The sequence below is a fragment of the Pseudomonadota bacterium genome (genome assembly GCA_038533575.1).
In the GTDB taxonomy this organism is placed as follows: Bacteria; Pseudomonadota; Alphaproteobacteria; order Rhodobacterales; family Rhodobacteraceae; genus Shimia_B.
In genome coordinates this window covers 217812-271066 of record JBCAYL010000001.1, presented here as the reverse complement: position 1 = coordinate 271066, position 53255 = coordinate 217812, and the positions used below count along the sequence as shown (strand labels likewise).

The window sequence follows — 53255 nt, the reverse complement described above, 5'->3', positions numbered from 1 at the left end:
TGGGCGCGGCCGTCCTCGATGAGGCGGCGCGTGATGATGTAGGGATCGCCGTAATCCGACGGCACGGCGACCTGCCCCTCCGCCATGAGCGCGGCGCGTTGATCTTCGGAGAACTCGGCCCAGTAGCCGTCTTCGGTGAAATCGGGCGCGGCGGCGATGGTCACGAGGCCCGCCACCCGCGCGCCGAGCCGCTTGACCATCAGGAGCGAGATCCAGCCCCCCATGGAGGAGCCGATAAGCACCTGCGGGCCCTCCGTCAGCGCGGTGATGGCCACCTCCGCATCCTCGGCCCAATCCCCGATGGAGCCGTCCTCGAAGCGGCCCGAGGATGCGCCGTGGCCCGAATAGTCGAACCGTAGGAAGGCGCGCCCCTGCGCGCGGCACCACGCCTCGAGATGCGTGGCCTTTGATCCCGTCATGTCAGAGGCGAATCCGCCGAGAAAGACGATGCCAGGCTCCACGCCCGTGCTGCGGTGGTAGGCGATGCGGCGGCCCTGAGGCGTCTCGAGGGTGTCGGGCTCTGCCATGGCTGGCTCCTCTTTTCGCGTTTTTTCGGGCGTTTCGTAGCCGTTTCGCCGCGCGCATATAAGTGACTATTGACTCACGTGAGTACATGGTCACCTTATAATCCATGGATGCGATCTTCAAAGCCATGGCCGATCCGGCCCGCCGTGACCTCCTCGATGCGCTGCGTGAGGAGGACGGGCAGACGCTCACCGCCCTTGGCGCACGCTTCGAGATGACGCGCTTCGGCGTCATGAAGCATCTCGGAGTGCTGGAGGACGCGGGCCTCATCACGACCCTCAAACGGGGCCGCTACAAGTACCACTACCTGAACCCTGCCCCACTCCAGGAGACGCTTGATCGCTGGATCGCGCCCATGGTCCGGCCCGCCGCGCGGGGTGTCCTCGATTTGAAGGCGCATCTGGAACGGAGCGAGACGCTCACGCTCACCACCTATATCGCCGTGCCGCCCAACCGCGTGCGCGCAGCGCTGAAGGACGCGGACGCCCAGGCCGCCTATTCCTACATGGCCGACCGCGTCATTCGCACGGGCACGCGCCTCACCTTCTACCGCGGCGGCGCGAAGATGCTCACGCTCGAAGAAACCGCGGAGACGGACGCGGCGCTCCATGCCCGCTTCAAGCCCCATTGGGCTGATCTGGCCGCCAGCGATCTCACCCATCGCATCACCGCCGAGGGCCCGCACACGAAGCTTACCCTCACCCATGAGGGTGCGACGGCGGAGATGGCCGATGGCTGGGCACGAGCGCTCGCGGGCCTCAAGACCTTCCTCGAAACCGGCACGGCACCAAAGTTCCGCGCCTCCCCTCCGGCTGCACCGGACCAATCCGAAAAGGAGACCCCCAAATGACCCTTCATCCCCAAGGAGAGACCATGACGAAGCCCGATTACGTCCTGCAGACCTATATCCGCTGTAGCCTCGACGCGCTCTGGGATGCGCTGACCGATCCCGCAATCATCGCCCGCTATCACTTCCTGACGGAGCATATCTCCCGCGACGATGACACCATCCGCTACGCTTTTGCGCCGGGCCAAGCGATGATGGACATGCGCGATATCAAGCTCGACCCCAAAACACGGATCGAGCAAACCTTCGAGCCCCATTGGGAGGGCGGTGGCGCGCCTTCGCGCGTCGTCTATCACCTGCGTCAGGAAGGCGCAGTGTGCGCGCTCACGCTCGAGCATTACGACCTCACCTTCCCGGTGGTCCATGGAGAGGGCGTGGCTGACGGATGGGTCCGGCTCTTTGCTGGGCTCAAGACCTACCTTGAGACCGGCGAAAGCGTGCGCTTCAACGAGGCGGGTGCGGTATGAGCGCCGAACTCACCTGGCTCACGCTCACCATGGTGCTGGCGGCGAGCCTCTGGATCCCGTTCATCATCGGCGTGAATGCCACCGAAAGCGGCGCGCAGGTCACAGAGGACGGGCGTGCCAACATCCACGGCATGGTTCCTTGGGTGCAGCGGGCGAATCGCGCGCATCTTAACTTGCTGGAGCAGGCCATGCCGCTTGCCGTGCTTGTGCTGGTGGCACAGGCGGCTGCGGTCACGAGCGCCGTGACGGTGACGGCGGTGGCGGCGTTCTTCTGGCTGCGCGTGGCTCACGCCATGCTGATGATCTGGGGGCGCTTCACGTTTCCCTGGCGTCCGATCCTCTTCACGCTCGGCTGGCTCTGCCCCCTCGCGCTCGCCGTGGAGATCCTGCGGCTGGCCTAGCCGCCGACATAAACGCCGCGCTTCGGGCGGTAAAAGACCTTCTGGTTATGCAGCCGCCCGAGCAGCCCCGCGATCTCCCGGATCTCGTCATCGAGCACCTCCGGCGCGGCATCGGCCTTCAGCGCGTCGATGCGCTGCCGCGCGAGCTCCGCTTTCTTGCGATAGAGCGCCGTCTCGATCAGCTCGAGGTCTTCCACGCTCAATTCGAATGTCTTGTTATAGCCGGCCATGTCGTGCTCATCCCCTGATCTGTCGTTTTCGGCAGTTTCTTATAAGAAACATAGCCGCTTCGCGCGCCGGTCAAAACCATAAATTGTCTCATGATTTCATGCGCCTGGGTGAATGCTCGCGGCATACAAAGGCATGCGCCGCGCGCGGCGGGCTTGACCTCGCCGCCTCCCGCGCGACCCTTCGGCCATGACTGCCGCAAGCCCGCTCACCCGACAGCTCCTCATCCTCCTCGCCTTCGGCAACTTCGTCGTGGGGATGGGCGCCTTCGTCGTCATCGGGATCATCGAGCCGGTTTCCGAGGGCCTCGACGTGAGCGCGGGCGCGGCGGGCACGCTTCTGACCATCTACGCTCTCGCTTACGCGCCGCTTTCGCCAGTCCTCGTGGCGCTCACGGGCCGCGTCGGGCGGCGGCGCGTGCTGGCGGGCGGGCTCGGCCTCTTTGCTGTGGCTGCAGGGGCGGGCGCGATGGCGCCGAGCTTCGAGGTGCTGGGGGCGACGCGGGTCCTGGCGGCGGCCGGGGCCGGCGTGGTGACGCCCGTCACCGCCGCCATCGTGGCTGGTCTCGCGCCACCGGAAAACCGGGCCAAGGCCCTGGCCACCGTCTTTCTCGGCATCACGCTTGCGCAGGTGCTGGGCATCCCCGCCGGGAGCTGGGTGGCCTACACCTTCGGCTGGCGCGCAGCACTCCTCATCGTCGCCGCACTGGCGGTGCCCGTGATCTTCCTCATCTGGACAAAGGTGCCGAAGGGGCTGTCCTTCCAGGCCACGAGCCTCTCAGACCTCAGCGCCGTGCTCCGAGACGGGCCCATGATGGTGGCCATCGGCTTCACCGCGAGCTTCCTCGCGGCGATCTTCCTGCTCTACACCTATCTCGCCCCGCTCCTGAGCGCGCGCATGGGCTTCGGGCGCGACGAGATCACCCTCGTCCTCCTCGTCTTCGGCGTGGGCGCTGTCATCGGCAATATCCTCGGAGGCGCGCTCGCCGACAGGATCGGCGCGGGCCGGACGCTGACGCTCCTCGTGGTCCTCCAGATCCCGCTCCTGCCGTTCTACAGCCTCCTGCCCGTGCCGAGCATAGCCCTCCTCGCCTGGACCCTCGTCTGGTCCACGGTGGGCTGGAGCTTCGGCGCGGCACAGCAGCTCCGCCTCGTCGAGCTCTGCGGCGCGCAGGCCCCCGTGGCGCTGGCGCTCAACGCCTCTGCCATCTACGTGGGCAGCGCCGTGGGCTCGGGCATCGGCGCGGGCGTGATCTCGCTCGCGGGTCTCGATGCGTTGGGAATCGCCGCGGCCCTCATGATGGTGGCGGCCCTCGCGAACCTGCGCCTGTCGCGCCGCCTCAGCCCCGGAGGCCCCGCACGGCCATCATCGTCGCCGACATCGTCGCGATGAGCTTGCCGTCCGCCTCCGCGCGCCCCTCGGTGAAAAGGAGCGTGCGCCCCGCGCGGATGACCTGCCCGTCGAAGCGGAACATGGCCCCCGCCGCAGGCGCGAGGAGCGAGGTCTTGAACTCGACGGTGAGCACCTCCGCATCAGACTCCATCAGCGTCATGGCCGCGTAGCCGCAGGCGCTGTCCATGCCGGTCGTCGTGACGCCCGCGTGGTGAAACCCGTGCTGCTGCACGAAACGCGCGTTGAAGGGCATCTCGAGCACCACGTGCCCAGCCTCGCAAAGCGGCATGGAAAGCCCGAGGCTCTCCGCGATAATCTGTTTGCCGAAGCTTTCGCGCACACGCGCTTCGAATGCCGCCAGCCGCGGCTCGAACGTGCCCATGGGCCCTGCCCTCTTTTCGCCATCTTGCCCGAGCATACCGCGCGGGCGAAGGGAGACCAGTGGCATGCGCATGTTGAGCGGTTTGGGGCGGGTGCCCGTGGGCTTTTTCCTCGGTCTGGCAGCCGGGCTCACCGTGCGCGCCGCCGTCACAGAGGGCATCGTAGTTGCCTTCATCGGCGCCGGGCTCGGCGCGCTCCTCTGGGGCGGCGTCATGCTCTGGGCCAAGCTTGAAGACCGCCTCTCGAGCTGGATCTTCGGCGGCGGCACGCGTGCCGGCGCCGCGCATGATCCCGGCCCGGAGTCCGACCCAGGCCCCCGCGCGTATTTCTGGGTTCCTGCCGGCCTCGGCTTCTTGGCGGGCCTCCTGCTGACGACAGCGCAGATCGATCGGCTGCTCTAGGCCCCGGCCACCACGTCCTTCGGTCCAGCAGACTTCTCCCGTCTTCTTTGTGCCCCGTACCTCCCCCGGAGGGCCGCTGGAGGCATCCGGTGCCACCGCGCGCCCCTGCTGCCCGTTCGGCTCGGTCTCGCCATCGCCTCCCGCGGACGGCGCCGGGGCCCGCGATAGCGTTTGACATGACCTGCGCCCTCAGTCACACGGGCGTCAACCATACCCGCAACCGGGCGTTCCGTGGGCGCCAAACCGACGAGGAGGCCGCACATGGCCCGTGACGACAAGTCCATTACCCTCACCCTTCCCGATGGAAATCAGCGCAGCTACGCGTCCGGCATCACGCCGGGCGAAGTGGCCGCCGACATCTCCACCTCGCTCGCCAAGAAGGCCATCAGCGCCACGGTGGACGGCCAGCATTTCGATCTGCAATGGCCGGTCATGGCCGATGCCGAGATCGCCATCCACACCATGAAGGACCGCGCCCAAGCCGAGGAACTCATTCGCCATGACGCGGCGCACATCATGGCCCGCGCCGTGCAGGAGATCTGGCCCGATGTGCGCGTCACCATCGGCCCCGTCATCGAGAACGGCTGGTATTACGACTTCGACCGGGAGGCGCCCTTCACCCCCGAAGATCTGGGCGCCATCGAGAAGAAGATGAAGGAGATCATGAACCTTCGTGACCCCGTGCGCACGGAAGTCTGGGACCGTGCGCGCGCCATCGCGCATTACGAGGAGCGCAGCGAGCCCTTCAAGGTGGAGCTGATCGAGAGCATCCCCGGCGACGAGCCGCTGCGGATGTACTGGCATGGCGATTGGCAGGACCTCTGCCGCGGCCCGCACCTCCAGCATACCGGACAGGTGCCCGCGGACGGCTTCAAGCTCATGTCCGTCGCCGGGGCCTACTGGCGCGGCGACTCGAACCGCCAGCAGCTGCAACGCATCTACGGCGTGGGCTTTCTCAACCGCGACGAGCTGAAAAAGCACCTCACCTTCCTCGAGGAGGCCGAAAAGCGCGATCACCGCAGGCTCGGAAAGGAAATGGACCTTTTCCACATCCAGGAAGAGGCCCGCGGACAGGTCTTCTGGCATCCCAACGGCTGGGCAATCTACACCACCCTCCTCGACTACATGCGCCGCATGCAGGCGCGGGACGGCTACAAGGAGGTCAATACGCCCGAGATCGTCGACCGTTCCCTCTGGGAGGCTTCAGGCCACTGGGACAAGTACCAGGAGAACATGTTTCTCGTGGAAGTCGACGAAGAGCACGCCCAGACCAAGGCGGTCAATGCGCTCAAGCCCATGAACTGCCCGGGCCATGTGCAGGTCTTCAACTGGGGTCTGAAATCCTATCGCGACCTGCCGCTCCGCATCGCGGAGTTCGGCTCCTGCCACCGCTACGAGCCCTCGGGCGCGCTCCACGGCATCATGCGCGTGCGCGGGTTTACCCAGGATGACGGTCACATCTTCTGCGCCATGGACCAGATCGAAAGCGAGACGGCGAAGTTCATCGCCTTCCTCGCCAAGGTATATGCGGATCTCGGCTTCACCGACTGGACCATCAAGCTCTCCACCCGCCCCGAAAAACGGATCGGCAGCGACGAGACGTGGGACGTGCTGGAGACCGCACTCGGCGAGGCCTGCCGCGCGGCCGGCTACGATTTCGAGCTCCTGCCGGGCGAAGGTGCCTTCTACGGGCCAAAGCTCGAATTCACGCTGACCGATGCCATCGGGCGCAACTGGCAGTGCGGCACGCTGCAAGTCGACACCAACATGCCCGAGCGTCTGGGCGCGAGCTACATTGCCGCGGATGGCGAGAAGCACACGCCCGTCATGCTCCACCGCGCCTGCCTCGGCTCCTTCGAGCGCTTCATCGGCATCCTGATCGAAGAGCATGCGGGCAAGCTGCCCTTCTGGCTCGCCCCCCGGCAGGTGGTCGTGGCGGCCATCGTCTCGGACGCGGATGACTACGTGCACGAGATGGTCGCGGCACTGCGCGCGGCGGGCGTGCGTGCGGAGGCCGACGTGCGCAACGAGAAGATCAACTACAAGGTCCGCGAGCACTCGGTGGGCAAGGTGCCGGTGATCCTCGCGCTTGGCATGCGCGAGGTGGAGGAGCGTACCGCCTCGCTTCGCCGCCTTGGCGAGAAGCAGAGCCGCGTGGTGGGCTTCGATGAGGTTGTCGCGGAGCTTGCGCAGGAGGCCACGCCCCCCGATCTGCTCGACGGCTGAACAGCAGCCTCGCGAGGCAGCCGTCCTTCGTCGCGGGGGGCGTTTAGCCGCCTTCCTCAAACCCTTCCTCGTCACACCGAGTCGCACCAATGGATCCCGCGCATCGCTCGCGGCTCGGTCGCGAGGGCTGTTTTGACCTTCGCAGCAGCCACGGGAGGCTGCAGGCGCGCCGGGCGCGGCAGTGCAGCAATGTTACAAACATGGGCGACGCGTGGCCGCACCGGCCTCGACGGGCTCCAATTTGCTGCAATTTTTGCGATGATGTCATAACACGCGGTCACGCGGCTGTGTTTGACGCCCGTGTGATTGGAATGTCAGCGGCACCCTCGCCCATGTTTTCGTTGCACACCACGGTGCACATCTCAGTTCAAAGGATCTCGACCCATGTCCAACACCACCAAGACCCTCGCCGTCGCTGGCGCCGTCGCTGCCGCGCTTGCCACGTCGATGGCCGCCCCTGCCGCTGCCCAGGCGCAAGAGAAATGCTACGGCGTCTCCCTCGCCGGCGAAAACGATTGCGCCGCGGGCCCCGGCACGACCTGCGCAGGCACCTCCACCGTGGACTTCCAGGGCAATGCCTGGACCCTCGTCCCCGCTGGCACCTGCACCGAGATCGAAGTGCCGGACATGGCCGATGGCTCCGCCCGCATGGGCTCCCTCGAGGCGCTCGACCGCGACCTGCCGGCATAAGCGCCGCGCACCGACCCAATGCCTCCGCCGGTGGCCCAATCATGGGGGCCCGGCGGGGGCAACCCTGCTGAAGGAAGATCAGACATGCTCGACGGCTCCTTCTCCGATCTGCCCCTCGTTCCCGGCGTGGGCTACAAGCCCCAGCACTATTCGGAGCTCCTCGCCGCGCCCGGCCCCGTGGGCTGGCTCGAGGTCCATGCAGAGAATTATATGGGTGGTGGCGGGCGCCCGCTGGCCCAACTCGCCCATCTGCGCGAGCGTTTCCCGATCTCCGTCCACGGCGTGGGCCTCTCCATCGGCGGCGAAGGCCCGCTCGATCCCGCGCATCTCGCCCGCCTGCGGACGCTTTGCGACCGGGTGAAGCCCGCGAGTTTTTCCGAGCACCTCGCCTGGTCGAGCCATGACAGCGCGTTTCTCAATGACCTCCTGCCATTGCCCTACACCGCTGAGACGGTGGGCCGCGTCGCCGACCACATCATGGAGGTGCAGGATCACGTGGGCCGCCGGATGCTTCTCGAGAACCCCTCGAGCTACCTCTGGTTCGACGAGAGCACGATGAGCGAGACCGATTTCCTCGCCCGGGTGAGCGATGTCTCCGGATGCGGCCTCCTCCTCGACGTCAACAACGTCTTTGTGTCGGCCACAAATCTCAAGATGGATGCCCGCGCCTATATCGACGCCTACCCGCTCGAGAAGGTCGGCGAGATCCATCTCGGTGGCCATGACGAAGACGAGGACGAGCATGGTGCGCCCCTTCTCATCGACAGCCACGGTCGCGAGATCGTGGACCCGGTCTGGGCGCTCTACGACTACACCCTCGCGCGCTCCGGCCCGCGCCCCACGCTCATCGAATGGGACACCGACGTCCCCGACTGGCCCACGCTGCGCGCCGAGGCCGAACGGGCGGACGCGGCGCTCTCTGTCCTGACATGACCCGCCAGGGGGCGTTCCGGCGGGCCATCCTCACGCCCGAGGCCGCCGCCCCAGAAGGGCTCAGCGACGGGCAGGGCCGCGCCGCCGGCAAGCGCTTCGACGTCTATCGCAACAACGTGGCCGTGAGCCTCACCGACGCGCTCGTGACAGCTTTCCCAACTGTCCACGGCCTCGTGGGCGATGATTTCTTCCGGGCGATGGCGGGCGTCTTCCTGCGCCAACATCCGCCCGCCTCGCCGCTGATGATGTTCTACGGGGCGGAGATGCCGGAGTTCCTTGCCGGGTTCGCGCCGGTGCTGCATCTCCCCTACCTGCCGGACGTCGCGCGCATCGACCTCGCGCTCCGCCAGGCCTACCACGCCGAAGACGCCGACCCGATCGCGCCCGAAGCGCTCCAGATGGAACCCGAGGCACTCATGGCCGTGCGGCTCACATTCGCGCCCGCGGTCCAGATTATCCGCTCCTCCTACCAGATCCATGGCATCTGGAAGCGCCAGCGCGGCGGCCCGAAACCGGCCGCGCGCTCCGAGTGCGTGCTCGTCTCGCGGCCAGGCTTTGACCCCGAAGTGGACCCCATCGCACCCGAGGCCGCCGCCTTCCTGGAGGCGCTTCGCTCCGGCGCAACTCTGGGCACTGCCCTCGAAACTTCGACCCTCGATCCCGCCACCGGCCTCGGGCCGCTCCTCGGCCTCGCGCTTAGGCGCGGGGCCTTCACCGATCTCACGACCTGAAAGTTCTTCCCATGGCATTGCAAGACGTCACCGCCCGCCTCACCGACCCGCTCGAGGCCATCAGCACCCCGGTCCTCACCACCGGCGCGCGGCTTGTCTTCGCCGGGGCACTCTTGCTCTATTTCTGGGGCTCGGGGCTTACGAAGCTCGGGGCAGGCATCTTCGGGTTTCTCAATCCGGATTTCGGGGCGTACGTGCAGATCTTTCCTCGCGCGGTGGAGGCCGCGGGCTATGATCCGTCCGGTCTCGGTATCTTTCACTATTTGGTAGTGACGGCAGGCACCGTGGCGGAGTTCGTGCTGCCCGCGCTCATCATCCTCGGTCTCTTCACACGGCTGGCCGCGCTCGGCATGATCGTCTTTGTGATCGTGCAGAGCTGGACGGATGTCGTGGGCCACGGCGCGTTTGCCAACGGCACCTTTGGCGCCTGGTTCGACCGCGCCTCCGACGCCCTCATCGCAGACCAGCGCGCATTCTGGGTCCTCGCACTCCTCATTCTCGTGCTGAAGGGCGGCGGGCCGCTCTCGCTCGACCGGCTTTTCTTCGGAGCCCGCGTGCCGGAGCCCGCCCTCGCCTAGTCCCAGGCGGCCTGCGCCTCGGCATCCCAGCCGAGCGTCATCTTGGCCCCGTCCACGATCAGCGGCCGCTTCATGAGCGTGGGTTCGGCGGCGAGCAGATCGGCGGCCGGACGCGCGCGCTCGTCCTCCGAAAGCCCGCGCCAGGTGGTGGATTTTCTGTTCACGAGTGCGTCGCCGAACTTTGCAAGGGCGCTCTGAAGGACCTCCGCGGGCAGCCCCTCCGCGCGCACATCCCGGAACACCGCATCGGGCAGCGCCTTGCGCGCCTTCCGGCATGTGTCACAGCTCTTTAATCCATAGAGTATCACGGTGTCGCGCCCCTTGCCTTTCGGCATATCCGCCTAGTTGAAACTCATGACGCGCACAACCGCGGCGTCGGACAGAGCCGCCCTGGACTCCGGCGGGACGCAGAAGGAGATGGCGATGCCCAGCGGCACCGTAAAATGGTTCAATACGACGAAAGGCTACGGCTTCATCGAGCCGGAAGGCGGCGGCAAGGATGTGTTCGTTCATATCTCCGCCGTAGAGCGTGCAGGCCTCACCGGCCTTGCCGACAATCAGAAAGTGACCTTTGAAGTCATCGAGGGCCGTGACGGTCGCACGATGGCCGGGGATCTCCAGGCAGAGTAGAGCACTCGGGCGAGCGCCGCAGGGCTCGCCCCGAGAGGTTCGCGCAGGCCGCGCCACGCCTCATTGAAGGCGCAATCGGAAGCGGCCTGATTTCAGTTGATGCAATTTTAGGCAGTTGATTTCGCGGCAGAGGCCTCAACGGCCTCCCCGCCTCACGAGGCCATCATAGCCTCGAATTCGCGCCATTCGCCCTTCGACATGCCTGAGCTTTCCTGCGTGACGGTTTCACCCGCCACCATGCGCTTCACGCAATCCAGCGCCCGTGCGCTGAGCGTCGCCCCGCCGAGGCGGTAATCCTCGAACGCGCGATAGGCGAGCGGCACCCAATCCGCCACGATCTTGCACATCTCGTCAGCATAGACGCGGATCTCGTACTGAGCGTGGCTGTCGGCGCGCAGGCGCAGGAAGTGGAAGAGATTGTGCAGGTCCACCTTCCAGTACCACTGCGTGTAGATATTGGTCGGCAGGTTCATACGCGCGAGCTCGCGCGCCAGCCCCTGCTGCCCCTCTGTCGAGATCATCGCCTCGTAATTGTCGTAGGCCCGCGTTGAATCGGCCTTGAGCAGCTCAAGCACCCGCGCGGCCTCCGCGCCTTCGAGCGTCTCTCCCCGGCCCTGGTTGTTTACCGCCGATTGCGCCGCCACGTGCTCGGGCGCGGGAATGTAGAACTCCCGGTCGAGGATGGAGTAACGCGCGGAATATTCGTTCACGTTGGCCGTCCGGTGCCGGATCCATTGCCGCGCCACGAAGACGGGCAGCTTCACGTGGAGCTTGATCTCGCACATCTCGAAGGGCGTCGAATGCCAGTGTCGCATGAGGTAGCGGATAAGGCCCTCGTCGTTGGAGACATGCTTTGTCCCCTCCCCGTAGGAGACCCGCGCCGCCTGCACGATGGCGCTGTCGTCGCCCATGTAATCAATGACCCGGACGAAGCCGTGATCGAGTACCTCGTGGGCGGTGTAGAGCCGCGCTTCCATGCCCGGCGCGACCGCGCGCAGGGTCTCGGCACCCGCGGCGCGCTGCGCGGCGATCTGGCTTTTTTGGTCGTCCGAAAGTGCCATCTCAGATCTCCCCCAAATTCCGAGTCGAGACGACTATATATGCGCTGACAAAGGCACGAAACCGCTATATGGTGCGAAAAAACGCATTTGAGGAGAGCTCCATGTCCACCCGCTCAGCGTTGGCCTTGGCCGCGTCCAGCCTTCTTTTCCTCACAGCCTGTGGTGGTGCCGACAATTTGAGCCCGTTCATCGCCGCAGCGAACCTGACGGAGGATGACGCCGCCGCGCCGGATCCCGGGGACGTCATCGATGGCGTCCCGGAAGTGCTCGCCAACAATCTGTCGGCCATCACGTTCAACGCGGCGGAAAACAGCTGGGACGTGACGCTGACCTCGCTCGATTCGGGCACCGAGGCGGGCACCTACAACGAGACCGCCGCGCTCAATACCAATGGCTTTCTCGCCTACACGATCCAGGAAACAAGCCTGCAACGCCACTTCACACTCCTGATCTCCGAGTCGGCGGACGCGGCGATCCGCGCAGGCACCGTCTCGGACGGCGGGCAGTTCAACCGGTTCTTCGCCGGGACGTTCTATGCCCGCACAGGGGATTACCAGCCCGGCACCGGCCTTGCGACCTATACTGGGAACTATGCGGGCCTCACCAATATCGAGGGCGACGATCCGGGCATCCTCCTGACGCCGCCGCCGGGCACGGACCCGCTCGACCTGCCCGAGCAGGCCGGCCGCGTCTCTGGGACAGTGCTCATGAACGTCGACTTCGTGGACAATGCCATCAACGGGGCGATCCGGGAGCGCGTCATCATCCGCTCGGGCGGCCCGGACTTCGCCCTCGAGGACATCGTCCTCGTCATTTCAGACATCGATGACGAGGGGCAGTTCTTCGGCGGCGCCGAGCTCGAGGATCAGACCGGCGTGGGCGATTACGGCGGCATCATCGGCGGCACCAACGGCCAGTTCATCGGCGGAAGCACCAAGCTTCAGGACTACATCGAGACGATCGACAACGAGGAAGAATACGGCGTCTTCGTGCTCGAATCTTGCGTGACATCCGGCGACCCAGCCTGCCCCTGATGCGCCGCCTCTGCGCGGCACTCGGGCTCTGGCTCCTCTGCGCCACGGCTCCGCTGGCGCAGGGGACGGTGACGCTGAGCTCCGAACAGCTCCTCGCGGTGGGAGAACGCGCGCTCGAGGCGGGGGACTTCGCCACCGCCCGTCGCGTGGCCGAGACCTTCCTCGCGGAGACCCCCGACAGCCCGCGCGCGCTGCTTCTCGGCGGCTACGCAGCGCTGCGCGCGGGCGATGCCGACACGGCCATCGCACGCGGGCAGGCTGTGTGGCGCGGAGACGGCCCCCGCCCGGCCAAGCGTGCGGCCGCCGAGCTGGTGGCCGAGGCGCATCTTTCCCGCGAGGCCTTCACTCCAGCGCTCACATGGCTCCGCCGCGCTGCTCGTGTGGCTGAGCCCGGCCCCCAGCGCGACAGGATCCGCAGCGCCGCCACGCGGGTCGAGGTTCTCGCCCCCACCCGCTTCACGTTCGGGCTCACGGTCGCGCCCTCCAACAACGTGAACGGCGGCGCGGACAGCCCGTTCATCGTGGCCGAAGGTGTCCCGCTCGTGGGCACGCTCTCGGAGTCGGCCCAGGCCCTGTCTGGCACGGTGGCTGATCTCAGCTTCTCGGCGCGGCATCGCCTCTCGCAATCGCGCAGCCACCGCCTCATCATCGGCGCGGCGCTCTTCGCGCGCCATGTCTGGCTGTCCGAGGATGCCCGCGAAAAGGCGCCCGATCTCTCCAACAGCGATCTCTCCTACCACCGCATCGACGCGTTTCTCCAGCGCGAGACCATCATCGCGGAGGGCGTGGAGCTCACCGTGAGCGCGGGGCCGGGCTTTGTCTGGCAGGCCGAAGAGGCCCGAGATACGCTCCTGAGTTTCGATGTGCAGCTTGCCACGCGGCTTAACGCGCTCGCGGGGGCTGATGCGGGGCGCGATGCCGGGGCGGGGATCCTCCGCTTCGGCTTCGCCGTGGAGCAGGCCTACGCACAGGATGACACCTCCGACCAGACCCGGATCGACCTCTCCGCGGCCTATCGCCTGCCGCTCGCGGGCGGGCAGCTGACGACGAGCCTCCGTCTCGGCGAGACCCGCTCCCGATCCGAATTCGAGCGCTCGGATCGGCAGACGATCCTCGCCGGTTGGCAGCGCCCGCTCGAGGGCCTCCCCATGACGCTGGGCCTCAGCGCCGCGCGCAGCTTCACGACCTACCCCGATTACACGCTCCTCGGGATCCCCGTGACGGGCGGGCGCCGCGATATCCGCACGGTACTGCGCGCGCAGACCGCCTTCCGGTTCGAAAATCCCTGGGGCTTTGTTCCCGTCCTTTCCTTTACGGTGGAGGAAACCACCTCCAATGTATCGCGGTTCGAAACCGACGAACTGGGGCTTGGCCTGTCGATCAGGCGGAGCTTCTGAACCAGACGACCGAAAGGAGACCCATGCAGGTCAAATATCTCCACACCATGGTGCGCGTGAAAGATCTCAACGCCTCCATCGCCTTCTACAAGCTGCTCGGCCTCGAGGAGACGCGCCGCATGGACAACGAGGGCGGACGCTTCACGCTCGTCTTTCTCGCCCCCCCGGGGCAGTCGGACTGCCCGGTGGAGCTGACCTACAATTGGGACGGCGACGAGGGGCTGCCCTCCGACAGCCGCCATTTCGGGCATCTCGCTTACGCGGTGGAGAACATCTACGACATGTGCGCCCATCTCCAGGAGAACGGCGTCACCATCAACCGCCCCCCGCGCGACGGTCACATGGCCTTCGTGCGCTCGCCCGACAACGTCTCGGTGGAGCTTCTGCAGATGGGCGACGCACTGCCCAAGGCAGAGCCGTGGGCGAGCATGGAGAACACTGGGCATTGGTGATGCGGGCGTGATCCGCGCGGCGGCCCTCGTGCTCGCCACCCTCGCAGGGGTGGCCGAGGCGCAGGCGCCCTGCCGGCAGGCGCTGGCGCTGGGTCTCGATGTTTCGGCCTCGGTCGATACCAACGAATACCGGCTCCAGCTCGACGGGCTCGCCGCCGCGCTCACCTCCGCGGAGGTGTCTGCGCGCATCCTCGAGATGCCGCAGGCCCCGATCTCGCTTTACGTCTTCGAATGGAGCGGGCCGGGCGTCCAGCGTGTCGTGCTGCCCTGGCAAGTGGTCGACAGCGAGGGCGCCCTCCTTGCCGCGGCCACCGTGATCCGCGGCCACGAGCGCAATCCGCTAGGCGACACGGTGGATCAGTCCACGGCTATCCGCCCCGCCATCGCCCATGGCCTCGCGGCGATCCTCCAGCAGGCACAATGCTGGAAGCGCACGATCGATATCTCCGGGGACGGGCGCCACAATACCGGTGGCGATCCCCGCGCGGAGCGGGAGGCGCTTTCCAGTGCGGCGGTGACGGTGAACGGCCTCGTCATCGGGGTCGACAATCCGCGCGGCGGCGATATCCGGCAGCTCGAAATCGGAGAGCTCAGCTCCTACTACAACACCACCGTCATCCATGGGCCCGATGCCTTCGTGGAGACGGCCCTCGGATTTGCGGATTTCGAGCGGGCCATGCGCCGAAAGCTCCTGCGGGAACTCGAGGCCCCCGTCTTCGGCGCCCTCGCGCCCGGGTCTAGCCCCTGGCCTGGCTCAAAGCCTAGCCTGAGGCCTTGACCGCCAGCGCGCGCTCGGTCGTCCAGACACTCTCCGACCCGCCCCACGCCCCGCTCGGTACTTCGTGGACGCGCACGGAGGTGATCTTTTCCATCGCATCGCCCGCCACTGCGCCAAAGGCCTTGGCGCAGCCTTCGATCATGCGGCGTTTTTCGTCGGCGTCGAATACGCCCTCCAGAACGTGAATATCAATGAGCGGCATCGGTCCCTCCTCTCCGGTCTCCCGCGTGAGGCTAGCGCAGAGCGCGACCATCCCGATGCCCAAAGTTGCGCCGCTCTGACGACATGCGCCGAGCACTGCGCGCACCTTGCGGGAGAGCGTCGCACGCCCGTGGCCCGCCGGTCCCCGCCGCGTCTCTTGCCCGCGCTTCTGGCTGGCGGCCCGAAGGCAGCCACGCAGCCGAGACCTCGCGAAGCGCGCGATCAGTAGATGTAGCGGATCTGGTCTGACCAGTAGCGCTCCACCCGGCGGAGCGAGACGTTGATGTCGTCGATCCCGCCCTCGCCCAGGACGCCGCCCGATTGCAGCCCGTCGGCGTGGCGGCTGAAGAGCTGGGCCACCACGTCGCGCACGTCCCGCCCCTTTTCGGTGAGCTTCACGCGCACGGAGCGGCGGTCGATCTCGCAACGCTGGTGATGCATGTAGCCCATCTCCACCAGCTTCTTGAGATTGTAGCTCACGTTGGAGCCCTGATAGTAGCCCCGGGTCTTCAGCTCGCCGGCGGTGACCTCGTTATCCCCGATGTTGAAGAGTAAGAGCGCCTGTACCGCGTTGATCTCCAACACGCCCACGCGTTCGAACTCGTCCTTGATGACATCGAGAAGGAGCCGATGCAGCCGCTCCACCAGCGCGAGCGATTCCAGATAGCTCGTGATGAAGCCGCCGGCCGGCTTGTCCCCGATCAATGAATGAATGCTCATGCACGTCTCCACGCTCGTCTGTGACGGGCGGTGTGACGGCAAAAGCCAAACAATCCCTTAAGTCCCGGCGGATGCGCCCTGAAGTTCATTAAATTTTGAAACGATTTTCGCCACCTGCGGCGCATGCTCCGGCGGCGGCGGCGTTTGCCCGATGATCCAGGGATAGATGTCGAGATCGGGCTCGGTGATCAGCGCCTCGTAGGCATCGAGCGCCTCGTGGTCCATCTCGTCGAGGCAGGCCCCGGCATAGGCCGTGAGGATCACGTCCATCTCCTTGATGCCGCGCCGGATGGAGCGCATGTAGAGCCGCTTGCGCCGGGTTTCGATCGTCTCACTGGTCATGGAGGCGCTCCTCGATCCGGGTGAGCGCGTCGAGCGCGTCGAGGAGCTTGGCCCGTGCTGCGGCGACCTCCGACTTCGTCACCGCCACATCCGAGGGGACAAGGTCATCGCCCTGCCCCGTCAGAAGCCAGCGCAGCGAAACATTGAGGACCCCCGCGAGCATCTGCACCTTGTTGGCGCGCGGCTCGGCGAGGTCGTCTTCCCATTCCTTGAGCGAGCGCAGCTTGATCCCGAGCCGCTTGGCGAGGGTCTCCTCGCTCAGACCCGCGGCCTCCCGCGCACCGGTGATCCGGTCCCCCAGCGTGGCCTTATCGTCGTGATACCAGTCCGCCGTGACGGTCTCTTCGCTCATGGGTTGCGCCTTTTCCTTGGGTTCGCCATCGTTCTAGGGCACCGACCCGCAATTGACCACCGGAGGCTCCCTTGCCCTTCCTCTCGACCGCGCTCGATCGCGTGGCCCCCTCGGCCACCATCGTCATGTCCACCCGCGCCATGGAGCTTCGGGCCGAGGGCAAGGATGTCATCTCGCTCTCCGCCGGAGAGCCGGACTTTCCCACGCCCGAGAACATCGCCAAGGCAGGCATCGTGGCCATCAAGGAGGGCCGCGGGCGCTACACCCCGCCTGACGGGCTTGTGGAGCTGAAGGACGCCATCCGCCGCAAGTTCGCGCGCGAGAACGGGCTGGACTACGCGCGCGACGAGGTCATGGCCGCGGGCGGCGGCAAGCAGATTCTCTGGAATGCCCTCGTGGCCACGATGAACCCGGGCGACGAGGTCATCATCCCCGCCCCCTACTGGACGTCCTATCCCGACATGGTGCGGATGGCGGGCGGCGAAGCTGTGATCGTGCCCTGCGATGTCGAGAACGGCTACAAGATCACCCCCGAGGCGCTGGAAGAGGCCATCACCGAGCGCACGAAATGGTTCATCTTCAATTCGCCGTCGAACCCTACCGGCGCGGGCTATGACGCTGAGGCGCTCGCGGGCCTCACGGAGGTTCTGCTGCGCCACGAACAGGTCTGGACCATGTCCGACGACATGTATGAACACTTGACCTTCGACGGCTTCGAGTTCGTCACCCCCGCCCAGATCGAGCCGCGCCTCAGGGACCGCACGCTGACGACGAACGGCGTCTCCAAGGCCTATGCCATGACCGGCTGGCGCATCGGCTATTGCGGCGGCCCGGCGCCGCTCCTGAAAGCCATGAAGACCGTGCAGAGCCAGTCCACCGGCAATGCCTGCGCCATCAGCCAGCTCGCCGCCATCGAGGCGCTCGACGGCCCGCAAGATTTCATTGAGCCCAACAAGGCGCTCTTCGCCGCGCGCCGCGATCTCGTGGTGAAGGCGCTCAATGACTGCCCGGGCGTTTCCTGCCCGACGCCCGAGGGCGCCTTCTACGTCTACCCCTCCATCGCCGGGCTCATCGGCAAGACCACCGCCGGAGGCACCCGGATCGAGAACGACGCCGATTTCGCCAACGCGCTCCTCGCCGAGGCCCATGTGGCCGTCGTCCACGGCGCGGCCTTCGGTCTTTCGCCAGCCTTCCGGGTGAGCTACGCTGCCTCAAACGCGGCCCTGACAGAGGCCACATCGCGCATTCTGTCCTTCTGTCAGGCCATGAAATAAGGCGAGGCGAGCATGTCCGGCGAATTGCCCGACTACTATTTTCGCATCCGCGACAAGGGCGCGGTGGTCTTTCGCGTGGATACCGAAAACCGCCAGCGCCGCATCGAGATGGACCAGATCGCCGTCGTCAACGTGCTCAACGGCCAGATCAAGCCCCATGGCGGACGGGAGCTCGAGCCCGCCGACATGGCCGCCATCGAGGCCTGGATGGCAGAGCGTGTCGCGGTGCTCGAGGCGCGCACCGTGGACGATATCCACCGCGCCATCGACCACCTGAACCTCACGGCCCAGTGGGCGCAGAGCACGGCCTCCGATGACCAGCTCGAGGACTTCACCGACGAGCTGCTCCTGGCCATGCACGATCTTCGCTCGGTGCTCGTGCGCAAGAAGGCGGACCGCCTGCTTGCCGCGCGAGAGGCCAAGGCCGCAGAGTAGCGCAGGCCCGCCAACCGGTGATGCAGGCTTGGTTTATGGTGCCTGCGCACGGCTTAACCGGGCCTTTACCCCTCCCCGCGCATACCTCTCCTCGACTTAGGGGAGAGACTGGTCATGACTTCGATTATGAGGGGGGATGCGCGCATCCATCCCACTGGGCTCGTCGCGCGAATCGTCGCGGCGGGAGCCATCGGCCTCGGGGCGCTCGTGCTTCTCGTAGGCTGGGGTTTTGACGTCGAGCGCCTGATTAGCATCGCGCCGGGCCTGCCGGCGATGATGCCGTCCACGGCCGCCGCGCTCGTGGTGGCGGGCATCGGTTGCCTCGCGCTCACGACCGAGAGACACGCCGTGCCGCAGGCGATCTGCGCCGTGGGTCTCATGGTCATTTTCGGCGGCTTCTTCGCCCATCCGAGCCTCGCGGAGACTGCATCGGGGCGGGCGCCGTTGGCACCGGTCACCGCGCTCCTCATCGCTTCGAGCGCCGTGACCATCGCGACCGGGCATGCCCAGCCGCGCTTGCTCATGGCCGTGGCCGTCCTCTCCAATCTGGCGGGGCTCGCGCTCAGCCTAACGGTGATCGAGGTGCGGCTCCTCGGCTCGGGCCTCCTTGGCAACACCTACGGCATTGGCACCATGGGCCTCCACACTGCGCTCGGCTTTCTCGCGGTCAACGTGGCGCTGCTCCTCGCGCAGGTGGACAACAGGATGCTGAGCTGGATCTTCTCGAACCGGGCGCAGGCCCGGCTCCTCAAGCGTATCTCGCTCGTAACGGTGGCGCTGATCGGCGTGATCTTCATCGGTCTCCTCTCAGCGTCGAAGGCCGATCTCATCTCCGAGAGCGTGCCGCTCCTCCAGGCCGCGATGTTCCTGACGGCCGCCGGGGCCTTTCTCACCGCGGGATTCTTCATCGACGACCAGGAAACCGAGCTGGAGATGCAGGCCGCCCTCGACCGCGCCGAGACGCGGGTAACCCACCAAAAGGAGCTCGCCGCCGAACAGGAAGAAAACCTCCGCGTGCTGGGCCAGATCGTGGGCGGGGTGGCCCACGATTTCAACAACACGCTGGCCTCGATTCAGGGCAACCTCGAGCTCATCTCCCTCGATCCGGGCAACAAGGCACATTACTCGCGGGAGGCCATCTCCGCCGTCGGTCGCGCCGCCGAGCTCACCAATCAGCTCCTCGCCGTGGGGCGCAAGGCACGGGCGGAAAAGCCCGTGGAGGATGCCGCGCAGAGCGTGCGGGATTTCGCCCACTACTTCGCGCGCGCGCTCCCGGACAACGTCGCGCTCGTCTCCGAGATCGACAGCGCCTCCTTCCAAGGTCTGCAGATCGATGCCGTGGCGCTCGAACGCAGCCTGATGAACCTCCTCCTCAATGCGCGCGACGCCATGCCCGGCGGGGGGACGATGCGCATCCGTCTCTCAGAGCAATGGATCGACAATCGCTTTTCCGGCAGCTTCGCCTACCAATCCGGCGTGGCACCCGGCCGCTACGCCTTGCTCGAGGTGTCCGATACCGGGCTCGGCATGGACCGCAGCGTCCTGCGGCAGGCCACGCAGCCCTATTTCACCACGAAGGGGCTCGCGCGGGCGAGCGGGCTCGGCCTCGCCTCGATCCGCGGCATCAGCCAGCAGCATGGCGGCGGGCTGCTCATCGCCAGCGCACCGGGCAAGGGGACGCGGGTCATCATGGCCCTGCCGCTCAGCGCCGACGGCGCGCGCCCGGGCGGCGTCAGCGGGTTGCTCCCCGGGCAGCGCACCGTGGCCTCGGACGTGCTCATCCTCGCCGTAAAGGAAGCCACGCAGGCCCGCCTCTCCCGCGCCGCGGCGCAGAAGGGCCTGAGCACGCAGGTCGTTCGCACGCTCAACGCGCTTCGCGCGCGCCTGCAGGACGGCACGCTGCCGAGCTTCGTGCTCATCGGAGACCAGGTCGTGGACGGCGCGCCCAGCGCCGAAATCGTGGCCGAGATCGAGGCCCGCTTCCCGGGCGTCCGCGCCTCCTACGTGGGCCAGGGCGGGCAGAGCGTCGCCGCCGATCCGCGCGCCGAGGCCGAGGCCGCCTGACACCGCGCGTCCGAACCTTGGCCAAACCGCGCGTGGCCTAGCCCGCGTGCTCCATGGCGGGCGCCTCCCCGCCGGTACGGGGCAGCCGGCGCGCCGAGACCGCCCAGAACCGATACATCAGGAGCGCGGCGGCCATCGCGAGACCTGCCGCGAGGCCGATCCAGACCCCGAACGCGCCCCAGCCGAGCGCGATCCCCAGCCCCCAGGCCACCGGCAGCCCCACGATCCAATAGCTGAAGGCTGCCATGAACATGGGCACTTCGGTATCCTGCACCCCGCGCAGGAGCCCAAGCGCCACCACCTGCGCGGCGTCCACCAGCTGAAAGAGCGCGGCCATGGCCAAAAGGAAGACGCCCATGGCGAGCACCGCATCGAATTCCGGCTCGGTCGGCTTGAGGAACGCGCGAATGAGCGGCTCCGGCACGCCAAGGAAAAAGATCACCGTCACCGCCACGAAAAAGAGGCTGAGCGCCAGCGCGACCTTCCCCGTGCGCGCCAGATCAGGGAGCGAGGCCCGCCCCACGGCGCGCCCCGCGCGCACCGTGGCGGCCTGGCTCAGCCCCAGATGCACGACGAAGGTGAGCGAGGCGATGTTGAGCACCACCCCGTGGGCGGCGAGCTCCACCTGCCCGATCGCGCCCATGAGCAGCGCCGAGGCGAAGAAGAGCCCCACCTCGCTCACCGAGGTGAGCGCGATGGGCCAGCCCAGCGCGAAGACACGCACTAGGATCTCCCGGTCCGGCCGCCAGACCCGGCGTAGGATCTGGTGCTCGGGAAAGGTTCGGAGCGCATAGAGCAAAAGGAGCCCGAAAGTGATGAGCCCCACGACCACGGTAGCCACCGCCGCCCCGCGCACACCGAGCTCCGGCGCGCCGAAATTGCCGAAGATCAGAAGGTAATTCAGCGCGAGGTTGGGCAGCAGCGCGAAGACCGTCACCCAGAGCACGATGCCCGTGCGCTCGAGCGCGCTCAGGTAGCTTTTGATCACCATGATCCAGACCTGCGGAAAGATCCCCCAGCAAGCGATGCGCAGGTAATCCTGCGCGAGCTCGGCCACGACCGGCTCTTGCTCCATCAGCAAAAGCAGCGGCTCCGAGAACCAAAGTGGCAGGATGCAGACCGCCCCGAAAGCGGTCACCAGCCAGAAGCCCATGCGCGTCACCCGGCGCACCTCCTGGTCATCGCCGCGCTCGGCGGCCGCCGCGATCATGGGCAGCGCGGCCCAGGCAAAGCCCGACACCGCCAGGAAGAGGATGAAGAAAAATGAGGTCGCCACCGTCAGCGCCGCGAGCTCGGGCACGCCGTAGCGGCCCATCATGAGCGTATCGGTGGCCCCGAGAGCCACCTGCGCCACCAGCGACCCCGCCAGTGGCAGCCCGAGGACGAGCATCGCGCGCGTCTCGGGCATGTATTCCCGCCATGTCACCATGCCGTGCGCTTACGCCTGTGACATTGCAACGGCAAGAGGATCGGCTAGGCTACCGCCATGCCCAGCCTGCTGACGAAGCTGATCTACGACGCCCAGAGCTTCCTCGCCGCCCTCGCAGAGACCAACACGCGAGACTGGTTTGCCGCGCACAAGGACGATTACGAGGAGCGCCTGAAGGCCCCGGCAGAGCAGCTCCTCTCCGAGATGCGCGGCCCGCTCGACCGGATGTCGGGCCGCAAGATCACGACCAAGCTCTTCCGGCCCCAGCGCGACCTGCGCTTTTCCAAAGACAAGAGCCCGTATCACACGCATCTTCACATGCTCTGGTCCCCGGATTTCGCAGGGCCGGTGACCCCGGCCTACTTCTTCGGCATCGCGCCCGGCTACGTCACGCTCGGGGCCGGGCAGCCTGATTTCGACAAGGGCGCCATGGCTGCGTGGCGCGTGGCCATCGACAAGAACGGCGCCGCCATGGCCCGCGTGATGGATGCGATCTCGGTGGAGGGCTACAGGATCTCGGAGCCCGGCTTCAAACGCGTGCCCGCGCCTTACGGCAAGAATCATCCCCACGCCACGCTTCTGCGCCGCAAGGGCTTGAGCGCCTGGCGCGATCACGATGCCGGCCTCACTCGGGACCAGCTCTGCCACTGTTTCGAGGCGCTGACCCCCATGGTCAAGGCGCTCGCAGCCCTGCCCGCCGCGGCACCGGCGAGCTAGGCGCCCTAACTCGCTAAAGCTCTCAAGCAGCCAGTATCAGCGGCGGCGCAGCACCATGTGGTTGGCGCGCAGAAGCTCCGGCGCGCCCGTCCACGCATAGGCCAGCAGGGAAGGCTCGCTGTCGGAGACGGTGATGCGGTGCTTCGAGCCCGCGGGATTGAAAATGAGAGAGCCCGGGGCATAGACCGCCTGATTGTTCTGGCTCACGGCCCCCGACAGGCAGACATAGCTTTCGCAGATCCCCTCGTGGGCATGGGCGGGGTAGATGCAGCCCGGCGCGAAGAGCACGACGCCGAGGATGAGCTCGTCTGTGACAACGGGGCCGCGCGGTCCGGCGATCTCGGCATAGCCGTAGGCCCGGGCGAGGCCGCGGGGCATCTTGTCATAGCCGTATTCCCAGGCGAGCTCGGCCGCGACCGCGCGCAGCGCCCGCACCGCGGGCCGCGTGGCGCCGTCGCCGCCCTCGCTCAGGGCGCGGGTGAGATGAGCCGTGACCGGCAGGGTATGCGGCGCGCGCAGCACGACACTGGGCTGGGCGTTCAAGGTGCGGTTGATGGCTTCGCGCACGGCGCGCTGATGGGCGCGGATCGGCTTTGAGCCCCCCGAGGACATGAAGCGGTAAAGCTCGTAGATTTCCTTGCACAGATAGCGCCAGTCCGGCACCTCCGCGATCGACTGCCCAGCGGGCAGCTCCACCTGCTCGTTCATCGCTCTCTCCTCTCTCTTCCGAGGTCGATATGCGCCCGCCGCCGCCGCGGGCAAGCCCCGGCTGCACGGTGCGAGGTGAAAAGCGCGCCGGCGCCCATTTCACTAGCGTCCTCCCGGCAGGAATGGCATCATCCAGCCCAAGCAAAAAAGAGCGGTACCCCAATGAACGATCTGCTGAACGCGGCTTCCGAGACCTATGACGCGAGCGCCATCGAAGTCCTCGAGGGGCTCGAGCCGGTCCGCAAACGCCCAGGCATGTATATCGGCGGTACCGACGAGCGCGCGCTGCATCACATGGTGGCCGAGGTGCTCGACAATTCCATGGACGAGGCCGTCGCCGGCCACGCCAACCGGATCGAGGTGGAGCTCCACGAAGATTACACCATCACCATCCGCGACAATGGCCGCGGCATCCCCATCGACCCGCACCCGAAATTTCCGGACAAGAGCGCGCTCGAGGTGATCCTCTGCACGCTCCACGCGGGCGGCAAGTTCTCCGGCAAGGCTTACCAGACCTCTGGCGGCCTCCACGGCGTGGGTGCCTCGGTGGTCAATGCACTCAGCGACAGCATGGTCGTGCAGGTCGCCCGCGACCGCACGCTCTACGAGCAACGCTTTTCCCGCGGGGTGCCGCTCGGCCCGGTAGCGGAGGTGGGCAGCGCGCCCAACCGTCGCGGCACGACCGTCACCTTCCACGCTGACGAAGAGATCTTCGGCCACCATCGCTTCAAGCCCGCGCGGCTCTTCAAATCCATCCGCTCGAAAGCCTACCTCTTCTCGGGCGTCGAGATCCGCTGGAAATCCGCGATCAGCGACGGAGAGACGCCGCAAGAGGCCACCTTCCACTTCCCCGGCGGGCTGACCGACTACCTCACCGAGACGCTGGGCGCGGCCACCACCTACGCCGACGCGCCCTTCTCCGGCACCGTAGACTTCCAGGAGCGGTTCAACACGCCCGGCAAGGTCGAGTGGGCGATCAACTGGACGCCCGCCCGCGACGGCTTCATCGGCTCCTATTGCAACACCGTCCCAACGCCCGAGGGCGGCACGCACGAGGCGGGCTTCTGGGCGGCGATCCTCAAGGGCCTGCGCGCTTACGGTGAGCTCGCGAACAACAAGAAAGCCGCGCAGATCACCAGAGAGGACCTCACGACCGGGGGCTGCGCGCTGGTCAGCTGCTTCATCCGCGAGCCCGAATTCGTGGGCCAGACGAAGGACCGCCTCGCCACCGTGGAGGCACAAAAGCTCGTGGAAGCCGCCGTCCGCGACCGCTTTGACAACTGGCTGGCCAACGACACGAAATCCGCGGGCGCGATCCTCGATTTCCTCATCCTGCGCGCCGAAGAGCGCCTGCGCCGCCGCCAGGAGAAGGAAACCGCGCGGAAATCTGCGACGAAAAAGCTCCGCCTCCCCGGCAAGCTCGTCGATTGCTCACGGTCTCAGCGCGAGGGCACGGAGCTCTTCATCGTCGAGGGCGACAGCGCCGGCGGCTCGGGCAAGATGGCGCGGGACCGCAAATACCAGGCCATGCTCCCCCTCCGCGGCAAGGTGCTCAACGTGCTCGGCGCCGCGTCGTCCAAGATCTCCACCAACGCGGAGATCAAGGACCTCTGCGATGCGCTGGGCTGCGGCCTCGGCACGAAGTTCAACCTCGACGACCTGCGCTACGAGAAGATCATCATCATGACGGATGCCGACGTCGACGGCGCCCACATCGCCTCGCTCCTGATGACGTTCTTTTTCACGCAGATGCGCCCGCTCATCGACGCCGGGCATTTGTATCTGGCCTGCCCCCCCCTCTACCGCCTCACCCAAGGCGCGCGCCGCGTCTACTGCATCGACGAGCGCGAGCGCGACGCGTGGCTGGAGAAGGGGCTCGGCGGCAAAGGCAAGATCGACGTGAGCCGCTTCAAGGGCCTCGGCGAAATGGACGCCAAGGACCTCAAAGAGACCACGATGAACCCCGAGACCCGCAAGCTGATCCGCGTGACCATAGACGAAGACGCCCTCGGCGAGACGGGCGATCTCGTGGAGCGACTGATGGGGAAGAAGCCGGAACTGAGGTTCCAGTACATCCAGGAGAACGCACGGTTTGTGAAGGAGTTGGATGTTTAGCGATGGATCGCAAGTTCAATTTCTCTTGGCATCCGAAATCGTTGGCGTCACCAACCTACGTAATTCCGAGGGTTTCATGCCTTTGGGAACCTCAACGAGCCGCACGCCCGCGCGCCGTAGCGCTTCTTTCTTTACTGCGTCACGCGCGAATGTGGTTTGATGATAGTGCCCGCTTCCTTGGTATTCGACTGCAAGAACTAGCATCCCGAAGCGATCAACTATTGCGAAGTCCAATCTTTTTGAATTTATTGCGGCGAAAGCATCTTTTCGCTGCTTCCAATCACCACTGGTTTCTTTTGGCTTGATTAACTCCCCTAAACTGGTTTGTGCCATAACGCGATGACCGTTTTGGGCCTCTTGCACCATTTTCTCAAGTTCTCTGAACACTTTGTATTCGGAGGAATTCAGCAATTTCTTCCTTTCAAAATTCACTTTGGAAACGGCGGAAATCTGATTCTCCGGGTTCGCCATTCCCCAATTGTTGCCCGGATGTTTGAAGCCTTCTGATGCACGAACTTTCTTTTCAGTCGGGCGAAATCTAGAAGGAGCTCTCCTTCGCGTGGAACTACGTATGAGCCAGTAAAGAAGGAAAATACCAGCGCCAAGTAGAAGGATAATGAAGAGCTCCACAATACTTCCTCGATTTACCAAACTGGTAGAAAAAACTTGTCATATAATCCTATCCACATTCAAGCGTCACGAGCCATGGAATTCAAGTGATTGGTGGCATCGAGCCATCACTGGATGCCGCGTACCCGGCGCGCATGCGCCATGCCCGACCTCCCCCACGGGAGGGCATACCGCGATATCTCAAGCAGCACGAACGCCCGACCTGACGCACCGATAGCGCCGCGAACACAAAACGGATGCCCACCCGAGGTCGGGCCCGCCGTCTCCGCGCCTTCCAATCTGACAGGCTCGTTCAGGGCTCCGACCGCTTAGGGCCACAGGGAGCACGGAAGCGGCTTCCACAAGCCCATGGCGCGACGCTGGGCGCGCGAGGCCCCACGCCGTAAGGTGCGCATTGCGCACCTTGGCGGGATCCCGCGACACAGGTGGATCGCGCCTTTCCCTCCCCGCTCCCGCGTCATACCTCTTCAGCCAAAGGAGACAGACATGCGCCATCTCAACCCCCTCCTCCTCGCCGCCGCCCTCGCCGCGCCGCTGGCGGCGCACGAGTACCGGACCGGGGCGCTCACCATCGACCACCCGTTCACCTACGTCTCCGACGCGGAGCTGCGGGAGGGGTACCTGATCCTCGTCGATGATGACGGCGCGGGGGACCGGCTCCTCTCGGTCACGGGCGAGGCGGGCGCGTTCCTCGCCGATGCCGCGGGCGCGCCGCTCGCGGCGCTCGAGATCCCGGCGGGCGGCGCGGTGGAGCTACTGCCCGGCGGGCCCCATATCCGCTTCCCCGCGCCGGAAGCCCCTTGGACCGAGGAGACGGAGATCGCCGCAACGCTTCTCTTCGAGCGGGCAGGCGAAGTGCCAGTGGTGTTTTACGTAGAGCCCCGCGAGTAATCGCCGCGTCCCCTGCCCGGCGCGAACCATGCGCGCGGCTTGCCCGCGGGCATGCGCGTGCCATACGCTTTCCATACCACTCGTTTCGTCCCGGAAAGCCTGTCGATGCCCCGCGCGATCCTCCTCGTTTTCGTCTTTCTCGCGGCCTGCGGGCGGCCGCTCAGCGAGCGGGAGGAGGCCATGGTGGGCGATCTCTTTGGCCCCTCGCTCGACGCCGCGCAGATCCGCCTCGTGGGCGACGCGCCGCTGCGCTCCTTCACCGTCAATCTCCCACCCCGCCCGCGCGTCACCTGCCAGGAGCAAATCGTGCCCGTGCGCACCGGGACGGTCCGGGTGACCCCGGCGGGCCTCGTGGCGTTCAATACGCTCTTCCTGTCGGAGGGATGGTCCGTCGATGACTTCGCACCGGCCTATCCAGAGGCTGTGAGCCTCTATGATGTCATGCTTTTTGCCCATGAGATGACCCATGTCTGGCAGTGGCAGAACCGGGCGGTGACGCGCTACCACCCGCTCCGCGCCGCCGCCGAACATCTCTCCTCTGAGGACCCCTACCTCTTCGATCCGGACACCGACGCGCCCTTCCTGAGCTACGGGTTCGAGCAGCAGGCGAGCCTTGTGGAAGAGTATGTGTGCTGCGCGTTTCTCGACCCAGAGGGCGGGCGCACGGCGAGGCTGAAGGCGCTGATCTCCGAGCATATCCCGGTGAACGGGCTGCCCCGCGCGCGGGTCTTCATCGGCTGGCCCGACGCGCCACGCGCGGGGCTTTGCAGCTGATGCAGCTTCACGCCGTCACCATGCTCGCCGCCGGGATCGGCATCCCCATCCTCGCCGCGCTCAACGCCGCGCTGGGCAAGCATCTCGGCGCGCCCATGGTGGCGGGGGTCATCCTGTTTCTCGTCGCGTTTTCCACGGCTTTTCTGGTCGCGCTCGTCACCGGGCCCGGCGCGCTGGCAAAAGCGGTGACAGCGCCGAAACACCTCTTTCTCGCAGGCGCTCTCATCGCGTTCTACGTGCTCTCGATCACGGCCATCGCGCCGAGCTTTGGCGTGGGGAACGCGGTCTTCTTCGTGCTTTTGGGCCAGCTCATCTCCGCGGCGGCCATCGATCATTTCGGACTTTTCGGCGCCCGACCAGACCCGCTCACCGCCACCCGTGCCGCGGGGATCGCGCTCATGGCCGCGGGCGTCTTCCTCACCCAGCGAGCTTGAGCGTCAGCTCCCAGAGCGCGTCCGGCACCTCGGCGGCCTCGGCGGGTGCTCGGCCCGCGCCCGGAAGGCGGGCGCCGGGATCCTCGGCAAGGGCGGCCTCGAGCGCCGCGAGGGAGGCGCCGAAGCGGTCGCTGAAAACATCCGTCTTAACGAGGATATAGGTCTGCCCGAGATCGTGCGGCGCGCCCTCTGCGAGCTTGAGCCCGGCCACGTCTCGCGAGCTCACCGATCCCGTCAGCGCGTGGGCCATGATCTCCACGAGGAGGCCGAGACCCCAGCCCTTGTAGCCTGCCGCGCTCACGAGCGAGCCCTTGAGCGCTGCCTCGGGGTCGGTCGTCGGGCGCCCTTCGGCATCCACGGCCCATCCCTCTGGGATTGCCTCGCCGGCCGCCTTGGCCATGGTGATCTTTCCCAGCGCCACGGCGGAGGTGGAGCTGTCGTAATGGAGAGCGAGGCCCCGAGGCCCCGGCACCGAGAAGGCGAAGGGGTTTGTGCCCAGCATCCGCTTCGCCCCGCCGGGCGCGGCAACGATGGCGGACGCATTTGTTAAACCGAGCGCCATAAACCCGTGCCGCGCGATCTGCTCGGTGAAATAGCCCAGCGAGGTACAGGTGTGGGAATGGGCGACGGAGAAGAGCGCGATACCCTGCTCCTCCACTGCCTCGAGCGCCGGGGCCAAGCCCCGCGCGAAGGCGGGCTGCGCGAAGCCGAAGCGCGCGTCGGCCAGGATCGCCCCGGGCGCAGGGCGCGAGATGGCGGGCTCCACGTCGCCGATAACGCGGCCCGAGCGGAGCTGAAGGCAGTAGCTTTCCAGGTAGTAGAGCCCGCAGATTACGTTGCCATGGGCTTCTGAATGGGCCACCGCGTCGGCGACGGAGGCAGCGATCCAGGGCGCGGCACCGGCGGCCTCGAGGGCCTTGGCCGAGGTCTCTCGGATCGTCTCGATGGGCACGCGCATGGCTCAGAGCTCCTCTATCTTGCCGCTCTTTAGCGCCAGCCGGCGGTCCATACGGGCGGCGAGCGCGGGATTGTGGGTGGCCACCAGCGCGGCCATGCCGTCACGGCGCACGAGTCGCAGGAGGGCGTCGAAGACGGTGTCGGAGGTCTCGGGATCGAGATTTCCGGTGGGCTCGTCGGCGAGGAGGACCTTCGGCGCATTGGCCACCGCGCGGCAAAAGGCGACGCGCTGTTGCTCCCCGCCCGAAAGCTCCGCGGGCCGGTGGCCGGCGCGCGCCTGAAGCCCCACCTCGCCCAGAAGCATCTCCGCGCGCGCGATGGCCGCCCCGCGCGCCGCGCCATTGGCCAACTGCGGCAGGATGATGTTTTCGAGCGCCGTGAACTCCGGGAGCAGGTGATGAAACTGGTAGACAAAGCCCAGCGTCGCGCGGCGCAGGCGCGTGCGTTGCCGGTCCGAGCGCGTGGCCTCTGCCCCGGCGATGACGACCGCGCCCGCATCGGCGGTGTCGAGGAGGCCCGCGATGTGCAGGAGCGTCGACTTGCCGGAGCCCGACGGCGCCTCGAGCGCCACCAGTTCGCCGGCGTTCAACGACAGATCGAGGCCATCTAGAACGCTGATCTCGTTGGGTTTTCCGCGGTGGTAGCCTTTGGAGACGCCCTTGAGCGCGAGGACCTCACTCATAGCGCAGCGCCTCCACGGGATTAAGCCGCGCCGCCGCCCGCGCCGGAAAGATCGTCACCGTGAAGGACAGAAGGAGCGAGAGCGCCACGGAGCGGAAGACATCCCACGCCTTGAGCTCTGCGGGGAGCTCGTAAAGCCCCCGGATCGAGGGATCCCAGACACCGCCGCCCGAGACATAGTTCACGACGCTGAAGATCTCCTGGATCCAGATGACGAAGGTCACGCCCAGCGCCACGCCGAGCGCCGTCCCCACGAGCCCGATCCCTGCCCCGCATAGGAAAAAGACGCGCATGACTGCCCCCTCGCTCAGCCCGATCGTCCGCAGGATCCCGATATCGGCCCCCTTGTTCTTCACGAGCATGATGATGCCCGAGACGATGTTCATCGCCGCGAGGAGCACGAGGACCGAAAGGATGATGAACATCACGTTGTCCTCGATGGTCAGCGCGCGGAGGAAGCCCGCGGCGCTGTCCTGCCAGGTCCAGATGACCGCGCGGTCGCCCACCGCCTCGAGCAGCGGGAGCGTGTAGGCCTCGATCTCCTCGGGGTTCTCCACCATGACCTCGATCTCGTCCGCGACCCCGTCCCGGTTGAAATAGAGCTGCGCCTCCGCAAAGGGCATGTAGATGCGGGTCTGGTCGATATCGAAGCGGCCGGCGGTGAAGATGTAGGTGACGGCATAGGTCTTCACCCGCGGCGAGGTGCCGAAGGCGGTGCGGACGCCATTGGGCGAGATGAGCTTGATCGGATCGCCGAGCGTGATGCCGAGGTCCCGCGCCACGCCCGAGCCGATGGCCACGCCGCCCTCGAAATCTGCGAGCGCGCCTAGCGCGGCCTCCGGTTGGGCAATACGGGGCACGCCAGCGATGTCTTCGGCGGTGATGCCGTAGACGGCGACGCCGGTGTTCCGCTCCCCCGCATTGGCCATGACCTGCCCACGCACGAGGGGCGCAGCCCGGGTCACGCCGGGGATAGCGGCGATGCGCGCGGACACATCCTCGTAGTTCTCGAAGGTGCGCGCGGGATCGTCGAAGGTCGCGGCCTGGTAGACGGTGACATGGGCATTGGCGCCGAGGATCGTGTCCACGAAGTCCGCCCGGAAACCGGAGCGCACCGCGAGCGTGATGATGAGCGCGGCCACGGCGAGCATGATCCCGATGATCGAAATCCACGTCATCGTGCTCACTCCGCCCTCGGCGCGGCGGGCGCGGATATAGCGCCAGGCGATCATCCATTCATGGGCGGCAAAGGGGCGGGATGTGGTCATGCGGTCTGCAGGGCCTTCTGGTGAGCTTTGCGGGCCTCGGCGAGCTTGCCGAGGAAGCGCGGCGCGGCCGTGGCGGCGTCGTGGACAGGATGAAGCGCCGCCAGCACCCGCCCGCCCTGCACGACGAGCACGGAGGCGCTCTGGTAGCGCTCGTGATGCAGGATGAAGCGCGGCAGGTCGAGCGCGAATGCAAAGGACAGCCGCGGGTCCGAGAGGAGCGTGTAGGGCAGCGCGAGGCGATGCGCCGCCTCCGCGAGATCGCCCGCGGGCTGGGGCGACAGCCCGAAGACCTCGCCGATGCCCGCATCCCGGATGGCGTCATAGCTGTCGCGGAAGGAGCAGGCGAGCGCCGTGGCATCGGCGCTGTCATCGACCTCCTCCCAGTCCTCGGGGTGGGCCACGCCCGGCCGCCCGAGGAGCGGAACGGTAAAAAGGATCGCGGGCGCCGTGAGCATCGCGAGGTCCACGACCGTGCCGTCCTGCGCAGTCAGGCTGAGACCGGGCAAGGGCTGGCGCATGGAGCCAGCGATATCGCCTTCATACTCGATGAAAGGCGCGTCCTCCTCCTGCGGCTCCGCCACGAGATCCGGGGCGGGCTCAGCGAGATGTCGGCGGCGGCGGCGGAATGGCCATGAAAGGAGGCCCCAGAGCCCGCTCCACGCGCCCCACCCCGCCAGAAAGCCCGCAGCCGCAAAGCCTGCGCCCTCCGTCGTCAGCGGCACGGCTGGCTGGTAATCTCCCATGGTCCGCCGCGCGAGATCGAGATCGGCCACTTCGGGGACGAGCGCGAGGCGTCCCAGGGCGCCCGCCTCGCGAAAGGCGCCGAGGCTCTCGGAAAGCCGGCCATGGAGCGCGGCCCCCGCTTCCGCGCGCGCCGCAGCCTCCGCCCCCGTCTGCGAGAGCGCAAGATCCGCGAGATATTCAGCGCGCGTCATGCCAAAGCCCGCGGCAGCCGCGTCGAGGCCCGCAACTTGCGCTTCGAGCTGGTCCACCTTGCCCGCGAGCCGCTGCAGGTATTGCTGCGCGAATTCAGGGAACTGCGAGAGCACGGCCGCAGCGGCAAGACCGAAGGCCAGGGCAAGGAATCTCGGGATCATCTGCTCTCACGCGTTGACGCTTTTGGAGAGCTTACCCCACCGGCCGGAAGGGGGGAATAGAGCGGAGACGCGGCTCAGCGCCCGGCATAGATGTCGACGATCCGGGCAACGGCGGCCTCGGGCGCGAGTTCCTCGCTCTCGCCCGTGCGCCGGGAGGTGACCTCCACCACGCCGTTCTTGAGACCCCGGGGCCCGACCGTGATGCGCCAGGGCAGGCCGATGAGATCCATCGTGGCGAATTTCTCGCCTGCCCGCGCGTCGCGATCGTCGTAAAGCGGCTCGAGCCCTGCCTTGGTGAGCGCGTCATAGAGGCGCGTGCAGGCCGCGTCGGCCCCGGTGTCGCCCTGCTTGAGGTTCACGATCCCGCAATCGAAGGGGGTCACGCCTTCGGGCCAGATGATGCCCTTGTCGTCGTGGCTTGCCTCGATGATCGCACCGGCGAGCCGCGAGACGCCGATCCCGTGGGATCCCATGTGGACGGGCACGAGATTGCCGTCGGGATCCTGCACCTTGGCGCCCATGGTCTCCGAATACTTCGTGCCGAAATAGAAGATCTGGCCCACCTCGATGCCCCGCGCGCTGCGGCGGCGCGCCTCGGGGACCTCGGCGAAGATGGCTTCGTCATGGGTTTCGTCCGTGCGGGCATAGCGCGAGGTGAATTCTTCAAGCACGCCTTGGCACTGGGCCACGTCGTCGTAGTCGATCTCCCGGTCACCGAATTTCAGGTCGGTGATCTCGCTGTCATAGAAGACCTCGCTCTCGCCCGTCTCGGCGAGCACGAGGAATTCGTGGGTATAGTCGCCCCCGATGGGCCCGCCATCGGCGCGCATGGGAATGGCTTGCAGGCCCATCCGCTCGTAGGTGCGCAGGTAGCTGACGAGGTGGCGGTTGTAGGCGTGGAGCGCGTCTTCCTTCGTCAGGTCGAAGTTGTAGCCGTCTTTCATATAGAACTCGCGGCCCCGCATGACGCCGAAGCGCGGACGCACCTCGTCGCGGAATTTCCACTGGATGTGGTAAAGCGTGAGCGGCAGGTCCTTGTAGGAGCGCACCGCCCCGCGGAAGATGTCGGTGACCAGCTCTTCGTTTGTGGGGCCAAAGAGCATGTCGCGCCCGTGGCGGTCCTCAATGCGCAGCATCTCGCGCCCGTAATCGTTGTAGCGCCCGCTCTCCTGCCAGAGCTCGGCGGGCTGGATCGTGGGCATGAGCATGGGGATATGCCCCGCGCGGACCTGCTCTTCGTCCACGATCTTCTTGATCTTCTCAAGCACCTTGTAGCCCAGCGGCAGCCACGAATAGATGCCGGCTGAAGCCTGCTTGATCATGCCCGCCCGCAGCATAAGCCTGTGCGAGACGATCTGCGCCTCGGCGGGGGTTTCCTTCAGAACAGGCAGGAAATAGCGGCTGAGATGCATCCGGGCCTCCGTGGTCGTGCGCAGCCCGCATAGGCCATGCCCCGCGGGGCCTCAAGCGTCCAGACGCTTCTCCAGATAATAGAAGCTCTGGGCCCCGTCATAGTTCTCCAGTTCTCCGAAGACGCGGTAACCCACCCGCTCGTAGAGCCGCCGCGCACCCTCGCTCCGTGTCTCGAGATGCACACGGATGCATCCTTTCTGGCGCGCGAGCTCTTCCGCGGCTTCGAGGAGGCGGGAGCCGATGCCCTGACCCCTAAGGCTCTCATCCACCCAGAGCTCGGAGATGTGCAGGGAGCGGAATGTCGTCTCGCCCTTGCAGCCGGCCTGCATGGGAGCGCCCACGGCAAGGATGAATTCGGGCATCTCTTCAGCGGCAAGGGTCTGGCCCGCGGCGGAAAGTCCGTCGTGAAGCGCGGTTTTGAGCGCCTCGGGCGCCGGTTCGTGGAGTGTGATTGTTACAGTCATGTCGGTGAACTCTAGCCCGCAGCGCAAGTTCCGCACGTAAATAGCCCAAATTCGGTAACATTCGGTCGCGAAGCACTGACGCGTCCTGACGCATCCGTGATCTCGGTGAACTGTGCGCGAGCAGGCCCCGTATCCCTGCGCAGATGCCCCGAGGGAGGGAGCATCGCGCAAATCGAAGGGAATTCGACAATGAAAACATCGATCAAGTCCACCATCGTAGCCACAGCCATCGCCGTCTCCGGCGCAGCCGCATCCGCCAATACCATCGTCGACATCGCCGCGGGCGATGAGCGTTTCTCCACCCTCGTGGCCGCCGTGAGCGCCGCGGGCCTCGTCGAGACGCTCTCCGGCCCCGGCCCGTTCACCGTGTACGCGCCCGTCAACGATGCTTTCGCCGCGCTGCCCGACGGTACCGTCGAGACCCTGCTCCAGCCCGAAAACATCGGCCAGCTGCAGGCCGTGCTGACCTACCACGTGGATGATCGCCGCCTGCTCGCCAACGAATTCGCCCCCGGCGCGAACTTCTATAAGCCCGTGAACACCGCCGAGCGGCTCTGCATCGACGCCTCGGCCGGTGGCGTGACCATCGCCGACGGGACCGGTGACGAGGCCAACGTGATCATCGCCAACATCGAGGCCGATAACGGCGTCATTCACGTGATCGACAAGGTGCTTCTGCCCGGCACGCGCCCCGATTGCCACTAAGGCACCCTGATTTGGAGGAGGCCGGGCCCTGCGCCCGGCCTCTTTCGTTCTGTGCTTCTGCTGTCCACAAGGCGGGCGACGGGCCGCCGCTTTCGCCCCTGCTACCGCGCCACGCGCCTTTTGCCTTGAAGTCGCGCGCCGAACGTCGGACCAAGTGAGCAGTCAACTCGAAGGCTCCCATGGCCCTGCCGACCCGCACACAGCTGCTTTACTGGTCTGTCGCCGCGATCATCACGGCGATGGCGCTCTGGTATCTGGGCTCGGTCATCATGCCCTTCATCATCGGCATGGCCATCGCCTACTTCCTTGATCCCGTCGCCGACCGTCTGGAGGCACTGGGCTGCAGCCGGGTGCTGGCCACGGTGATCATCACCATCGTGGCAGTCATGATCTTCGTGCTGCTCGTTGTGCTCGTGGTGCCAGCGCTCGTGCAGCAGGCGGTGACGCTCTTCAATTCGGCGCCCACGATGTTCGGCAATCTCAGGGATTTCCTGACCTCGCGCTACCCCACGCTCATGGACGAGACCTCCGTGGCGCGCCAATCGCTGGTCTCGCTGGGCGAGACGATCCAGAGCCGCGGCGGCGAGCTCGTCAATACGCTCCTCACCTCCGCAGCGGGGGTCATCAACATCGTACTCCTCTTCGTCATCGTGCCGGTGGTGGCGTTCTATCTTCTGCTCGATTGGGACAACCTCGTTGCCGAGATCGACAAGCTGATCCCCCGCGACCACCTCGACACTGTGCGCACGCTCGCCCGCGAGATCGACCAAGTCCTCGCGGGCTTTGTGCGCGGCATGGGCACCGTCTGCCTCATCCTCGGCACCTATTACGCCGTGGCGCTCATGGCGGTGGGCCTCCAGTTCGGGCTCGTCGTGGGCTTCATCGCGGGCCTCGTGACGTTCATCCCCTATCTCGGCGCGATCATTGGCGGTGCCCTCGCCATCGGCCTCGCGCTCTTCCAGTTCTGGGGCATGGAGACCGGGGCGGACGGCGAGGTCCTCCGCGAGGGGACAGACTGGGTACGCATCGTCATCGTCGGCGGCATCTTCGCGGCGGGACAGGCCGTGGAAGGCAACGTGCTCACGCCCAAGCTCGTGGGCAGCTCCGTGGGGCTCCATCCAGTCTGGCTCCTCCTCGCGCTCTCGGTCTTCGGCGCGCTCTTCGGCTTTCTAGGGCTTCTCATTGCCGTGCCGCTCGCGGCTGCCATCGGGGTCCTCGCCCGGTTCCTCGTGCAGGAATACAAGTCCGGGCTTCTCTACCTGGGCACCAGCGAGCAGGAGGAGGCGCGCGAGGATGGCTGAGCAGCTCGCCTTCCCGCAGCCGCTCCGCACCTCCTACGCCGCCCACGATTTCTACGAAGGAGAGGCCAGCGCCGTGGCGCGCGCAATGCTGGCGGACCCGGCCACGTGGCCGCTGGGCAAACTCGTGCTCACGGGCGAGGCGGGCGCCGGCAAGACCCACCTCGCGCGCATACACGCCAGCCGCACCGGCGCCGCCCAGCTCCACGGCGCGCGCGACCTGCCAGACCGCGCGGAGACGCCCGTCATCGTGGATGATGCGGAGGCGGTCGCGGGCCGCAGGGAGGCCGAGGAGGCGCTCTTTCACCTCCACAACAACCTCGCTGCCGCGGGCCTGCCGCTCCTCCTCGTGGCGCGGACGCCCCCGAGCGCCTGGAATATCACGCTGCCGGATCTGAAAAGCCGCATGGAAGCCACCGCCATCGCGCGCATCGAGGCGCCCGACGACGCCACGCTCACGGCCATCCTCGCCAAGCTCATGGTGGACCGGCAGCTCAATCCGGCCCCGAACCTCCTGGGATACCTGACGCGCCGCATGGGCCGCAGCTATGCCGAGGCAGGCCGCATCGTCGCCCGCCTCGACACGCTCTCCCTGGCCGAGAAACGCGAGATCACCACGGCGCTGGCGGCGCGCGTACTGGACGCGGACGCCGAATAGGGCGACACTCTTGTGTCACAAACGCCTGTCATGATCGTGCGATGCCCAAAGATCTGCCCAAGACCCATGCCGACTTTCTGCACGCTTCCGAGCGCGCGGTGGCTGCGCCGGATTTCGATCTGAAGAGCCCGGCGCGGTTCTACAATCGCGAGCTGAGCTGGCTGGGCTTCAACTGGCGCGTGCTGGAGGAGGCCGAGAACCCGCGCGTGCCGCTCCTCGAGCGGCTCCGGTTCCTGTCGATCTCGGCCACGAACCTCGATGAATTCTACACCGTCCGCGTCGCCGGTCTCCGCGAGCTGGCACAGGCAGGCAACACCACCCCCGCCGCGGACGGCCTGACGCCCGCAGAGCAGCTGGTGCAGATCAACACCGACGCCCGCAATCTCATGGAGCGGCAGCAGGTCGTCTATGCCGACCTCAAGCAGCTCATGGAGGCCGAGGGCATCGATATCCTCACCGCCTCCGAACTCACCGAGGAAGACCGCGCCGAGCTGAGCGAGGTCTTCGTGAGCCAGGTTTTCGCGGTGCTGTCGCCGCTGGCCATCGACCCGGCCCACCCCTTCCCGTTTTTGCCGAACACGGGCTTTGCGCTCGCCCTGGAGCTCGAGCGGAAATCGAACAAGGAGCCGCTCCGCGCCCTCCTGCCCATTCCCTCGCAGCTCCAGCGCTTCTGGGATCTGCCGGCCTCGGGCTCGCGCCGCGTGCTGCCGACCGAAGAGCTTCTGCTGCTGCACATCGACAGCCTCTTTCCGGGCTACAAGCTCAAGGGCCACTGCGCCTTCCGAATCCTGCGCGACAGCGACCTCGAACTCGAGGAAGAGGCCGAGGACCTCGTGCGCGAATTCGAGACCGCGCTCAAACGACGGCGCCGGGGCGAGGTCGTGCGCATGAAGCTCTCCGCAGGCGCGCCCGCCGGGCTCAAGGCGGAAATCATGAGCGAGCTCTGCGTCACCGAGCAGGAAGTGATCGAGATCGAGGGCCTCATTGGCATGGCGGACCTCGCGGAGCTCGTGGGCGACCATCGCCCCGATCTGCTCTGGCCTTCCTTCACGCCCCGCGTGCCCGAGCGCGTCCAGGATCATGACGGGGACATGTTCGCCGCCATACGGCAAAAGGACATGCTTCTGCACCACCCCTACGAGACCTTCGACATGGTGGTGCGCTTCCTCGGGCAGGCCGCGCGCGATCCCAACGTGGTGGCCATCAAGCAGACGCTCTACCGCACGTCAAAGGACAGCCCCATCGTCGAGGCGCTCTGCGAGGCCGCCGAAGAGGGCAAGTCCGTCACCGCGCTCGTGGAGCTGAAGGCCCGCTTCGACGAGGCCGCCAATATCCGGCAGTCCCGGCGGCTGGAGCGCTCCGGCGCGCACGTGGTCTACGGCTTCATGAACCTGAAGACCCATGCAAAGATCTCCGTCGTCGTGCGGCGCGAGGGCAAGGAGCTCGTCACCTATACGCATTTCGGGACGGGCAATTACCACCCCGGCACGGCCAAGGTGTATACCGACCTTTCCCTCTTCACGTGCGACCGCGCACTGGGGCGGGATGCCACCAAGGTGTTCAATTACCTGTCGGGCTATGCCGAGCCCGAGGCGCTGGAGAACCTCGCGATCTCGCCGACCACGCTCAAGCCGCGGCTTCTCGATCTCATCAAGGCCGAGATCGATCATGCCAAGGCCGGCAAGCCCGCACAGATCTGGGCCAAGATGAACTCGCTCATCGATGCCGAGGTGATCGACGCGCTTTACGCCGCGTCTCAGGGCGGCGTGCAGATCGACCTCGTCGTGCGCGGCATCTGCGGGCTGCGCCCGGGTGTTGAAGGGCTGTCGGAGAATATCCGGGTGAAATCCGTGGTGGGCCGCTTTTTGGAGCATTCGCGGATCGTCTGCTTCGGCAATGGCCACGGGCTGCCCTCGGGCAAGGCGCGCGTCTTCATGTCCTCGGCCGATTGGATGGGGCGCAACCTGAACCGCCGCGTGGAGACGCTGGTGGAATGCACCAACAAGACGGTGAAAGCGCAGATCGTGAGCCAGATCATGGCCGCCAATCTCGCTGACGTGGCGCAAAGCTGGGTGATGAATGCCGACGGCTCCTTCACCCGCGCCGAGACCGGCGAAGACTTCGCCTTCAGCTGCCACCGCTTCTTCATGGAGAACCCGTCGCTCTCGGGCCGCGGCTCGGCGGGGGCCGCGGATGTGCCCAAGCTGACCCACGGCTCGGACGACTGACCTTGATCGGCAACGTCAACATCGGGGCGGATGACTTTACGGTCGCCCGCCGGTTCTACGACGCGATCCTCCTGCCCATGGGCTACACGGTGGAGGCCGATGAGCGCGGCATGGAATACCTTCTCCCGTCGGAGCCAAAGGCCGTCGACATCTACATCACGAGGCCTTTCAATGGCGCGCCCGCAACACCGGGCAACGGAATGATGATCGCCTTCGAGGCCAAGGATCAGGCGCAGGTCCGCACGCTTCATGCCGCAGGTCTGGCGGCGGATGGGACAGATGAAGGTCAGCCCGGTTTTCGCGCCGCCTACAGCCCAAATTTCTACGTCGGCTACCTGCGCGATCCGCAGGGCAACAAGCTCGCACTTTATTCCACTAATCCCGCCGACCCCACGCGAGACGGCTGAAACGGGCGGTCCCTTTCGTCCCATTGACGCCTCCCCGGCCCCTTGGCATCACTAAGGCGTCCGGCACGAGGGAGACGCATGGACGGTCCAAGCGACACACCCGATGACTGGGGCCCTTTCGGGCGGCCCCTCTTCGAGGACCCGTCTGCTCGCGCGCTCAGCCGCGTGGGCGTCGTGGATGTGGGCTCCAACTCCGTGCGCCTCGTCATCTTTGATGGGGCCGCGCGCTCGCCAGCATATTTCTACAACGAGAAGATCATGTGCGGCCTCGGCGCGGGCCTTGGCGAGACCGGTCACCTTAATCCCGAAGGCCGCGTGCGCGCCCTCGCAGCCATGAAGCGCTTTGCCGCCGTGGCCCGCGGCGCGGGCGTCAAGGATATCACGGTGGCCGCCACCGCCGCCGTGCGCGACGCCGAGGACGGCCCCGCCTTCCGCGCGGATGTGGAGCGCGAAACCGGCCTCAAGATCTGGGTCGTGGACGGGCGCGAGGAAGCGCGGCTCTCCGCGCAGGGCGTGCTCCTTGGCTGGCCGGGCTCCTACGGCCTCGTCTGCGACATCGGCGGCTCCTCCATGGAACTGGCCGAAATCGAGGGCGGCCTCGTGGGCCGCCGCGAAACATCTCCGCTCGGGCCGCTCAAGATGAAGGACGTCACCGGCGGCAAGAAGGGACGCAAGGCCCTGATCGACGAACATCTCGCGCGCATGGAGGAGGCGCTCGGCGCCCAGCCCAACAGGCTCTTTCTCGTCGGCGGCTCATGGCGCGCCTTCGCGCGCATCGACATGGACCGCCGCGGCTACCCTCTTCACGTGCTCCACGAATACCGGATGACGTCGAAGGACGTGCGCGCCACGGCCGAATACCTCGCCGCCGAAGACCACGAGGCGCTCCGCGCGCGCTGCTCGATCTCCGCCACGCGGATGGCGCTCGTTCCCCTCGCCGCGGAGGTGCTCCACCGCCTCGTGGGCCGCTTCAAGCCGCGGGACATCGCCGTCTCCTCCTACGGGATCCGGGAAGGCCTGCTTTACGAACAGATGCCTGAGCGGCTGCGCAAGCGGGACCCGCTGATCGAGGCGTGCCGCTTTGCCGAGGCCAAGGATGCCCGCCTGCCGGGCTTCGGGACACGGCTCTACGAATTTATCGCGCCGCTCTTCTCCCGGACCAACATGGCCGAGAAGCGTCTAATCAAGGCGGCCTGCCTGCTCCACGACGTGAGCTGGCGGGCGCATCCCGATTACCGCGCGGAGGTCTGCTTTGATAATGCCACGCGCGCCAATCTGGGCGGGCTCAAGCATGCCGAGCGGGTGTTCCTCGGGCTTGCCCTCCTGCACCGCTACAAGAACAGCCGCGCGGGCAGCCGGATCGACGATCTCGTGCCCATGCTCTCGGAGGCAGAGCAATCGCTGGCGGAGATCGTGGGGCGCGCGATGCGCTTCGGGGCCATGCTCTGGGCCGAGGCCGACGATACCGGGGCCTCGCTCCACTGGGCGCCCAAGAAGAAGGTGCTGACACTCACGCTCTCCCAAGCCGCCGAGCCGCTGTTTGGCGAAGTCGTGGAGGCGCGCTTCAATAGCCTGGCCGCAGCGCTCGAGGCAGAGACTAACATCAAGATCGCCCGGCAGAAGACCCGCGCCGCCTAGGCGGCGGCCTCAGAGCTCCACTGCGCCGTCCTCGCCGATCTCGGGCATCTCGAAGTCGGGCGCGTCCGGCTTGCGACGGATGATGATATCCCCGTTGGGCAACATCTCTGGCGGCTCGTAATTGGACAGATCGTCGATGCTCTCCATGAGGTCGGCGAAGGCGGGCCCCATCTGCTCGAGCATGTCGCGCATGGCAGGACCGATATCGCGCGCAAGGCCCTCGAACCCCTCGATGGCGGGCTCCATCTCGTCCATCAGCCCCTCGAAGAAAAGCTGCGCGCCGCGCTCCATAAGCGAAAGGCCCTCCTCGTCGCCTGTCTCCTGCGCAAGCGCGGCGGAGGGCAGAGCGAGGGCGGCGATCAGGAAAAGCTGTCTCATATTTCATAAATAGGCGCTCCGAGGCCCGTCGCAAAGCTCAGAGCGCGATGTCCATGGAAACGGGGAAGTGGTCGGAGGCGTCGAGGAGCGCCTGCCGCAGGCCTGCATCCCGAAAGCACTGCGGGTCATCGAAGGGGTGCCAGATGCGCCAGCGTGGATCCCGCGCGCGCAGGTCGGGCGACACCATGACGTAGTCGAGAAGCGCCTGCAGGTAGCGCTCCTCATGGCTCAGCCAGAACCGCGCCGTCGTGGGCGTGGCAAAGCGGGATACAAGGGCCGCGCGCGCATGGGGATCGAAGAGCGCCTGCACCCCCTCGCCCATGACGATCTCCACGCCAGAGCGCCCGAAGAGCTCTTCGTATTCATCGAGGCCCGGGCCGTCGTTGAAATCTCCCGCCACGATGAGCGGCTCCCCGGCGGCCAGATGCGCTTCCACGCGGCGGCGTAGCCAGATGCATTGCGCAAGCTGCTTGCGGCGGTTGGAGATGGAGATACGCATGACATCCGCCGGTGTCCGGGCGCCATGGGGCGCCTTCGACTTCGCATGGACACCGATGAGGCGGAGCGCGTGGTCACCGATGGTGATCGCGGCTTCGAGCGGGGGCTTCGACCACACCACCCGGTCGCCCCGCGCATCGACGTCGAGATCGATGGCGAGATCCCGGTCAAAGCGCGGCGCGTCCCTGCTCTCCTGCGGATCATGGAGCGCGGTGACGACCGCGGGATCATAGAGGAGCGCGATCTCCTGCTGGGTATCGTTGGCAAAGCCCACGAGCGTCCGCGACGCGCGCAGGCCGGCGGCCTCGGCGAAGGTCTCGAGCGCCACCCTGGTGGACCTGTCCGGGCCGTCATCGGGCGCCTCGATGATCACCCAGAGATCGGCATCGACCTCGCGGAAAACCCGGGTGAGGCCCGCAAGCTGCGCGGCACGGGTCACGTCATGGCGCCCGGACCACCCGCCATCCGCTTGCGGCTCGCCCGCACCGTCGAAGAGCTTCGCGAACCACTCCACGTTGTAGGTGGCAAGCCTCGGCATCAGCCCGCGTGCCGGCTGATTTCGTCCCAGGCGCGGTTGATGGCCACCATGCGCTTTTCGGCGATCTTCACGGCCTCCTCGGGGACGCCCCGCGCCATGAGCCTGTCGGGATGGGTCTCGCGCACGAGCTCGCGCCAGCGGGCCCGCGCCTCCTCGTAGCTTGCGCCGCCCGGCAGCCCGAGCACGTCGTAGGGATCGCTCTCCACGTTGGGCACGTGGCGCGCGCGCATCGAGCGAAACGAGCGGTCCTCGAGCCCGAAGATCTCCGCGACGCGTTTGAGGAAGATGTCCTCGCCCTCGTGATAGGCCCCGTCGGCCATGGCGATGTGAAAGAGCCCCTCCATGAGCTCGTTGAGCGTATCCATCTCGTCGCCGAACATGGCCTTGATGCGGCTGGCATAGGTCTCGAAGCCCGCCACATCGGTGCGCGCCATGTTGAAGAGCTTGGCGGCATTGCCCTCCTCGCTTGCGGGGATATGGAACACCTCGCGAAACGCCGCGACCTCGTCCCGGGTGACCTGCCCGTCGGCCTTGGCCATCTTGGCGCCCAGCGCGATGACGGCGATGGTGAAGGCCACCGTGCGTTCGGGCGGGGTCCGCAGCCGCGAGAAAACCTCGCTCAGCCCCTCCCCCTGGGCCAGCGCTGACAGCGCATCTCCAATCCGCGACCAAATCGACATGGGCGAGAGCTTATCGTGGGGCTACGGCCATGTCAGGACAGGATTTTCTGCATGATGACGAGGTCCATCCAGCGGCCGAACTTGAACCCGACCTCGGGCACCGCCGCCACGGTGCGGTAGCCCATATGGGCGTGGAAGGCGATGCTCGGCGCATTCTCTCCGGCGATGCCCCCGATGAGGCTGTGGGCCCCTTGCGCGCGGGCATGGTCCTCGAGGGCCGTGAGGAGCGCACGACCGAGGCCGCGGCCCTTGGCGGCGGGCGCCAGATAAAGCGTGTGCTCCATGCTGTGCGCGTAGCCAACGCCGCCGCGGAACTGGCCGTAATGGCCGAAGCCGGCAAAGCCCTCGTCCTCGACCACGAGGAAGGCGTGCCCGGCGGCCATACGGGCGTCGAGCAGCGCCTGGAGCTCCTCGAGCGACTTCTCGGCGCTGTTGAAGGTCTCCACGGTGTCGCGGATGGCGTGGTTCCAGAGGCGCACGATTTCGGGCAGGTCCGCGCGGATGGCTGGCCTCAGGATCACAGGTGCCGCGCGCCATGGGGCGTGCTGATCTGCGCCGAGAGCCCCGGCAGGCCGGCCCGGTACGTGACACGATCGTCCGCGAGATGCGGAGAGAGGAGCGCCGCGAGCCGTTCGGCGTCCGGGTGCGTCACGGTGAGCGCCTCGAGCGCCGCACCGCGCGCGGTGAGCCGCGTCACCGGCGCCTCGGTCTCCCATTCGATGAGCGCGGGCGCGCAATTGTCGAAGGGCAAGAGCCCCGTCTCGGGGACGGCCATGCGCCAGCGCAGATCGCCCCGCCTCAGCGCGACCGGCGTGCCGAATTCCGGCCCCAGTGCCGCCAGGGCCGCCTCGAGCGATGCTGTCCGCAGGATCCAGTTGGTGAGCCGCGGCGGGCCCGCGAAGCGATCGAGATCGAACCAGCGTGCGCGCCCCGGGTGCGGCGCCGCAGGATCAATCGAAATCACCTCCAGATACTCCGCGCCGAGCCCAAGAAGCCTGTTATGCGTGCCGAAGTCAGGATGCACCCCGCCCGCCTCCAGCGCCAGTCCGAGCGCGCGCTCGGTTGCGTGGGCGCCAGCCTCCAGTGTTGAGGCGCTGACCGCCACATGATCCAGCGTCAGCATTCACGCGCCGCCCACGCCACGGGCGCCGATGTCCTCTCCGAACGGCATGACGGGCGATCAGACGCCCTTCGAAAGCGCAGCGACGCGCCTTTCACGCACGCGCTTCCCGGATGAGATTCAGAACATCCTGCGCCGCGTCGGGGATATTGGTCCCGGGGCCGAAGATCGCCGCCACGCCCGAGGATTTCAGGTAGTCGTAATCCTGCTGCGGGATCACGCCGCCGCAGACGACGATGATGTCGCTGGCATCCTGCGCCTTGAGCGCCTCGATGAGCTTCGGCGCGAGCGTTTTGTGGCCCGCCGCTTGGCTCGAGATGCCCACCACGTGCACATCGTTGTCGATGGCATCCTGCGCGGCCTCTTCCGGGGTCTGGAAGAGCGGGCCCACATCCACGTCGAACCCGATATCGGCAAACGCTGTGGCGATCACCTTCGCGCCGCGATCGTGCCCGTCCTGGCCCATCTTGACCACGAGCATCCGGGGCCTGCGGCCTTCATCCTCGGCAAAGCCCTCCACGGCCTTCTGGATCTTCTCGAAGCCCTCGTCGCCTTCATAGGCCGAGCCATAGACGCCTGCCAAAGTCTTCACCTCCGCCCTGTGCCGCCCGAACGTGCCCTCCATGGCGAGGCTCATCTCGCCCACGGTGGCCCGCATGCGCGCGCATTCGACGGCCGCCTCGAGGAGGTTGCCCCCCTCTTCGCAGCGCCGCCCGAGCTCGAGCAGCGCGGCATCGCAGGCCGCCTGGTCGCGGGAGGCGCGGATGCGCTCGAGCTTTGCAACCTGCTGCTCGCGTACCTTCACATTGTCGACGTCGAGGATGTCGATGGCGTCCTCCGTCTCCCGGCGGTACTTGTTCACCCCCACGATGACCTCGTCCCCCCTGTCGATCTGCGCCTGACGGCGCGCCGCCGTCTCCTCGATCTTGAGCTTGGGCAGGCCGCTCGCCACGGCCTTCGTCATGCCGCCCATCTCCTCGATCTCCTCGATGAGCGTCCAGGCCTCGCGCGCGAGCTCCTCGGTGAGCGCCTCCACGTAGTAGGACCCGGCCAGCGGATCGACGACCTTCGTCACCCCCGTCTCTTCCTGGAGGATGAGCTGCGTGTTCCGCGCGATGCGGGAGGAAAATTCCGTAGGCAGCGCAATGGCTTCGTCGAAGGAGTTGGTATGGAGCGACTGGGTCCCGCCCAGCACCGCCGACATGGCCTCGAAGGCCGTGCGCACGATGTTGTTGTAGGGGTCCTGCTCCTGCAGGGACACGCCAGAGGTCTGGCAATGGGTGCGCAGCATAAGCGATTTTGGGTTCTTCGGCTCGAACTCCGACATGATGCGATGCCAGAGCAGCCGCGCCGCGCGGAGCTTCGCGGCCTCCATGAAGAAGTTCATCCCGATGGCGAAGAAGAAGGAGAGCCGCCCGGCGAAGCGGTCCACGTCCATGCCGCGGTCGATGGCCGCGCGCACGTATTCGCGCCCGTCAGCCAGCGTGTAGGCCAGCTCCTGCACGAGGTTCGCGCCCGCCTCCTGCATGTGATAGCCGGAGATCGAGATCGAGTTGAACTTCGGCATCTCGTTCGCCGTGTACTCGATGATGTCCGCCACGATCCGCATCGAGGGCTCTGGCGGATAGACGTAGGTGTTGCGGACCATGAATTCCTTGAGGATGTCGTTCTGGATCGTGCCCGAAAGCTGCGCCCGGTCGACGCCCTGCTCCTCGCCCGCCACGATGAAGGATGCCAGCACCGGGATCACCGCGCCGTTCATCGTCATGGAGACCGAGACCTTCTCGAGAGGGATCCCGTCGAAGAGCGTCTTCATGTCCTCGACGCTGTCGATTGCCACGCCCGCCTTGCCGACATCGCCCACCACGCGCGGATGGTCGCTGTCATAGCCGCGATGGGTGGCCAGATCGAAGGCCACGGACACGCCCTGCTGACCGGCCGCGAGGGCCTTGCGGTAGAACGCGTTCGATTCCTCGGCCGTGGAGAAGCCGGCATATTGCCGGATCGTCCAGGGGCGGCCGGCATACATCGTGGCCTTCACCCCGCGCGTGAAGGGCGCCGCCCCCGGCGTACCCCGGTTGATACCGTCAACATCTTCGGGCCCGTAGACCGGCTTCACCGCGATCCCTTCCAGCGTCTCCCAGGTCAGATCGCCGAGCGAGCGCCCGCGCAGCTCCGCCTCGGCCAGTTCTTTCCAGCGCTCGTTCATGGTGTCGTCCTCACGTCTTCACCCCGGCTATAGCAGGTCTGTGACCACGGGCCGCGATCTTCCCCTTCGCACTTCCGCGCCACGCGCCTATGTAACGTGCAGAAGGAGACAGCCCTGTGAAATTTCTTGCCGCATCTGCCATCGCGCTGACCGCGCTCGCAACCCTGCCCCACGCATCATATGCCGAGGGCGAGGTGGAAAGCGCCGTGGCGGCCTGGCGGGATGCCCCCGATACGATCTTCAATGCCGCCGATGTGGACCTCTCCGAGTTCCGCTGGGTGGCGCGCCCCGTCATCGTCTTCGCTGACAGCCCGCTCGATCCGGCCTTCCAGACCCAGATGGACAATCTCACCTCCGAGATCGACGACGTGATCGAGCGTGACATCGTCATCATCACCGACACGACGCCCGGCGAGCCGAGCGATATCCGCATCGAGTTCCGCCCGCGCGGCTTCCAGATGGTGCTGCTGGGCAAGGATGGCGGGCGCGTGCTGCGCAAGCCCTTCCCGTACGACATGCGCGAAATCTCCCGCTCCGTCGACAAACAGCCCATCCGCCAGCGCGAGATTTCGGAAAACCGGGGCAGCTGACGCAGGGCGGGCCTATGGGAGGCCGGGCCTTTCACCGGCTCACTCGAACTCCATGATGACGTCGTCGACGGCGAGGCTGTCGCCCGCGCCTGCGTTGATCTTCTTCACCTTGGCCTTTCTTTCGGCGCGCAGGATGTTCTCCATCTTCATGGCCTCGACGGTGCAGAGCGCCTGCCCCTCCTCGATCTCCTGCCCCTCTTCCACGTCGACCTTCACGATGAGGCCGGGCATGGGGCAAAGGAGCATCTTCGAGGTGTCGGGCGGCAGCTTCTCGGGCATGAGCGCCGCGAGCTCGGCCTGACGCGGGGAGCGGACATGGACCTTGAAATCAGCGCCGCGGAAGCGGATTCGGAAGCCATGGGCGATCTTGTCGACCTTGAGCGTCATGGGGCGGTCGCCCACGACAAGCTCGGCGAGCGTCTGGCCGGGGAGCCAGTCACTCTCGACCCGGAGCGCTTCACCGTCTTCGAAGCGGATGTCTGAGCCTTTCGGGTCCGCGGCGATGGTAACGCGGTGTGTGGCCCCTTCGAGCGTCACCACGCTCTCGCCGCCCACGACGCGGGTGTGATTGTCCATCCGGCCGGTGATGCGCGTGCGGCGGATCTCGCTCACCCGCATCATCGCGGCAGCAGCGGCGGCCACGCGCCGGAGTGTATCGTCATCGAGCGTCACGCCCTCGAAGCCGTCGGGATATTCCTCGGCGATGAAGGCGGTTGTCATGTCGCCGGAGATGAATTTCGGGTGGTCCATCACGGCGGCCACGAAGGGCAGGTTGTGACCGATGCCTTCCACCTCGAAGGCGTCGAGCGCGTTCCGCATCGACTCGATGGCCGCCGCGCGATCAGGGCCCCAAGTGCAGAGCTTGGCGATCATCGGGTCGTAGTACATCGAGATCTCGCCGCCTTCGAAGACGCCGGTGTCGTTTCTGACGCCGGTCTCGGCGATATGGGCCTCCCCGTGCCACGTCCCCGCCGCGGCCATGGGGCCCGCGGCCACCTCGGCAGGCGGGCGATAGCGCATGAGCCGCCCGATGGAGGGCAGGAAGTTGCGATAGGGATCCTCGGCATAGAGCCGGTTCTCGATGGCCCAGCCTTTCATCTTCAGATCGGACTGCTTGAGGGAGAGCTTTTCGCCCGCCGCCACGCGGATCATCTGCTCCACCAGATCGACGCCGGTGATGAGCTCCGTCACCGGATGCTCCACCTGAAGGCGTGTGTTCATCTCGAGGAAGTAGAAGTTCTTGTCACCATCCACGATGAATTCCACCGTGCCCGCGGATGCGTAGCCCACGGCATGGGCCAGCGCGAGGGACTGCTCTCCCATTGCCTTACGCGTCTCGGGATCGAGGAAAGGCGACGGCGCCTCTTCCACGACCTTCTGATTGCGCCGCTGAATCGAGCATTCGCGCTCATGGAGGTAGACGCCGTTCCCGTGCTGGTCACACAGCACCTGGATCTCGATATGGCGCGGTTGGGTGACGAATTTCTCGATGAAGATGCGGTCGTCGCCGAAGGAGTTCGCCGCCTCGTTCTTCGAGCTCTGGAAGCCTTCGCGCGCCTCCGCGTCGTTCCACGCGATGCGCATCCCCTTGCCGCCGCCGCCAGCGGAGGCCTTGATCATCACCGGGTAGCCGATCTCGTTCGAGATCTTCACGGCCTCCTCGGCATCCTCGATCAGGCCCATATAGCCCGGCACGGTGGAGACCTCGGCCTCCTGCGCGATCTTCTTGGAGGTGATCTTGTCGCCCATGCTCTCGATCGCGCCCGCCGGCGGGCCGATGAAGGCCACGCCCGCCTTCTCCAGCGCCTCGGCAAAGAGCTTGTTCTCGGAAAGGAACCCGTAGCCCGGATGGACGGCTTCCGCGCCGGAGGCCTTGATCGCGTCCATGACCTTCTCGATCACGATATAAGACTGGTTGGCCGGGGGCGGGCCGATATGGATCGCTTCATCGGCCATCTTCACGTGAAGCGCGCCCGCATCGGCATCGGAATAGATCGCGACGGTGGCGATGCCCATCTTGCGCGCGGTCTTGATGACCCGGCAGGCGATTTCACCCCGGTTGGCGATGAGGATCTTTTTGAACATTCCTGTCCCCCTTAGTGTCGTAGGCGCACGAAAAACCCCTCCCGGCGAGAGCCGAGAGGGGGTGCGCTTAAAGTTCTGTGGGCCGTGAAAGGCCGCTGCGTGTGACTACCGGCAGACGCCTGCGTCGTCGCAGAAGACGCCGGCCGCGCCGCCGATGACCGCGCCACGCACACCGTCGCCGCCAAGCGCCCGATCCAGCACGGCACCGCCGGCTGCGCCGGCCACGCCGCGCTCGGCGTCATTGTCGAGACAGCCCGCGAGCGTGACGAACGCGGCGATTGCGAAAGCGCATTTGATGATCTGCATGTTACTTGAGCCTTTGTTGCCTGTGGTTGGACCTGCTCTCCGCCCAGCCGAGGCACGAGGAGGTCACTGTTATGCCCCATATGTCCCCGAGAGGGCCTGCCCCTGTCAACGGGAGACGCCGACCTGCTTGGGGCAGGTCGGCGTTCCGGGGAAGGGGTACAGGTGTGACAAGTCACGGGGCTGGGTAACTGGGTGTGACGCCCCGCAGAAATCACCTTTCCATTGAGGAGGTTGCCTGCATAGCTTTCATTTCGGTAAACCTCTGGTTGAGCCAAATGCCGCTCATATACCCTACAAGCCATCGGCGCTTTCATGCCCAATCATCCTCTTGGAATGCTTCAGGAAAGCTCGCTTCGGCCACGGCGCGGTTGATGCGCAGCAGGGCGTCGTAGGACTCCGGATCAAACGGATCCTCGGCGGGGACAACCTCCCGGCCCAAAAGCCAGGAGAGCCGTCCGGCATCGAGATTGCCCCGGGCGAAGTCCTCTTCTCCGAAATACTGCCAGAGGGCCCGCAGGAACGCTTCGTCCGCCCGACGGTCCGCCGGGCGCCGGTCCGCGAAGCGTTGGCGCGGGGCAAGGGTCGTGGCACCGCTCTTGTTCTCGCGGCGGATTGTGAAGTGGTAATCGGTGCCCGTGAGGCGGCTAGGGAACCCGCGGTGCTTCAGCATCGGCGGCCCCTCGCGGGGCGGAGGGGAGCGAGCGCCGCCCGCTCCCCGCCAACGTTACTTGAACTTGCCGGTGAAGGTCGGCTCCATGGTGACGGGCTCTTGCTCGACAACCACGAATTCTTCCACGGCACCGTCGTCGACGTTGCGCGCGCAGGCCGCTGCCAGGGCGATGAGGCCCAGGGCGACCACTGCTTTGATGCTCTTCGACATCTCGGTCTCCTGCTTATGTCCACGGGGATCGGGGCGCGACTGCGCCCATCCTGCCCCTCGTTCGATGGTTCGGTCACTTGGGGGTAACCGTGTGGAAGAATACGGGAAAACCGGCCCCAAAGATACGAGGCGTCCGGGGCGCATGGGCGCTGTGACAGCAAAGCCTCAAAAGGATCGATGCTTGAAGGACGCCGCGCAAGATATTGTGTAGGCATCAAAATCCATCCCAGATGCAGGTGGCACCTTCCGGGCGGAACGCCTCGAAGAACTGCGTCGCCTCGGGATTGGTGACGCCGAACTCCGTGGCGCGATCGGCAAGGGATATGACGATCTCGTCGGGGATGTCCCGGTCCTCGAGCGCGGGCAGTGCATAGACTTCGCACAGCGTGAGGAAGTCGTCGGCCACCTCGGCATAGCCCACCTCCCCACCGATGGCGGGCATGATGAAGCGAAAGCGCGCGCTCAGGGTTCCGTCCTCCCGGCGCTCGTAAAAGCTCTCTTGGAAATCGAGGGCCTGGCCCGACGGCACCTCGAAGGCGGCGAGCGACACGGGCGTAAGCATGGCGAAAAGGGTTATGAGGCAGCCCCACCCCCCTGAAATCAGAGTCCTCCCGGATGGGGCTGCGCAGCTCTCAACCCGAAGGTGGCGAGCAATAGAGACTGCAGATTGCCGTATACAGCGATTCCCCGCAACAGCCCGTTTCCCCAACGGCATGTAATGACGCATGCGCCCCGGCAATTGAGCCCAGAAAGAAGAGAAACAAACCAAATTCGTCATGGTCGCCGGGCCACGCAGTCTATCTCCACGAGCGCGCCCACCGCGAGCCCGGTCACCCCCACCGTCGTGCGCGCGGGCCGCCGATCCGGGGGAAAATAGGTCTCGTAGGTGGCATTGAAGGCGCTGTAGTCGCGGTCGAATTCCGTCAAAAAACATCGGCACTGCACGACATGGCTGAGATCCAGCCCCACGCCTCGGAGCACGATTTCGAGGTTGCGCATGACCGCCCGCGTCTGCGCTTCCACCCCCTCGGGCAAGGGCGCATCAGGCGCGTCGGGGTCCGTCGGCATCTGCCCGGTGAGAATGACCCAGCCATCGGCCTCCACCGCGTGGGAGAACGGCGCCACGGGCCGCGGGCCGCCATCGATCATGTGGAAGGTCGGGTCAGTCACGGGAGGTCTCGTCTTCCTTGGGCCATCTACCTCGGTGTTCGGGGGCAGAGCCCCGGGATGTCGTTGCTAGAGCGGAATGTTGTCGTGCTTCTTCCACGGGTTGGTCAGTTTCTTGCCGCGGAGGGAGGCAAACGCCCGGCACACGCGGCGGCGCGTGGAATGGGGCATGATCACCTCGTCGATGAAGCCGCGCTCGGCCGCGACGAACGGGTTGGCGAACCGGTCTTCGTAGTCTCGCGTGTGTTGCGCGGTCTTCTCGGGGTCCCCGAGATCGGCGCGGTGCAGGATCTCCGTGGCGCCCTTTGCGCCCATCACGGCCACTTCGGAGGTGGGCCAGGCATAGTTGAAATCGCCCCGCAAGTGCTTGGAGGCCATCACAACGTAAGCGCCGCCATATGCCTTGCGCGTGATGACCGTCACCTTGGGCACGGTTGCCTCGCCATAAGCGAAGAGGAGCTTCGCACCGTGCTTGATGACCCCACCATATTCCTGCGTCGTCCCGGGCAGGAAGCCGGGCACATCCACAAAGGTCAGAACGGGTATCTCGAAGGCGTCGCAGAAGCGCACGAAGCGCGCGGCCTTCCGCGCCCCGTCGATGTCGAGGACGCCCGCGAGCACCATGGGCTGGTTGGCGACCACGCCCACGGAGGAGCCTTCGAGCCGAATGAAGCCGGTGATCATGTTCTTCGCGAAGTCTTCCTGGATCTCGTAGAAGTCGCCCTCGTCCGCCGTTTTGTGGATCAGCTCCTTCATGTCGTAGGGCGTGTTGGGGTTGGCGGGCACGAGCGTGTCGAGGCTCTCGTCAATCCGGCTGGGCGGATCGAAGAATGGCCGCTTGGGCGGCATGGAGCGGTTGTTGAGCGGCAGGAAGTCCACGAGCCGCCGCACCTCCGCGAGCGCCTCCACGTCGTTCTCGAAGGCCCCGTCGGCGACGGAGCTCTTCTTGGTGTGGGTCGATGCCCCGCCGAGCTCTTCGGCAGTCACGACCTCGTTCGTCACGGTCTTCACCACGTCGGGCCCTGTGACGAACATGTAGGACGAGTCCCGCACCATAAAGATAAAGTCGGTCATGGCTGGCGAATAGACCGCCCCGCCCGCACACGGCCCCATGATGACCGAGATCTGCGGGACGACGCCGGAGGCCAGGATATTGCGCTGGAAGACCTCGCCGTAGCCCGCGAGGCTGTCCACGCCCTCCTGAATCCGCGCGCCGCCTGAATCGTTGATCCCGATGACGGGCGCCCCGTTCTGCATGGCCATGTCCATGATCTTGCAGATCTTCTGGGCGTGCGTGGCCGAGACGGAGCCGCCGAGGACCGTGAAGTCCTGGCTGAAGACATAGACCTGCCGACCGTTGATCGTGCCCCAGCCGGTGACGACGCCGTCGCCCGGGGGCTTCATCTTCTCCATGCCGAAATCGGTGCAGCGATGGGTGACGAACATGTCGAATTCCTCGAAGGAGCCTTCGTCGAGGAGAAGGTCGATGCGCTCCCGCGCCGTGAGCTTGCCCTTGGCGTGCTGGGCCTTCACGCGGGCCTCTCCGCCGCCGAGGCGGGCCACGTCGCGGCGGTCTTCGAGCTCTCCGAGGATGTCTGTCATGGGGCCCCCTTTGGTGAATTGCTGCTTTGTTGCGCAGTTTTCTTTCGTTATGCTGCATCGCGGCGCAATGAAAGGGAAATGTGGCCTGTTTCGCGCCCGTTAGCGCACACATCCTGATGCGGTCAGCGCTCTCTGTGCGAAGCGCGCGGG

The 53255-nt window shown here is 66.3% G+C and carries 61 protein-coding genes (1 of these 61 only partly in view); 30 read left to right on the top strand and 31 right to left on the bottom strand.

What is annotated here, in order from left to right; all coding sequences use genetic code 11:
• On the bottom strand, positions 1-527 hold the 5' portion of the coding sequence (locus tag AAFM92_01495) for an alpha/beta hydrolase (protein ID MEL7299033.1). It extends 229 nt beyond the left edge of the window; 527 of the gene's 756 nt are visible here — the first part of the coding sequence; it begins with the start codon at positions 525-527; the stop codon falls past the left edge of the window.
• Positions 528-631: 104 nt separating this feature from the next.
• On the opposite strand from AAFM92_01495, the gene AAFM92_01490 reads away from it, so the two are divergent.
• The 3 genes from AAFM92_01490 to AAFM92_01480 are packed head-to-tail and all read left to right on the top strand — an operon-like array spanning position 632 to position 2240.
• Complete coding sequence (locus tag AAFM92_01490) at positions 632-1375, top strand: helix-turn-helix domain-containing protein (protein MEL7299032.1); 744 nt, start codon at positions 632-634, stop codon at positions 1373-1375.
• Positions 1372-1839, top strand: coding sequence for an SRPBCC domain-containing protein (locus tag AAFM92_01485; protein ID MEL7299031.1), 468 nt, complete (start codon positions 1372-1374; stop codon positions 1837-1839). Before AAFM92_01490 ends, AAFM92_01485 begins: the two co-directional genes overlap by 4 nt.
• Complete coding sequence (locus tag AAFM92_01480) at positions 1836-2240, top strand: MAPEG family protein (protein MEL7299030.1); 405 nt, start codon at positions 1836-1838, stop codon at positions 2238-2240. The genes AAFM92_01485 and AAFM92_01480 overlap by 4 nt, the downstream gene beginning before the upstream one ends.
• Here AAFM92_01480 and AAFM92_01475 read toward each other — a convergent pair.
• Positions 2237-2470 (bottom strand): hypothetical protein, encoded by a 234-nt coding sequence (locus AAFM92_01475; GenBank protein ID MEL7299029.1) that lies wholly within the window; start codon positions 2468-2470, stop codon positions 2237-2239. The genes AAFM92_01480 and AAFM92_01475 overlap by 4 nt on opposite strands.
• A 187-nt stretch (positions 2471-2657) precedes the next feature.
• Between AAFM92_01475 and AAFM92_01470 the strand changes: the two genes are divergently transcribed.
• On the top strand, positions 2658-3860 hold the full coding sequence (locus tag AAFM92_01470; protein MEL7299028.1) for an MFS transporter: 1203 nt from the start codon (positions 2658-2660) through the stop codon (positions 3858-3860).
• Here the strand turns inward: AAFM92_01470 and AAFM92_01465 are convergent.
• Positions 3808-4242 (bottom strand): PaaI family thioesterase, encoded by a 435-nt coding sequence (locus tag AAFM92_01465; protein MEL7299027.1) that lies wholly within the window; start codon positions 4240-4242, stop codon positions 3808-3810. The two genes, AAFM92_01470 and AAFM92_01465, sit on opposite strands and share 53 nt — an antisense overlap.
• A gap of 64 nt (positions 4243-4306) precedes the next feature.
• Here AAFM92_01465 and AAFM92_01460 point away from each other — a divergent pair, with 64 nt between their 5' ends.
• The 6 genes from AAFM92_01460 (at position 4307) to AAFM92_01435 (ending at position 9800) form a co-directional block, all read left to right on the top strand.
• Entirely contained in the window at positions 4307-4642 is a 336-nt protein-coding gene (locus AAFM92_01460; protein ID MEL7299026.1) for a hypothetical protein, read from the top strand.
• 261 nt (positions 4643-4903) lie between these two features.
• Positions 4904-6868: a threonine--tRNA ligase gene (gene thrS, locus AAFM92_01455; GenBank protein ID MEL7299025.1), complete on the top strand. Its 1965-nt coding sequence runs from the start codon at positions 4904-4906 to the stop codon at positions 6866-6868.
• Positions 6869-7252: 384 nt separating this feature from the next.
• A complete protein-coding gene (locus tag AAFM92_01450; protein MEL7299024.1) occupies positions 7253-7558 on the top strand; it encodes a DUF2282 domain-containing protein in 306 nt (101 codons plus the stop codon).
• An 84-nt stretch (positions 7559-7642) separates the two neighbouring features.
• Positions 7643-8491, top strand: coding sequence for a DUF692 domain-containing protein (locus tag AAFM92_01445; protein MEL7299023.1), 849 nt, complete (start codon positions 7643-7645; stop codon positions 8489-8491).
• Positions 8488-9222, top strand: a complete 735-nt coding sequence (locus AAFM92_01440; protein MEL7299022.1) for a DNA-binding domain-containing protein — start codon at positions 8488-8490, stop codon at positions 9220-9222. Before AAFM92_01445 ends, AAFM92_01440 begins: the two co-directional genes overlap by 4 nt.
• 11 nt (positions 9223-9233) lie before the next feature.
• Positions 9234-9800, top strand: coding sequence for a DoxX family protein (locus AAFM92_01435; GenBank protein ID MEL7299021.1), 567 nt, complete (start codon positions 9234-9236; stop codon positions 9798-9800).
• On the opposite strand, the gene AAFM92_01430 is transcribed toward AAFM92_01435, so the two are convergent.
• Positions 9797-10108, bottom strand: a complete 312-nt coding sequence (locus tag AAFM92_01430; protein ID MEL7299020.1) for an ArsC/Spx/MgsR family protein — start codon at positions 10106-10108, stop codon at positions 9797-9799. The two genes, AAFM92_01435 and AAFM92_01430, sit on opposite strands and share 4 nt — an antisense overlap.
• A 115-nt stretch (positions 10109-10223) precedes the next feature.
• Between AAFM92_01430 and AAFM92_01425 the strand changes: the two genes are divergently transcribed.
• Positions 10224-10430, top strand: coding sequence for a cold-shock protein (locus tag AAFM92_01425; protein MEL7299019.1), 207 nt, complete (start codon positions 10224-10226; stop codon positions 10428-10430).
• A gap of 152 nt (positions 10431-10582) precedes the next feature.
• Here AAFM92_01425 and thyX read toward each other — a convergent pair whose 3' ends face one another.
• Entirely contained in the window at positions 10583-11491 is a 909-nt protein-coding gene (thyX, locus tag AAFM92_01420) for an FAD-dependent thymidylate synthase (GenBank protein MEL7299018.1), read from the bottom strand.
• A 101-nt stretch (positions 11492-11592) separates the two neighbouring features.
• Here thyX and AAFM92_01415 point away from each other — a divergent pair, with 101 nt between their 5' ends.
• From AAFM92_01415 to AAFM92_01400, 4 genes are read left to right on the top strand one after another with little or no spacing between them, the layout of a single operon-like run.
• Positions 11593-12525, top strand: coding sequence for a hypothetical protein (locus AAFM92_01415; protein MEL7299017.1), 933 nt, complete (start codon positions 11593-11595; stop codon positions 12523-12525).
• On the top strand, positions 12525-13922 hold the full coding sequence (locus AAFM92_01410; protein ID MEL7299016.1) for a surface lipoprotein assembly modifier: 1398 nt from the start codon (positions 12525-12527) through the stop codon (positions 13920-13922). Before AAFM92_01415 ends, AAFM92_01410 begins: the two co-directional genes overlap by 1 nt.
• 23 nt (positions 13923-13945) lie before the next feature.
• Complete coding sequence (locus tag AAFM92_01405; GenBank protein ID MEL7299015.1) at positions 13946-14374, top strand: VOC family protein; 429 nt, start codon at positions 13946-13948, stop codon at positions 14372-14374.
• A 7-nt stretch (positions 14375-14381) separates the two neighbouring features.
• Positions 14382-15152: a DUF1194 domain-containing protein gene (locus AAFM92_01400; GenBank protein ID MEL7299014.1), complete on the top strand. Its 771-nt coding sequence runs from the start codon at positions 14382-14384 to the stop codon at positions 15150-15152.
• Here AAFM92_01400 and AAFM92_01395 read toward each other — a convergent pair.
• From AAFM92_01395 to AAFM92_01380, 4 genes are all read right to left on the bottom strand, one after another.
• Positions 15136-15354 carry a tautomerase family protein gene (locus AAFM92_01395; GenBank protein MEL7299013.1) on the bottom strand — a complete coding sequence of 73 codons (219 nt, stop codon included), beginning with the start codon at positions 15352-15354 and terminating at the stop codon, positions 15136-15138. The genes AAFM92_01400 and AAFM92_01395 overlap by 17 nt on opposite strands.
• 221 nt (positions 15355-15575) lie before the next feature.
• The gene (locus AAFM92_01390) at positions 15576-16073 is read right to left on the bottom strand and encodes a winged helix DNA-binding protein (GenBank protein ID MEL7299012.1); all 498 of its coding nucleotides are present in this window, start codon (positions 16071-16073) and stop codon (positions 15576-15578) included.
• A gap of 57 nt (positions 16074-16130) precedes the next feature.
• Positions 16131-16415 (bottom strand): succinate dehydrogenase assembly factor 2, encoded by a 285-nt coding sequence (locus AAFM92_01385; protein ID MEL7299011.1) that lies wholly within the window; start codon positions 16413-16415, stop codon positions 16131-16133.
• The gene (locus AAFM92_01380) at positions 16405-16767 is read right to left on the bottom strand and encodes a helix-turn-helix domain-containing protein (GenBank protein MEL7299010.1); all 363 of its coding nucleotides are present in this window, start codon (positions 16765-16767) and stop codon (positions 16405-16407) included. Before AAFM92_01380 ends, AAFM92_01385 begins: the two co-directional genes overlap by 11 nt.
• A 71-nt stretch (positions 16768-16838) precedes the next feature.
• On the opposite strand from AAFM92_01380, the gene AAFM92_01375 reads away from it, so the two are divergent.
• From AAFM92_01375 to AAFM92_01365, 3 genes are all read left to right on the top strand, one after another.
• Positions 16839-18041, top strand: a complete 1203-nt coding sequence (locus AAFM92_01375) for a pyridoxal phosphate-dependent aminotransferase (protein ID MEL7299009.1) — start codon at positions 16839-16841, stop codon at positions 18039-18041.
• A gap of 12 nt (positions 18042-18053) precedes the next feature.
• Entirely contained in the window at positions 18054-18476 is a 423-nt protein-coding gene (locus AAFM92_01370; protein ID MEL7299008.1) for a hypothetical protein, read from the top strand.
• 114 nt (positions 18477-18590) lie between these two features.
• Entirely contained in the window at positions 18591-20540 is a 1950-nt protein-coding gene (locus AAFM92_01365) for an ATP-binding protein (GenBank protein ID MEL7299007.1), read from the top strand.
• A 37-nt stretch (positions 20541-20577) separates the two neighbouring features.
• Here the strand turns inward: AAFM92_01365 and AAFM92_01360 are convergent, their stop codons facing one another.
• The gene (locus AAFM92_01360) at positions 20578-21969 is read right to left on the bottom strand and encodes an MATE family efflux transporter (GenBank protein MEL7299006.1); all 1392 of its coding nucleotides are present in this window, start codon (positions 21967-21969) and stop codon (positions 20578-20580) included.
• A gap of 57 nt (positions 21970-22026) precedes the next feature.
• Between AAFM92_01360 and AAFM92_01355 the strand changes: the two genes are divergently transcribed.
• Complete coding sequence (locus tag AAFM92_01355) at positions 22027-22686, top strand: TIGR02453 family protein (GenBank protein MEL7299005.1); 660 nt, start codon at positions 22027-22029, stop codon at positions 22684-22686.
• 36 nt (positions 22687-22722) lie between these two features.
• On the opposite strand, the gene AAFM92_01350 is transcribed toward AAFM92_01355, so the two are convergent.
• Positions 22723-23394, bottom strand: a complete 672-nt coding sequence (locus AAFM92_01350) for a dimethylsulfonioproprionate lyase family protein (GenBank protein ID MEL7299004.1) — start codon at positions 23392-23394, stop codon at positions 22723-22725.
• Positions 23395-23556: 162 nt separating this feature from the next.
• Between AAFM92_01350 and parE the strand changes: the two genes are divergently transcribed.
• Entirely contained in the window at positions 23557-25509 is a 1953-nt protein-coding gene (gene parE / locus AAFM92_01345; protein MEL7299003.1) for a DNA topoisomerase IV subunit B, read from the top strand.
• A gap of 15 nt (positions 25510-25524) precedes the next feature.
• On the opposite strand, the gene AAFM92_01340 is transcribed toward parE, so the two are convergent.
• Positions 25525-26139: a DUF2726 domain-containing protein gene (locus tag AAFM92_01340; protein MEL7299002.1), complete on the bottom strand. Its 615-nt coding sequence runs from the start codon at positions 26137-26139 to the stop codon at positions 25525-25527.
• Positions 26140-26625: 486 nt separating this feature from the next.
• Here AAFM92_01340 and AAFM92_01335 point away from each other — a divergent pair, with 486 nt between their 5' ends.
• From AAFM92_01335 to AAFM92_01325, 3 genes are all read left to right on the top strand, one after another.
• Positions 26626-27030, top strand: a complete 405-nt coding sequence (locus AAFM92_01335) for a copper chaperone PCu(A)C (protein ID MEL7299001.1) — start codon at positions 26626-26628, stop codon at positions 27028-27030.
• Positions 27031-27135: 105 nt separating this feature from the next.
• Positions 27136-27804: a hypothetical protein gene (locus AAFM92_01330; protein MEL7299000.1), complete on the top strand. Its 669-nt coding sequence runs from the start codon at positions 27136-27138 to the stop codon at positions 27802-27804.
• Positions 27804-28238: a DMT family transporter gene (locus tag AAFM92_01325; GenBank protein ID MEL7298999.1), complete on the top strand. Its 435-nt coding sequence runs from the start codon at positions 27804-27806 to the stop codon at positions 28236-28238. Before AAFM92_01330 ends, AAFM92_01325 begins: the two co-directional genes overlap by 1 nt.
• Here AAFM92_01325 and AAFM92_01320 read toward each other — a convergent pair.
• From AAFM92_01320 to AAFM92_01295, 6 genes are all read right to left on the bottom strand, one after another.
• Positions 28222-29196: an Ldh family oxidoreductase gene (locus AAFM92_01320; protein MEL7298998.1), complete on the bottom strand. Its 975-nt coding sequence runs from the start codon at positions 29194-29196 to the stop codon at positions 28222-28224. The two genes, AAFM92_01325 and AAFM92_01320, sit on opposite strands and share 17 nt — an antisense overlap.
• Before the next feature lie 3 nt (positions 29197-29199).
• Positions 29200-29877 carry an ABC transporter ATP-binding protein gene (locus AAFM92_01315; protein ID MEL7298997.1) on the bottom strand — a complete coding sequence of 226 codons (678 nt, stop codon included), beginning with the start codon at positions 29875-29877 and terminating at the stop codon, positions 29200-29202.
• Complete coding sequence (locus AAFM92_01310) at positions 29870-31144, bottom strand: lipoprotein-releasing ABC transporter permease subunit (GenBank protein MEL7298996.1); 1275 nt, start codon at positions 31142-31144, stop codon at positions 29870-29872. The genes AAFM92_01315 and AAFM92_01310 overlap by 8 nt, the downstream gene beginning before the upstream one ends.
• Positions 31141-32241, bottom strand: a complete 1101-nt coding sequence (locus AAFM92_01305) for a DUF2937 family protein (protein ID MEL7298995.1) — start codon at positions 32239-32241, stop codon at positions 31141-31143. The genes AAFM92_01310 and AAFM92_01305 overlap by 4 nt, the downstream gene beginning before the upstream one ends.
• A 74-nt stretch (positions 32242-32315) precedes the next feature.
• A complete protein-coding gene (gene proS, locus AAFM92_01300; protein MEL7298994.1) occupies positions 32316-33653 on the bottom strand; it encodes a proline--tRNA ligase in 1338 nt (445 codons plus the stop codon).
• 51 nt (positions 33654-33704) lie between these two features.
• Positions 33705-34118, bottom strand: coding sequence for a GNAT family N-acetyltransferase (locus AAFM92_01295; protein MEL7298993.1), 414 nt, complete (start codon positions 34116-34118; stop codon positions 33705-33707).
• Between the two features lie 189 nt (positions 34119-34307).
• Here AAFM92_01295 and AAFM92_01290 point away from each other — a divergent pair, with 189 nt between their 5' ends.
• From AAFM92_01290 to AAFM92_01265, 6 genes are all read left to right on the top strand, one after another.
• Positions 34308-34823: a fasciclin domain-containing protein gene (locus AAFM92_01290; protein ID MEL7298992.1), complete on the top strand. Its 516-nt coding sequence runs from the start codon at positions 34308-34310 to the stop codon at positions 34821-34823.
• A 179-nt stretch (positions 34824-35002) separates the two neighbouring features.
• Positions 35003-36124: an AI-2E family transporter gene (locus tag AAFM92_01285; GenBank protein MEL7298991.1), complete on the top strand. Its 1122-nt coding sequence runs from the start codon at positions 35003-35005 to the stop codon at positions 36122-36124.
• Positions 36117-36779, top strand: coding sequence for a DnaA/Hda family protein (locus AAFM92_01280; protein ID MEL7298990.1), 663 nt, complete (start codon positions 36117-36119; stop codon positions 36777-36779). The genes AAFM92_01285 and AAFM92_01280 overlap by 8 nt, the downstream gene beginning before the upstream one ends.
• A 41-nt stretch (positions 36780-36820) precedes the next feature.
• Positions 36821-39007 (top strand): RNA degradosome polyphosphate kinase, encoded by a 2187-nt coding sequence (locus AAFM92_01275; GenBank protein MEL7298989.1) that lies wholly within the window; start codon positions 36821-36823, stop codon positions 39005-39007.
• A gap of 2 nt (positions 39008-39009) precedes the next feature.
• The gene (locus tag AAFM92_01270) at positions 39010-39414 is read left to right on the top strand and encodes a VOC family protein (GenBank protein MEL7298988.1); all 405 of its coding nucleotides are present in this window, start codon (positions 39010-39012) and stop codon (positions 39412-39414) included.
• 78 nt (positions 39415-39492) lie between these two features.
• Positions 39493-41052 (top strand): Ppx/GppA family phosphatase, encoded by a 1560-nt coding sequence (locus tag AAFM92_01265; protein MEL7298987.1) that lies wholly within the window; start codon positions 39493-39495, stop codon positions 41050-41052.
• A gap of 9 nt (positions 41053-41061) precedes the next feature.
• Here AAFM92_01265 and AAFM92_01260 read toward each other — a convergent pair whose 3' ends face one another.
• The 6 genes from AAFM92_01260 to scpA all read right to left on the bottom strand — a co-directional run bounded on the left by AAFM92_01260 (position 41062) and on the right by scpA (position 46475).
• On the bottom strand, positions 41062-41430 hold the full coding sequence (locus AAFM92_01260) for a hypothetical protein (protein MEL7298986.1): 369 nt from the start codon (positions 41428-41430) through the stop codon (positions 41062-41064).
• A 37-nt stretch (positions 41431-41467) separates the two neighbouring features.
• Positions 41468-42466, bottom strand: coding sequence for an endonuclease/exonuclease/phosphatase family protein (locus AAFM92_01255; protein ID MEL7298985.1), 999 nt, complete (start codon positions 42464-42466; stop codon positions 41468-41470).
• Complete coding sequence (locus AAFM92_01250) at positions 42466-43146, bottom strand: molecular chaperone DjiA (GenBank protein MEL7298984.1); 681 nt, start codon at positions 43144-43146, stop codon at positions 42466-42468. The genes AAFM92_01255 and AAFM92_01250 overlap by 1 nt, the downstream gene beginning before the upstream one ends.
• A 32-nt stretch (positions 43147-43178) precedes the next feature.
• Positions 43179-43664, bottom strand: a complete 486-nt coding sequence (locus AAFM92_01245; protein ID MEL7298983.1) for an N-acetyltransferase family protein — start codon at positions 43662-43664, stop codon at positions 43179-43181.
• Entirely contained in the window at positions 43664-44269 is a 606-nt protein-coding gene (locus AAFM92_01240) for a VOC family protein (protein MEL7298982.1), read from the bottom strand. Before AAFM92_01240 ends, AAFM92_01245 begins: the two co-directional genes overlap by 1 nt.
• Before the next feature lie 91 nt (positions 44270-44360).
• Positions 44361-46475, bottom strand: a complete 2115-nt coding sequence (gene scpA / locus AAFM92_01235; protein ID MEL7298981.1) for a methylmalonyl-CoA mutase — start codon at positions 46473-46475, stop codon at positions 44361-44363.
• Between the two features lie 116 nt (positions 46476-46591).
• Here scpA and AAFM92_01230 point away from each other — a divergent pair, with 116 nt between their 5' ends.
• Positions 46592-47065, top strand: coding sequence for a DUF4174 domain-containing protein (locus AAFM92_01230; protein ID MEL7298980.1), 474 nt, complete (start codon positions 46592-46594; stop codon positions 47063-47065).
• Between the two features lie 39 nt (positions 47066-47104).
• Here the strand turns inward: AAFM92_01230 and AAFM92_01225 are convergent, their stop codons facing one another.
• The 7 genes from AAFM92_01225 to AAFM92_01195 all read right to left on the bottom strand — a co-directional run bounded on the left by AAFM92_01225 (position 47105) and on the right by AAFM92_01195 (position 53105).
• Positions 47105-49150 (bottom strand): acetyl/propionyl/methylcrotonyl-CoA carboxylase subunit alpha, encoded by a 2046-nt coding sequence (locus AAFM92_01225; GenBank protein ID MEL7298979.1) that lies wholly within the window; start codon positions 49148-49150, stop codon positions 47105-47107.
• Positions 49151-49255: 105 nt separating this feature from the next.
• Positions 49256-49456, bottom strand: a complete 201-nt coding sequence (locus AAFM92_01220; GenBank protein ID MEL7298978.1) for a hypothetical protein — start codon at positions 49454-49456, stop codon at positions 49256-49258.
• A gap of 310 nt (positions 49457-49766) precedes the next feature.
• The gene (locus tag AAFM92_01215) at positions 49767-50126 is read right to left on the bottom strand and encodes a hypothetical protein (GenBank protein ID MEL7298977.1); all 360 of its coding nucleotides are present in this window, start codon (positions 50124-50126) and stop codon (positions 49767-49769) included.
• A 54-nt stretch (positions 50127-50180) separates the two neighbouring features.
• A complete protein-coding gene (locus AAFM92_01210) occupies positions 50181-50336 on the bottom strand; it encodes a hypothetical protein (GenBank protein MEL7298976.1) in 156 nt (51 codons plus the stop codon).
• Positions 50337-50550: 214 nt separating this feature from the next.
• Positions 50551-50898, bottom strand: a complete 348-nt coding sequence (locus AAFM92_01205) for a DUF6497 family protein (protein MEL7298975.1) — start codon at positions 50896-50898, stop codon at positions 50551-50553.
• Between the two features lie 212 nt (positions 50899-51110).
• On the bottom strand, positions 51111-51485 hold the full coding sequence (locus tag AAFM92_01200; protein ID MEL7298974.1) for a RidA family protein: 375 nt from the start codon (positions 51483-51485) through the stop codon (positions 51111-51113).
• An 87-nt stretch (positions 51486-51572) separates the two neighbouring features.
• Positions 51573-53105: an acyl-CoA carboxylase subunit beta gene (locus AAFM92_01195; protein MEL7298973.1), complete on the bottom strand. Its 1533-nt coding sequence runs from the start codon at positions 53103-53105 to the stop codon at positions 51573-51575.
• Positions 53106-53255: the final 150 nt, after the last annotated feature.

What these genes read in the sequence shown, in the direction of transcription:
- AAFM92_01395 (MEL7299013.1), bottom strand. Translation starts at nt 15,354, where the DNA reads ATGCCGCTCATTGATATTCACGTTCTGGAGGGCGTATTCGACGCCGAC.
- AAFM92_01250 (MEL7298984.1), bottom strand. Translation starts at nt 43,146, where the DNA reads ATGTCGATTTGGTCGCGGATTGGAGATGCGCTGTCAGCGCTGGCCCAG.
- AAFM92_01290 (MEL7298992.1), top strand. Translation starts at nt 34,308, where the DNA reads ATGAAAACATCGATCAAGTCCACCATCGTAGCCACAGCCATCGCCGTC.
- scpA (MEL7298981.1), bottom strand. Translation starts at nt 46,475, where the DNA reads ATGAACGAGCGCTGGAAAGAACTGGCCGAGGCGGAGCTGCGCGGGCGC.
- AAFM92_01360 (MEL7299006.1), bottom strand. Translation starts at nt 21,969, where the DNA reads ATGGTGACATGGCGGGAATACATGCCCGAGACGCGCGCGATGCTCGTC.
- AAFM92_01315 (MEL7298997.1), bottom strand. Translation starts at nt 29,877, where the DNA reads ATGAGTGAGGTCCTCGCGCTCAAGGGCGTCTCCAAAGGCTACCACCGC.
- AAFM92_01365 (MEL7299007.1), top strand. Translation starts at nt 18,591, where the DNA reads ATGACTTCGATTATGAGGGGGGATGCGCGCATCCATCCCACTGGGCTC.
- AAFM92_01460 (MEL7299026.1), top strand. Translation starts at nt 4,307, where the DNA reads ATGCGCATGTTGAGCGGTTTGGGGCGGGTGCCCGTGGGCTTTTTCCTC.
- AAFM92_01240 (MEL7298982.1), bottom strand. Translation starts at nt 44,269, where the DNA reads ATGCTGACGCTGGATCATGTGGCGGTCAGCGCCTCAACACTGGAGGCT.
- AAFM92_01355 (MEL7299005.1), top strand. Translation starts at nt 22,027, where the DNA reads ATGCCCAGCCTGCTGACGAAGCTGATCTACGACGCCCAGAGCTTCCTC.
- AAFM92_01285 (MEL7298991.1), top strand. Translation starts at nt 35,003, where the DNA reads ATGGCCCTGCCGACCCGCACACAGCTGCTTTACTGGTCTGTCGCCGCG.
- AAFM92_01210 (MEL7298976.1), bottom strand. Translation starts at nt 50,336, where the DNA reads ATGTCGAAGAGCATCAAAGCAGTGGTCGCCCTGGGCCTCATCGCCCTG.
- AAFM92_01265 (MEL7298987.1), top strand. Translation starts at nt 39,493, where the DNA reads ATGGACGGTCCAAGCGACACACCCGATGACTGGGGCCCTTTCGGGCGG.
- AAFM92_01380 (MEL7299010.1), bottom strand. Translation starts at nt 16,767, where the DNA reads ATGAGCGAAGAGACCGTCACGGCGGACTGGTATCACGACGATAAGGCC.
- AAFM92_01260 (MEL7298986.1), bottom strand. Translation starts at nt 41,430, where the DNA reads ATGAGACAGCTTTTCCTGATCGCCGCCCTCGCTCTGCCCTCCGCCGCG.
- AAFM92_01295 (MEL7298993.1), bottom strand. Translation starts at nt 34,118, where the DNA reads ATGACTGTAACAATCACACTCCACGAACCGGCGCCCGAGGCGCTCAAA.
- AAFM92_01390 (MEL7299012.1), bottom strand. Translation starts at nt 16,073, where the DNA reads ATGAGCATTCATTCATTGATCGGGGACAAGCCGGCCGGCGGCTTCATC.
- AAFM92_01320 (MEL7298998.1), bottom strand. Translation starts at nt 29,196, where the DNA reads ATGCGCGTGCCCATCGAGACGATCCGAGAGACCTCGGCCAAGGCCCTC.
- thyX (MEL7299018.1), bottom strand. Translation starts at nt 11,491, where the DNA reads ATGGCACTTTCGGACGACCAAAAAAGCCAGATCGCCGCGCAGCGCGCC.
- AAFM92_01470 (MEL7299028.1), top strand. Translation starts at nt 2,658, where the DNA reads ATGACTGCCGCAAGCCCGCTCACCCGACAGCTCCTCATCCTCCTCGCC.
- AAFM92_01415 (MEL7299017.1), top strand. Translation starts at nt 11,593, where the DNA reads ATGTCCACCCGCTCAGCGTTGGCCTTGGCCGCGTCCAGCCTTCTTTTC.
- AAFM92_01215 (MEL7298977.1), bottom strand. Translation starts at nt 50,126, where the DNA reads ATGCTGAAGCACCGCGGGTTCCCTAGCCGCCTCACGGGCACCGATTAC.
- AAFM92_01410 (MEL7299016.1), top strand. Translation starts at nt 12,525, where the DNA reads ATGCGCCGCCTCTGCGCGGCACTCGGGCTCTGGCTCCTCTGCGCCACG.
- AAFM92_01485 (MEL7299031.1), top strand. Translation starts at nt 1,372, where the DNA reads ATGACCCTTCATCCCCAAGGAGAGACCATGACGAAGCCCGATTACGTC.
- AAFM92_01330 (MEL7299000.1), top strand. Translation starts at nt 27,136, where the DNA reads ATGCCCCGCGCGATCCTCCTCGTTTTCGTCTTTCTCGCGGCCTGCGGG.
- AAFM92_01200 (MEL7298974.1), bottom strand. Translation starts at nt 51,485, where the DNA reads ATGATCGATGGCGGCCCGCGGCCCGTGGCGCCGTTCTCCCACGCGGTG.
- AAFM92_01475 (MEL7299029.1), bottom strand. Translation starts at nt 2,470, where the DNA reads ATGGCCGGCTATAACAAGACATTCGAATTGAGCGTGGAAGACCTCGAG.
- AAFM92_01335 (MEL7299001.1), top strand. Translation starts at nt 26,626, where the DNA reads ATGCGCCATCTCAACCCCCTCCTCCTCGCCGCCGCCCTCGCCGCGCCG.
- AAFM92_01465 (MEL7299027.1), bottom strand. Translation starts at nt 4,242, where the DNA reads ATGGGCACGTTCGAGCCGCGGCTGGCGGCATTCGAAGCGCGTGTGCGC.
- AAFM92_01275 (MEL7298989.1), top strand. Translation starts at nt 36,821, where the DNA reads ATGCCCAAAGATCTGCCCAAGACCCATGCCGACTTTCTGCACGCTTCC.
- AAFM92_01220 (MEL7298978.1), bottom strand. Translation starts at nt 49,456, where the DNA reads ATGCAGATCATCAAATGCGCTTTCGCAATCGCCGCGTTCGTCACGCTC.
- AAFM92_01225 (MEL7298979.1), bottom strand. Translation starts at nt 49,150, where the DNA reads ATGTTCAAAAAGATCCTCATCGCCAACCGGGGTGAAATCGCCTGCCGG.
- thrS (MEL7299025.1), top strand. Translation starts at nt 4,904, where the DNA reads ATGGCCCGTGACGACAAGTCCATTACCCTCACCCTTCCCGATGGAAAT.
- AAFM92_01425 (MEL7299019.1), top strand. Translation starts at nt 10,224, where the DNA reads ATGCCCAGCGGCACCGTAAAATGGTTCAATACGACGAAAGGCTACGGC.
- AAFM92_01385 (MEL7299011.1), bottom strand. Translation starts at nt 16,415, where the DNA reads ATGACCAGTGAGACGATCGAAACCCGGCGCAAGCGGCTCTACATGCGC.
- AAFM92_01435 (MEL7299021.1), top strand. Translation starts at nt 9,234, where the DNA reads ATGGCATTGCAAGACGTCACCGCCCGCCTCACCGACCCGCTCGAGGCC.
- AAFM92_01280 (MEL7298990.1), top strand. Translation starts at nt 36,117, where the DNA reads ATGGCTGAGCAGCTCGCCTTCCCGCAGCCGCTCCGCACCTCCTACGCC.
- AAFM92_01490 (MEL7299032.1), top strand. Translation starts at nt 632, where the DNA reads ATGGATGCGATCTTCAAAGCCATGGCCGATCCGGCCCGCCGTGACCTC.
- proS (MEL7298994.1), bottom strand. Translation starts at nt 33,653, where the DNA reads ATGCATCTCAGCCGCTATTTCCTGCCTGTTCTGAAGGAAACCCCCGCC.
- AAFM92_01450 (MEL7299024.1), top strand. Translation starts at nt 7,253, where the DNA reads ATGTCCAACACCACCAAGACCCTCGCCGTCGCTGGCGCCGTCGCTGCC.
- AAFM92_01445 (MEL7299023.1), top strand. Translation starts at nt 7,643, where the DNA reads ATGCTCGACGGCTCCTTCTCCGATCTGCCCCTCGTTCCCGGCGTGGGC.
- AAFM92_01350 (MEL7299004.1), bottom strand. Translation starts at nt 23,394, where the DNA reads ATGAACGAGCAGGTGGAGCTGCCCGCTGGGCAGTCGATCGCGGAGGTG.
- AAFM92_01255 (MEL7298985.1), bottom strand. Translation starts at nt 42,466, where the DNA reads ATGCCGAGGCTTGCCACCTACAACGTGGAGTGGTTCGCGAAGCTCTTC.
- AAFM92_01370 (MEL7299008.1), top strand. Translation starts at nt 18,054, where the DNA reads ATGTCCGGCGAATTGCCCGACTACTATTTTCGCATCCGCGACAAGGGC.
- AAFM92_01195 (MEL7298973.1), bottom strand. Translation starts at nt 53,105, where the DNA reads ATGACAGACATCCTCGGAGAGCTCGAAGACCGCCGCGACGTGGCCCGC.
- AAFM92_01325 (MEL7298999.1), top strand. Translation starts at nt 27,804, where the DNA reads ATGCAGCTTCACGCCGTCACCATGCTCGCCGCCGGGATCGGCATCCCC.
- AAFM92_01440 (MEL7299022.1), top strand. Translation starts at nt 8,488, where the DNA reads ATGACCCGCCAGGGGGCGTTCCGGCGGGCCATCCTCACGCCCGAGGCC.
- AAFM92_01310 (MEL7298996.1), bottom strand. Translation starts at nt 31,144, where the DNA reads ATGACCACATCCCGCCCCTTTGCCGCCCATGAATGGATGATCGCCTGG.
- AAFM92_01305 (MEL7298995.1), bottom strand. Translation starts at nt 32,241, where the DNA reads ATGATCCCGAGATTCCTTGCCCTGGCCTTCGGTCTTGCCGCTGCGGCC.
- AAFM92_01405 (MEL7299015.1), top strand. Translation starts at nt 13,946, where the DNA reads ATGCAGGTCAAATATCTCCACACCATGGTGCGCGTGAAAGATCTCAAC.
- AAFM92_01480 (MEL7299030.1), top strand. Translation starts at nt 1,836, where the DNA reads ATGAGCGCCGAACTCACCTGGCTCACGCTCACCATGGTGCTGGCGGCG.
- AAFM92_01205 (MEL7298975.1), bottom strand. Translation starts at nt 50,898, where the DNA reads ATGCTTACGCCCGTGTCGCTCGCCGCCTTCGAGGTGCCGTCGGGCCAG.
- parE (MEL7299003.1), top strand. Translation starts at nt 23,557, where the DNA reads ATGAACGATCTGCTGAACGCGGCTTCCGAGACCTATGACGCGAGCGCC.